This is a genomic window from Bradyrhizobium sp. HKCCYLRH2015 (genome assembly GCF_051168215.1).
In the GTDB taxonomy this organism is placed as follows: Bacteria; Pseudomonadota; Alphaproteobacteria; order Rhizobiales; family Xanthobacteraceae; genus Bradyrhizobium.
Genome location: NZ_JBNPUO010000006.1, coordinates 54669 through 111326 on the forward strand (window position 1 = coordinate 54669; position 56658 = coordinate 111326).

The window sequence follows — 56658 nt, forward strand, 5'->3', positions numbered from 1 at the left end:
CGACCGGCGGGCAGCGCCATTGACCCGGCGCGGGCCGCGATGCTGCGCGCTGCCAACATCAATCCGCGCACCGGGCTCGCCACCGACTATCTGAATCATTTCAACGAAGCCGTGATGCTGCTCGAAATGATTCCCGATATTCCGGAATGCGCCGAGGATTTTCTGGCGTGGTCGCCGCTGACCTATCCAGAACATTTCACGCACACCAATTTCAAGGCCCGCGATCTCGTCATCGAGGCCTATGAGCAGGCCGACCCGGCGATTCGCGACAAGTTCGATCATCTCACGAAGACCATGACCGACATCCTGCTCGCGGTCGGCAGCGCGATGCGCGATGCCAAGCAGGACGCGACCAAGGCCAAACTCGCCGAGCAGGCCGCCAACTGGGTCAAGCCGCTGGTGGCCCAGGCCGGCGGCATCATCAATGGCGACATCGAATTCGATTCGGAGCCCGTGGCCGAAGTCGATGAGGTTGACGCCGTCGACGCCATCATGGCGAGCTTCTGAGTTGCACGGGCTGCCGGCGCGGTCGTCTTCGCGCTACGGTGCAGACCCCGCCTGGAGCCATTGGCATGACCGACCCAACGCCGCCCCGCCGTCCCCAGCTCGCCGTCAGCGCCGCGATCTTCCGCGACGGCAGGCTCCTGCTGGTACGCCGGGCGCGTTCGCCGGCCAAGGGCGTCTATACGCTGCCCGGCGGCCGGGTGGAGTTCGGCGAGACCCTGCACGAGGCCCTCGCGCGCGAGGTCATGGAGGAAACGGCGCTCTCGATCACAATCGTCGGGCTGGCCGGCTGGCGCGAGGTGCTGCCGGCCCAGGGCGGCGGCGGCCACTACGTGATCCTTCCCTTTGCGGCGCGCTGGCGGGCCGGAGAGCCCCGGCTCGACCCGGAACTGGACGATTTTCAGTGGCGCCGCCCCGATGCGCTGGAGGGCCTGACGCTGACCGACGGGCTGCCGGAGATCATCGCCGCCGCACGGACCCTGGTGTAGGCGCCTTGCGTCCGCGACGGGGCAAAGGCATATGACGTCGGTGTTCCCCATGATCCCCAAGCGCCTCCTGGCCATCCTCATGCTCGTTGCCGCCTGCGCCGTCGTGCCGGCGCGCGCGCAGGATGCGGCCGCGCCGTTCGATGGCGATCTGCAACGGCTGGCCGAGATCCTCGGAACCCTGCATTACCTCCGCGGCATCTGCGGCAGCAATGAAGGCGCCAAATGGCGCAACCAGATGCAGGCCCTGATCGATGCCGAGACCCCGTCGGGCGAGCGCCGCGCCCGCATGATCGCCGGCTTCAACCGCGGCTATAACGGCTTCCAGCAGACCTACCGGACCTGCACGCCGGCCGCGATGGTGGCAATCCGCCGCTACATCGACGAGGGGTCCAAGATCTCGCGCGACCTCACGGCGCGCTACGCCAACTGACGGCCGGGGATATCCCCGATTGCGTTAACCTTGTTAACCTTTCCTAAAGAACTGGCCTAGGCGTCCGCCGCCTGCGTGGTAAACCACACGGGTCCGGCGCGCCCGCGTTCGGAATCAACATGCCTCGCGGCCCCGCCAGACTGAATTCAATGAGCTTTCCCGTCACCTTCAGCGCCCTCCCCGCCGTCCTGCCCGACCACGAGCAGAAGCAGGCCGCGCTCAGCTACCTCAACGAAGCCTGGGCGGAAGCGCGCCACGACGGCGTCGACGGCGACTGCCTGGCGCAGGCCAGCCTGTTCGCGGCGCTCGCCGAGCTCGTGACGACCTATGGCGAGGACGCGGTCGCGACCTTCGTCGAGGGCCTGCCGGAGCGCGTCCGCAACGGCGAGTTCTCGCTGTCGCGCGCGACGCAGTAGGTCTCCCGCTCCTCGGACGGGCCGAGATCCGTCTTCACATCTCAAACAGCTCGAGACACGTCTCATCGTCCTCGCGGCGCGATGCGTCCGAGCGATGACCGACGTTCGGCCCTCGCGACAATCGAGGGCGCAGGGAAGGCTGGGCGTCGGCTGACGCCCATGGCCCCCGTGCGAACAAAAGTGCACGGGGCAGGAACCACAGGTGCAGCCGGATGAGCCCAGCCTTCCCTGCGCGATGGTTTTAACGCTTGCTTCGTGCTCTCCCTGGGGACCGGCTTGTTTGCCCCCATCGCCCGCGCCGACACTCTCGCATCGATCGCCGGCTTGACCTCGGCACCGGGAGGCCAGGACCACACGACTTCACGTCCGCATCGCAGGTTGTTCGTCCGCGCAGCCAAAGCCACGCTGCAACCCGACGCGTCCACCGCCTCCCCGCCTCGCGTCTCGTGACGACCGCGCGTACGCCCCTCTCGTTGAGGCGGGATGGGAGGAGGAGTGACACATATTCCGGAAAAACGAAAGCCAAATTCTTCACGCGGAAGAGGTTGCAAGCGCGATCATGTTGACACAATGCGCAAAATTGCCGCTTCGGCACAGGCGTTTCGTGTAGTTGCGGCGAGCCCGAACGACGGCGTTACAAACAAGATCGCGCGACTGATTCGCCCGACGGGCTGCTTTGCTTTGCGTTTCTAGCGGCGCTTCAGTCCCAATCCATTCCGCCAATGACGCCAAGAAACCAGCCGCCGATGAAAGCGGCAGTCAGCGCCATGAGATGGATCGTCACGGAGAGACCAAGTTCCTAAGTCCAATGAACCCAAGTTCAAAAATTGCCGCGCAGAATACAGGCCAAAGCGCCCGCCGCCGCGCTGCCAGCCGCTGGGCCAGCGAGCGTTCCGTGATAGAGCCATGGATCGACGAAGCGACACCACTGCTTTCGGTTGAACATCAGAAGCAGACCTTCACGCGAGCCGGCGACCAGATCCGTTATGGGCCATAAACCGACGTTTCGCGTGCACTCGCTACGCTCGGTCCAGAGGCGAGCAATCTAGTTCCGCTTTTATTGTAACTAACCGCAGCGCGATGTTGCCAAGCTCGAACACGGACGAATGCTTTGCCACGCTGGAGTGCGGCGGCGATTTCGTCTGGTCGAGTTCCGGCTTCCGCCATCGACTTGAGGCTCTGCTGCTCCTCTGGGACGCCGCGCCGTCCGGGTTTGTGAGGTCTCAAATGAGGCCGAAGGTGATCGCGATTAAGAAGAACACGATCAGCCCGATGCCGACCAGCTTGAAGATGTAGGCGGCCTCAACATCGCGCCCAAACCACTCGAAGTCCGGCCCCCATAGGACGGTTGCGACAAACCCGAGAACGAGGCTCGCGATCAGCAGGATGACGTAGACGGTATCCATAGATTGAACGTTCACTCGCGGACGCCGAAGTCAGCATTTCGTTGATGTCCCGGAGGAGGTCTATATCAACATCCCACGTAAGCACGTCACAGAGAAAGTTGAGTCCGCGCCCCGACGCACCTCAACTTGGACGAAATTCAATTGAGCCGTAATCAGAATGCCACTGTTTGCGTGGACACGAGCTCAGCTCACGCAAGCGCTGGGGAATGTGGGGGGTACTGGTGTCCGCGATACGTCAGCTAAGGATCAAAAGCAGCCCTCCGCTCCCGCGAGTAGCCCCAGCAGCCGATGTCAGCCAGGGCCGATCGGAAGGTCCAAGATGGGCCAGTAGCGGACGTGGTCCGGCAACGGCGCGCCAGGTTTAGCTCCTAGAACCGGACCTGCTCGATTCGATCGTCGGGCTTCGCGGGCCAGCTGGTAACAAAGTCCAGCACTTCCGCGAGCGGTTCGTCAGGATGCAATGTGGTCATAAGCTTTCCGATCCGACCAGGATCCGAGCCATCCCCGACGACAATCTCGTCGATTAAATCGTGCACCAAGCTCGCATCCGGCCCCACAGCCGCAACCAACACGACGCCATCGGCGAGGCAGGCCTCGACAAAGGAGTCGAGTTTCGCAGGATCAACGAGAGGTGTGTGCAGAATGATCTTTCGAGCGTAGGGCATGCGTGAACGTAGGACAGAAGTCGGATCGCGACAATCAATTGGGGAACTTGATGCGGCATCTGTCCGTTTCAGGTCAAAAGCGGCCTTTCGGTGTCCTGGCCGTTTCAATTCCGGTTGTCCCAAGAGCGGAAGTTCCCTGCGCAGGTCGAAAGGTCTGCAATGGGGCAATACGAGAAATGGCAGATTTTGACGGCGCGCATTTTCGGGAGCCAACTAACTTGCGCAACAGTTTGGCGTCTAAAGCTGCCGTTCAGGAGCCAGTCCCCAGGTTTGATCGGCCGAAGTGTTGGAGGGATACATTGAGTAAAGAGTTCCAGTTCAGGGCCCCCACGCTTTTCGAGCCATCGGCTAAGGTCACTGAAAAAGAGGCGCTGCACGATGCGCCCGCCGCGGCCCAAGCTGGTGCGAAGACCAAAAAGTTCGCTTTTTGGCTGAAGTCTGAAATGTCCAACAAAGGGTTGGCGGTGAGTGACCCGGACCTCGATGAAGGCGGGTGGTGTTTCTCCGTTCCGCAGGGTGGCGGCCCCTTCGTACTTTGCATCCTCGGAGCTAGTCCTGGCGACGAGTCGCTATTAGTATTGCTCGTGACGGGTATTGGCGGCGCGACGGAAGACAGTGTTACCGACGCCATCGACCATATTCTCCGCAACGCGAGCGAGATCACGGAGTTGAAGGTCGATTGACACGACATGATAGCGCAAACGCTACAAGAACTTGGACCGGCAATCGCTACGTCCCCTGAAGAGCAACGTCGGGTCCAGGCGCGAAAGTCATCTTCGAGCGGGCGTCGCCGAGCAACGCCAGATTAGCCGTTTTCCTGACGCCGTGTTTTCCGCTCTCACACCGTTGACAGAAACGGTGCGACTTCCGGTATGGGTCCAAAAGCCGCCTTTCGGTCCGGTCGTGGGTTACTTCCGGTTGAGCCCTGGAGCAGACGTCGCCAGCGCGGACCGGAGAGGTCCGCGTTGGGCCATAGGCGGAGAGCGACGGCACCACGTTCGTCCGTCAGCCGCCGGGGCCGTCCTTCATGATGTAGCCCATCAGGTCGTCCACGTCGTGCTCCAGATCCCGGATGATGTTCTTGACGACGTCGCCGATCGAGATCACGCCTACGACCTTGCCCGCGTCCAGCACCGGCAGATGGCGAAAGCCGCGCTGCGACATCATCGCCATGCAACTATCCAGCTTGTGATCCGGCCTGATCGTCACCGGGTTGGCCGTCATCACATGGCTCACCGGGGTCTGCTTCGCATCGAGCCCGGGCAGCAGCACCTTGATGGCGCAGTCGCCTTGCGTGATGATGCCGACCAGTACGCCGTCGTCGATGACCAGCACCGAGCGCACCCGATTGTCGCGCATCTGCCGCAAGGCTTCGACGACCATGTCGCCGGAATGAACATGGATCACGGCGGCACTCTTCTGGGCCAGCGCGCTTCTGACTGTGCTCATCGACGTCCCCTCCTGGACCCTGTTCTGCCCCGCCTTGATGGTCCGCTGGGCAGGATAGTCGAAATATCCGGCTTCGTCAGCGGCGCGCCGGGGCCGTGCGCCTGACTGTGGACCGCCATTGCGGTCGGGTAGAGAGCCCGGGGGTCAAGCGGCGGCGGACCGGGAACTGCCGCACGGCAGCCGCGGCAGCGAGGTCCCGTCAGAAACCCTTCACCATTTGAGCGCCTTTGACGGGAATGAACATGCGCCCTTAACGAAAGCGGGCAAAAATAGGCAGCTATTCTTCACTTGGCTGACTACGGTACCTCTTCGAGCCGCGTTGCGAGCGGGCAACGGCCGAACCGAATCCGAAATGCCTTCACAGAAGAGCAGGCCGGGGGTGCAACTGCCGCGTGAAGAGTTGGTAAGGAAACGTTAAAGAGAAGTCGGGGATTTCTGATGATCGCGCCGGAAGAAGAGAGATTGCTGAAGACGTACCTGGTCGAGATGTTCGGCCAGATCAGCAGCATGCGGCGCGAACTCGCCGCTCTTCAAGGCGACGGCAAGGGCAGTTTTGCGTCGATGACCGACACGCTCGACGCGATCGTGGAAAATACGGAAGTAGCCGGGAACGCGATCCTCGAAAGCATGGAAGCGATCAGCGCCAGCGTCGGGAAGCTGCAAGGCGTCAAGGACCCGAAGACCGTAGCGGTCTGCGACGAGATCGTCGACAGCACGAACAAGGTGTTCGAGGCTTGCGCGTTCCAGGACCTCACCGGGCAGCGGATCACGCGGGTGGTCAAGTCGCTGAAGTTCATGGAGGACCACATCAACAAGCTCGTCCGCATCTGGGGAAAAGAGGAGCTGGCGCGGGTGGCCGCCGAGCTTGCTGCCCCCTCGAGCGTCCCGGACTTGCTGGAGGGCCCGAAACGGCCGGGCGTGGCGATTTCCCAGGACGACATCGACAAGCTGTTCACGTGAGTTGCGGCGGGACCGTCGTACTATCAGCTCCGCGTCCTTGCGAGCGCAGCGAAGCAATCCAGAGTCCTTGCCGGGCCCTGGATTGCTTCGCTGCGCTCGCAATGACGGAGTCAGATCACACGCAGCTACGTTACGGCCGCAGCGTCTCCATGAAGCGCACAGGCTCGCCCGTGGCCGGCGTCAGCAGCTCGCCCTGCCACATCACGCGTTGGCCGCGGACGAACGTGCCGACCGGCCAGCCGGTGACGCGCAGGCCATCATAGGGCGTCCAGCCGGCTTTCGAGGCGATCCATTCGTTGGTGATGGTCTCGCTGCGCTTGAGATCGACCACCGTGAGATCGGCGTCGTAGCCGGCGGCGATGCGGCCCTTGCGGGCGATGTTGTAGATGCGGGCGGGGCCGGCGCTGGTGAGGTCGACGAAACGTTGCAGCGACAGCCGGCCGGCATTGACGTGGTCGAGCATGATGGGCACCAGGGTCTGCACGCCGGTCATGCCGGAGGGCGAGGCCGGATAGGTCTTGGACTTCTCCTCGGCGGTGTGCGGCGCGTGATCGGAGCCGAGGATGTCGACGATGCCCTGATGGACGCCCCACCAGATCACGTCGCGATGATCGGCCGAGCGCACCGGCGGATTCATCTGCGCATAGGTGCCGAGCCGCTCGTAGCACTCGGGCGCGGCCAGGGTGAGATGGTGCGGCGTCGCCTCGACGGTGGCGACGTCCTTGTGGTCGCGCAGGTACACGATCTCCTCCTTGGTGGAGATGTGCAGCACGTGAATGCGCTTGCCGGTCTCGTGCGCGAGATTGACGAGACGCTGCGTGGCGCGCAGCGCCGCCTCCTCGTCGCGCCAGACGGGGTGCGAGCGCGGATCGTTCTCGACGCGCAGGTCCTTGCGCTCGTTGAGGCGGTACTCGTCCTCGGCGTGGAACGCGGCACGGCGGCGGATCACCTGGAAGATGCGGCGCAGGCTGTCGTCGTCCTCGACCAGCAGCGAGCCGGTGGAGGAGCCGACGAACACCTTGACGCCGGCGCAGCCCTCGGCGCGCTCCAGCACGGGGAGCTGCTCGACATTCTCGCGGGTGCCGCCGATGAAGAAGGCGAAGTCGCAATGCATGCGATGGCGGCCGGCTTCGACCTTGGCGGTGAACGCCTCCTCGGTCACCGTCAGCGGATTGGTGTTGGGCATCTCGAACACGGCGGTGACGCCGCCCATCACGGCGCTGCGCGAGCCGGTTTCGAGGTCCTCCTTGTGAGTGAGGCCAGGCTCGCGGAAATGCACTTGGGTGTCGATCACGCCGGGCAGCACGTGCAGGCCGGTGCAGTCGATGATCTCGGCGGCCGAGGCGGCGCCGAGATTGCCGATCTCGACGATGCGCCCGGCGGAGATGCCGACGTCGCGGACACCCTCGCCGTCCTGATTGACCACGGTGCCGGATTTCAGAATGACGTCGAACCGCGCGCTCATGAAGCCCTCATAGGATTTCATTCTCCTGACAACCCCAAGACAGCTCGATCATGCTGCGCGCCTGCCCATTTGCTGGCCTCCGGCGGCACGCGAGTCCCGATCTTTAGAATGAAGCCACCGCGCGGCGGCGTTTCAGCCTTGTGGTTTATGCCAGGGCGGCTTACGTTTCAGTGCGGCCTGTCGCAAGAGGTTTTTCGAATGAAGGCGACGTTTCTCGACGACCGGGGCGTGGTCCAGGTCAGCGGCGAGGATGCACGCAAGTTCCTCAACGGTCTCTTCACCACCGATGTCACCAAGCTCCAGCCGGGTGAGGCCCGGTTTGGCGCGCTGCTGACGCCGCAGGGCAAGATCATCGTTGATTTCCTGGTGGCGCAGGTGCCGGCGGCCGACGCCGGCGAGCGCTTCCTGCTCGACTGTCCGCGCGCGCTCGCCCAGGCGCTCACCGACAAGCTGAATCTCTACAAGCTCAGGGCCAAGGTTGCGGTCAGCAATCTGTCCGACCAGGTCGGCGTGATCGCGGTCTGGGATGGCGCCATCGGCGCCACGCCGGAGCCGAGCTTCGCCGATCCGCGTCATGAGAGCCTCGGCGCACGCGTCATTGCGCCGCAGGAGGCGCTGGCGGAGATCGCCGCACGGCTCGACGCCGAGCTCGTCGATTCCGCCGCCTATGAAGCGCATCGCATCGACTGCAGCGTGCCGCGCGGCGGGCTCGACTTCATGTATGGCGACGCCTTCCCGCACGAGACCAACATGGACCGGCTGCACGGCGTCGACGTCGGCAAGGGCTGCTATGTCGGCCAGGAGGTCGTGAGCCGCATGCATCATCGCGGCACCACGCGCACACGCGCGGCGAAGGTGCTGCTCGACGGGCCGGGTCCGGAGCCCGGCACACCGATTCTGGCCGGCGACAAGACCGTCGGCACGATGGGCTCGGCCGCCGCGCAGAAGGGCATGGCGTTGCTGCGCATCGACCGCGCCGCCGAGGCATTGGAGGCGGGAACGCCGCTCACCGCGGGCGGCCTCGTTCTGCGCATCGCCGATCCCGACGCGCTGCAGGGCGCGCCCAAGCAGACGGTCGCCTGAGCCGGTCTCATGGGTCGCGCTGCTGTCGTCCATCCCGATGGCCTGACACGCTGCCCGTGGCCGGGCAGCGATCCGCTCTATGTCGCCTATCACGACACCGAATGGGGCGTGCCGGAATATGACGACCGCGCGCTGTATGAGAAGCTGATCCTCGACGGCTTCCAGGCCGGGCTGTCGTGGATCACGATCCTGCGCAAGCGCGACAATTTCCGCCGCGCCTTCGATGATTTCCAGCCGGAGAAGATCGCGCGCTACTCCGACAAGAAGATCCACGCGCTGATGAACGATGCCGGCATCGTCCGCAACCGCGCCAAGATCGAAGGCACGATTCTCAGCGCGAAATCCTGGCTCGACATCCAGGACAAGGGTCCCGGCTTCTCCAAGCTGCTGTGGGGCTTCGTGGACGGCGCGCCCAAGGTCAACACGTTCAAGACCACCGCCAGCGTGCCGGCCTCGACGCCGCTGTCGATCAAGATCTCCAAGGAGCTGTCGTCGCGCGGCTTCAAGTTCGTCGGGCCGACGATCGTCTACGCCTTCATGCAGGCGACCGGCATGGTCAACGACCATCTCGTCACCTGCTTCTGCCACGAGACCTGCAGCGGCAAGCGCCGCGCCCCGCGCCTCAAGCCTCCCAAATGACGACTGACAAGGCCCCGAGCGGGCACGACCGCGTCTGGCAGCGCATGCTGTCCGGCCGGCGGCTCAACCTGATCGATCCCTCGCCGCTCGATGTCGAGATCGCCGACATCGCCCATGGGCTCGCGCGCGTCGCGCGCTGGAACGGCCAGACCACCGGCGCGCACATCTTCTCGGTCGCGCAGCACACGCTGCTGGTCGAGACGGTGATGCGCGCGCGCAAGCCCAACATCGATGCGAAGCTGCGGCTCGCCGCGCTGCTGCACGACGCGCCGGAATACGTCATCGGCGACATGATCTCGCCGTTCAAGGCGGTGCTCGGCGGCAGCTACAAATCAGTCGAGAAGCGGCTGCTCGGGGCGATCCACATCCGCTTCGGCCTGCCGGCCGAGATTGCCCCCGAGATCGAGCGCCAGATCAAGGCGGCCGACCGCGGCGCCGCTTTTCTGGAGGCGACGCGCCTCGCCGGTTTCTCGGACAGCGAGGCGAAGAAGCTGTTCGGCCGCGATCCCGGCCTGCCGGACGCCACCGTGACCGACTATCTGACGCCCTGGAGCGCGGCCAAGGCCGAGAAGCAGTTCCTGACCCGCTTCAATACGGTGCTGGGGGCGTGCTGAGATGCCGCTGACGCCCGAAGAGCGCCAGAACGAGCGCCTGAAGCTGCTGGCCAATTGGGCCAACACGCTGGCGACCGCGATCGTTTCGGTCGGCGTTTTCGTGCCGATTGGACAGGAAATCTATGGCTTCCTGCCGCAAAATACCGACCCGACGCTGATCTATGTGTCGGCCCCGGTTTGCTTCATGGCCGGTTTGATCCTACATTTGGTGGGGCAATGGGTCCTTGGAGGGCTCCGATGACGATGGGCCAGATCTATGCGTTGAGCATGCCGCTCGCGGTGGCCGCGATGGTGGCGCTGTACGCCCTCGTCCTGCGGCGTCCGTGGGCAGAGACGGGCGCTCGACAGCCGGTCCATTCATCACAGGCACGGCGTGAGGGTCTGCGCGACGGTCTCGTGGACCACATCGAGCGGCTCAACGCGGAGATCGAGGGCAAGGCCCATCTGGTTCGCCAGGAGCTGCGGCAGCTCAAGAACACGCGCTGAGGGCTGTCGGCGCACACATGCGCCAGCCCGACGGCAGACATCCAAAACGCGCTTTTGCAAAACGCGCTTTTGCCCTTGTGCCCCCATTCGTATAATCGGGCGTTCAAAGGCTCGCCATGATCCACGTCTGCTCACTCGCCGCCCTGCCCGAGACCGTGCGCCTGACCGGCGCCAGCCACGTGCTGACCATCATGGCCAATGTCGAGCAGGTGCGGCGGCCGGAGACCATCCGCCCCGAGAACCATCTGCGGGTCTCGGTCGACGACATCACCGAGCAGCTGCCGGGCTTCATGGCGCCGAGCGAGGATCACGTCGCCCAGGTGCTGGAGTTCGTGCGCGGCTGGGATCGTGCGGCGCCGCTGGTGATCCACTGCTATGCCGGCATCAGCCGCTCCACCGCGAGCGCCTTCGCCGCGGCCTGCGCGCTCAACCCCCATCGCGACGAGCTCGATATCGCCTGGGCAATCCGGCAGGCCTCGCCGATCGCCTCGCCGAACCGGCTGATCGTCAGCCTGGCCGACAGGGCGCTGGGCCGCAACGGCCGCATGGTGCGCGCGCTGGACGCGATCGGGCCCGGCGCCATGATGGTCGACAGCGCGCCGTTCCGGATCGATCTGGACTGAGTTGCGGCGCTGCGTAGCCGCATACCGGCGCGCTTTGAACTTATGTTCCGCGGTTTGACACAGAGGGAACGACGGCCATCGTGCGGCCCGCCGGAGCGGTTGGCCGATTCGCCGGGGTCCGCAAGGGCTCGCAGCTTCCCTCCACCCGTGACGCCTCCCGGCGGCATCGATTTCAGGATTTCCGCGTGATGTTCGATTGGCCCCTGGATTGGATCGCCCTGCTGGTGGCGTTCGCGGCGCTCGCCTTCGCGCGACGGACGTCCGACCGATTGGCCGAGGTGCAGGCACGGCTGGCCAAGCTCGAGGCCGCCCCGCCGATCGCGGCCGCGCCGGTGGTCGCGCCGCCGCTCAGCCCGCTTCAGGAGCCCGCTGAAGCCCCGCCAATGCCGCCTCCTTTGCCGGAGCTGACCGAGCCTGCTCTCCAGCCCGCGGCGCTGGCGAGCGACGCAGCGGCCGATCAGCCGCCGCTCGTGTCCCCACCACCCGTGCCGCAGCCCGCGGCCGGCTTCGAGGAGCGCATCGGCACCCGCTGGGTGGTGTGGATCGGCGGGCTGACCCTGGCGCTCGGCGGCTTCTTCATGGTGCGCTATTCGATCGAGGCCGGCCTCGTCGGCCCCGAGGTGCGCGTCGCGCTCGGCGCGCTGTTTGCGGCCGCGCTGCTCGCGGCCGGCGAATGGACGCGGCGCAGGGAGAGCATCTCGCAGATCGCGGCGCTGCCGATCGCCAACATCCCGGCGATCCTCACCGCGGCCGGCACGGCGGTCGCCTTCGCCACCATCTACGCGGCCTACGCACTCTACGACTTCCTGCCGCCCGCGATCGCCTTCGTGCTGCTCGGCGTGGTCGCGCTGGGCACGCTGGCGGCGGCGCTGCTGCACGGCCCGGCGCTGGCCGGGCTCGGCCTCGTCGCGGCATTCACGACGCCGGTGCTGGTGTCGACCGGCGAGCCGGACTACTGGGCGCTCTACATCTACCTCGCCATCGTCACCGCAGCCGCGTTCGCGCTGGCGCGCGTGCGGCTGTGGCGCTGGCTCGCGATGACCACGATCGGGCTGTCGTTCCTGTGGACCCTGCCCGGACTCGACGCGGGCATCGAGACGGTGGCGCCGCACGTCTTCCATGTCGTCACCGGCTTTGCACTGGCCGCGCTGATCGTGGTCTGCGGCTTCATGTTCGGGCCCGCAGCCGACAATGACGAGGTCGAGCCGATCTCGTCGGTGGGGCTCGCCGTCTATCTGCTCGGCGCCATGCTGGTTGTGCTCGCGAGCTTCCATGACGGCCTGGCGCTGATCGGCTTCACGCTGCTGGTCGCGGCCACGCTGGCGGTCGCCTGGCGCGCGCCGAGCGCAGCCGGCGCGGTGGCCGCCGCCGCTGCGACCGTGTTCCTCGTGTTCGCCGAATGGGCGCTGCGCGACAATCCGGACCTGCTGGTGCTGCCCGGCGGCGCGCTGCCGGGAATGGGACCGAACCCGCTCGGCGCATCGGTCACCTCGCATCTGGTCACGGCGGCGATCTTCGCGCTCGGCTTCGGCGGCTCAGGCTTCCTGGCGCAGGGGCGCTCGCACAACGCCGCCGTGCCGGTGGTGTGGTCGGCGGCCGGCGTGTTCACGCCGCTGGCGCTGCTGGTCGCGCTCTACGCGCGCATCGCCCATCTCGACCGCTCGATCCCGTTCGCGATCGTCGCCGTCGTGCTCGCCGCCGCGTTTGCCGTCGCAACCGAGGCGCTGACGCGGCGCGAGGAGCGTCCCGGCCTCAGTGTCTCGATCGCGCTGTTCGCGACCGGCACGCTGGCCGCGCTGGCGCTGGCGCTGACCTTCGCGCTGGAAAAAGGCTGGCTGACGATCGCGCTGGCGCTGATGTCGCTCGGCACCGCCTGGATCTATGAGAGCCGGCCGATCCCGTTCCTGCGCACGCTCGCGGCCGTCTTTGCCGGGCTCGTGGTGCTGCGCATCGGCCATGATCCACGCATCGTCGGCGCCGATGTCGGCACCACGCCGATCTTCAACTGGCTGCTGTGGGGCTATGGCGTGCCGGCGGCGTCGTTCTGGGGCGCGAGCTATCTGATGCGCCGCCATGGCGACGACGCGCCGCTGCGCGCGGTGGAGGCCGCCGCGATCCTGTTCACGACCCTGCTCGCCTTCCTGGAGATCCGCCACGCCGTCAATGACGGCGACATGTTGGCGGTGCCGTCGCTCGCCGAAGTCGGACTCGACGTCTGCGTGGCCCTGGCGCTGGCGATCGGGCTGGAGCGGCTGCGGGAGCGCAGCGGCAGCATCGTGCACAACATCGGCGCCGTGATCCTCACCGGATTCGCCGGCGGCGCCACCGTGCTCGGTCTGCTGATGTTCGAGAACCCGATGATCTCGGATGTCGCGATCAAGGGCGGCCTGCTCAACATCCTGATCCTGGCCTATGCGTTCCCGGCGGTGCTGATGCTGCTGCTGTCCTACGCGGTCGCAGGCCGCCGTCCGCCGGGCTACGGCAATACGCTGGCCGCGGGCGCGCTGATCATGGCGCTGTCCTATGTGAGCCTCGAGATCCGTCGGATCTATCACGGCCCCGATCTGACGGCAGGGCCGACCAGCGCGGCCGAGCAGTACACCTATTCGATCGCCTGGCTCGCCTTCGGCGTGGTGCTGCTCGGGATCGGAATCGTCGTGCAGTCGCAGCGCGCGCGTCTGGCGTCCGCCATCGTGATCGCGCTGACGATCCTGAAGGCCTTCCTGGTCGACATGTCGGCTCTGACGGGCGTGTGGCGCGCACTGTCGTTCATCGGACTCGGCCTAGTGCTGGTCGCGATCGGCTGGCTGTACCAGAAAGTGCTGTTCCGGCGGCAGCAGCAGGTGCCGCCGGCTCAGCCGGCGCAGTGACGATCAGGCGGCCCTGACCGACTGCAGGAACGAGGCGACCTCGCGCTTCAAGCGGTCGCTGTCGGTCGCGAGCGACTTGGCGGCGCTCAGCACGTGCGAGGACGCCGAACCGGTCTCGGTGGCGCCGCGCTGCACGTCGACGACGTTGGACGACACCTGCTGCGTGCCATGCGCGGCCTGCTGGACGTTGCGCGAGATCTCCTGCGTCGCCGCGCCCTGCTCTTCGACGGCCGCCGCGATCGCCGAGGAGATTTCCGACAGCTTCTCGATGGTGCCGGAGATGTCGCGGATGGCGCCGACCGATTCCTGCGTTGCCGCCTGGATGCTGCCGATCTGCTGGCCGATCTCGCCGGTCGCCTTGGCGGTCTGCTCGGCCAAAGCCTTCACCTCCGAGGCGACCACCGCGAAGCCGCGGCCGGCGTCGCCGGCGCGGGCCGCCTCGATGGTGGCGTTCAAGGCGAGCAGGTTGGTCTGGCCGGCGATTGAGTTGATCAGCTCGACGACGTCGCCGATGCGTGCCGCTGCCTTCGACAGCTCGCCTACGCGATCATTGGTCTGGCGGGCCTGCGAGACGGCCTCCTGCGCCATCCGCGCCGATTCCTGCACCTGGCGGCTGATCTCGGTGATCGACGACGACAGCTCCTCGGTGGCCGAGGCCACCGACTGCACGTTGGTCGAGGCTTCTTCCGAGGCCGCCGCGACCTGGGTCGAGATTTCCTGCGAGCGCGTCGCCGTCGAGGACAGCGCGCCGGCGGAATGCTCGAGCTCAGTCGAGGCCGACGACACCGTCTGCACGATCTCGCCGATCGTCGTCTCGAACTGGCGGGTGATGTTGTCGACGCGGCGGCCGCGCTCGATCTTGGCCTCGGCGTCGGCGGCGGCGCGCTCGTCGGCCTCCTTCTTGGCGATCAGGGCCTCCTTGAACACCTGCAAGGTGTCGGCCATCGCACCCATTTCGGTCGGCTCGCCGCGGTGTGGCACCTCGGCCGAAAGATCGCCCTGCCCGAGCGCCTGCATCGGCCTGATGATCGAGGCGATGCCGGCCGAGACGTCCTGCACGAGGTAGAAGCCGACGCCGATGCCCGCAGCGATCGTCGCGATCAGGATGGTTGCCATGATCCAGAAGGCGCTGTTGTAGCCATCGACAGCCTCCTGAGTTGCCGTTGCTGCGCCCTTGTCGTTCAACTCGATCGCCTTGATCAGAAGATTCTCGGACTCGGCCGACGCAACGCCGGTGCCCCTGAACAGCCCCTCGATGTCATCAGGCAGGCGGCCGACGCTGTTGCGGGAGACATCGAGGACCTTGTCGGCCTCAACCGTGTATTTTTCCCAAGCCTTCTTCCAGGCCTCGTACAGCCTGTGCTCCTCGGGGTCCGAGATCAGCGGCTCATAGGTCCGGATGTCCTTCCTGACGTTGTCGAGCATGGCCGCCATTCGCTTGTCGACGTTCGCCTTGGCCTCCGCCGACAGCGCCATCACGTGGGCGCGAAGTGTGAGCCGGTAGACGTTGATGTCGGCACGCAGCGCCCCGAGCACCCGCACGCTGGGAAGCCAGTTTGTGGCGATGTCGACGGTGCGGACGTTGATCGACTGCATGCTGCGCACCGCGAGCAGGCCAAGCCCTGACATCGCCACCAGCATGAAGGCGATGACCGCGATGATCTTCAGACGAATGGAAAGCCTGGACACGTCCTGATCCTCCGAGAGAAAGCATCTCGCTGTCGGCCGCCTGGAGGGAGGCCGGCTTCTGCGGTGACCGACCGCGCCGCGGTGGAGACGAAAAAGCGGCACCTGCTGGGGAGCAGGGTGCCGCCGATTACCGCAAAGTTCCGTTAATGCTGAATGTCGTATGACTACGGGACGCGATCTAATCCCGCTCGTCGGACAGATCAGGCCGCGCGCACCGACTCCAGGAACGTCGCCACCTCACGCTTCAGCCGGTCGCTGTCCGAGGCCAGCGATTGCGCCGCGGCCAGCACGTGCGTGGAAGCCGTACCAGTCTCGGTGGCGCCGCGCTGCACGTCGACGACATTCACGGAAACCTGCTGCGTGCCCTCCGATGCCTGCTGGACGTTGCGCGAGATCTCCTGCGTGGCGGCACCCTGCTCTTCCACGGCCGCCGCGATCGCCGACGAGATTTCCGACAGTTTCTCGATGGTCGTGGAGATCGCCCGGATGGCGCCGACCGATTCCTGCGTCGCGGCCTGGATACCGGACACCTGTTGGCCGATCTCGTCGGTCGCCTTGGCGGTCTGCTCGGCCAGCGCCTTCACCTCGGAGGCGACGACCGCGAAGCCGCGGCCAGCTTCGCCGGCGCGCGCCGCCTCGATGGTCGCATTCAGCGCCAGCAGGTTGGTCTGGCCTGCAATCGTGTTGATCAGCTCGACCACGTCGCCGATGCGCGCGGCCGCCTTGCTCAGCTCGCCGACACGATCATTGGTCGTACGCGCCTGCTCGACCGCCTCGTTGGCCATGCGGGCCGATTCCTGCACCTGGCGGCTGATCTCGGTGATCGAGGACGACAGCTCCTCGGTCGCAGAGGCAACCGACTGCACGTTGGTGGAGGCCTCCTCGGAGGCCGCCGCGACCATCGTGGAGATCTCCTGCGAGCGCGTCGCCGTGGATGACAGCGCGCCCGCGGAATGCTCGAGCTCGGTCGAGGCCGACGATACCGTCTGCACGATCTCGCCGATCGTCGCCTCGAACTGGCGGGTGATGTTGTCGACGCGCCGGCCGCGTTCGATCTTGGCCTCGGCATCGTGGGCCGCGAGCTCGTCGGCCTCCTTCTTGGCGATCAGCGCCTCCTTGAACACCTGCAGCGTATCGGCCATGGCGCCGATCTCGGTCGGCTCGCCGCGATGCGTCACCTCCGCGCCGAGATCGCCCTTGGCGAGCTCCTGCATCGGCTTGATGATCGAGGCGATGCCGGACGAGACGTTCTGCACGAGATAGAATCCGACGGCGATGCCGGCAATGACGGCCGCGGCAATGATCGATGCCACGAGCCAGATCGCCCGCGAGTAGCTCTCGGCAGCCTGCCGCGTGGCGTTGTCGGCGCCCTTGTTGTTGAACTCGATGTCCTGGATGAAGTATTTGTCGGCGTCGCGCGCGATCGCGGCGGCCGATTTTTCCAGCATTTCGGTGGCTTCGTGCGGGATCTTGCCGACGCTCTTGTTGGATTCGTCCATCACCTGCTTGACCGCGACGACGTACTTCTCCCAGGACTGCACCCAGTTGTTGTAGATCGCACGTTCCTCGGCCGAGGTGATCATCGGCTCATAGGTCTTGCGGTCCTTGTTGATCGTCTCGAGGATTCCGTTGACGCGCTTCTCCGCGGACTGCTTGGTCTCGGCCGTCTCCGACATCACATGCGCGCGCAAGGCGATGCGCAGCAGGTTGATGTTGGCGCGCAGCTCGCCGATTGCGCGCACGCTCGGCAGCCAGTTTTGGGCGATGTCGACCGTGTTGGCATTGATCGACTGCATGCTGGTGACGGCGAGCACGCCGAGCCCGCACATGGTGACGAGCATGAAGGCGATGACCGATATGATCTTCGTACGGATGGACATTGTTGACACGGAGGACCCCAGCTGACTGCGTGGTTCGGCCGCGTTCTGCCAGCGCCAACGGACGGCCCGAACATTCAGGTCTGCGCTGCGCTGCGCGGTCGAAGGTCAGAAGATCGGCGGACTCCGAAAATTTCGGACCCGCACGTCGTCGCTGACGGGCTCATTGGGCGCGAAATAGGCTTATCGCAGGTTAATGCTGGAACCGTAAGAGTACGGATAATGCGAATAAAATGACGGCCAGCATAGATAGGGCGGTGCTCTAGAACCGGCGCTCATTGAGGTCGGCTCCTGAATACCGTTGGTGAATAGCGACGAAGCAGGAGCCAGGAGTAACGTCAGAGCGGCTGTGAGCATGCGAATGCGACGGAGACCGGTGCCGCGTCATGATGCAGCGCCTCAGCCGAGGTTTGCCGATTTCGATCCACGCGCCCGGAGGTGGACACGTCTGTCATCGAACTACGCATTCAGAGAATTTGCGCCACGGCGTAACGGATGAGAATCCGATGGCCAGCGGCGCAATCACCCCGGACAGCCCCACCTCAGCCCACTGCTTCGGACACCAGGCGAATCCGGAACACCGGTTGCTTGGCTTCGTCGAGCAGTTCCATCTGCCACTCGGCCCCCTGCTGCAACGACTTCGAGATCCCACCGATCAGGTCGGAGCAGACAGCCGTCAGCTCGTTCCAGGCGGTTTCCCGGTTGGCGAATTCATAAGGCTGGTCAGCAGCGCCAGAATAGCGGCCCTGGCTGATCCGGAAGAAATAAAGCGACATAACGACCCTTTCTCATGGGCCACCCCCCTGGTCGCAAACTGCACACGAGTCGCTACCGAGGCATGAATTTAAGATTCCGTACGACTACGGCGCAATGACCACTAACGTGCGGTCAGCTTAAAATATTGCTCTATGTTAATAGGGAGCTGGTTTTTCAATGATCGGTGAACTAACAACTAATCGGTCGAGCGACGCAGCTCCGGCGCCGCATCCGACTTCGCGTTATCGGATTTGGTCATCTCAGCCTTCGCGTTTTCGGCCTTGATGTTCTCAGTCTTGGAACTGTCCGCCTTGGCGGCCTTCGCACCATCTGCCTTCAAGGGTTCAACCTTGCTGCGTTCCACCCGCGGGGTCTCGACCCGCGCCGCGACTTCGGTGTGCGAGCCGTCAGCCGCGGGCGCAGCAGCGCGTGCGCGCGGCCGCGCCACGGCGCGCGCCATCAGCATGGTGGCTCCGCCCTGGTGCTGGAAATCGCAATAGGCGAAGGCGCCCAGCCCGGAGACCGAGCCGCGGAAGCTGCGGTCGTCCTTCTTGTCGAGGTTGAAGCACGGCTCGAACGGCATGCCCTTGATGGCAGCGCAGACATTCTGGCCGCGAATCTGCAGGGTATTGCCGGGCAGACGGATGTGACGCACCGGGCCAGAGCCGGAGAACTGCACCGCGCCGGCGGCGCCCATGTCGTCGAGGATGCGGCCCGCGCCACGGGTGCCGTCGACACAGGTGAAGGCGAACACCTTCCCGGCGACGAATTTGCGGGCCTCGTCGGCGGTCATCGAACCCGCGATCGCGGGAGCAATCACGGCACCGGCAGTCACGGTCCCCAGCAATATACGCGCGAGCATGCATCAAACTCCCACTTAACCCCACGCAGCGGGTAAGGCGGTATCTTTACCCCATGCTTACCATACCAACCATGGCAACAATGGAGCAGCATGGTTTGAAAAGTCTGAACGTCCTCAGGATATTCTTACCACCGTACGGCCGCGGACCTGGCCCGCGAGGATCTGCGGACCCAGCGACGCGACCTGGTCCAGGGCAATTTCGTGAGTGATTTCAGCTAGTTTTGCGCGATCCAGATCGGTCGAGAGGCGCTGCCAGGCCGCCTTGCGCGCCGGCAGCGGGCACATCACCGAATCGATGCCGAGGAGGCACACGCCGCGCAAAATGAACGGCGCCACCGACGATGGCAAATCCATGCCGGCAGCGAGGCCGCAGGCGGCGATGGCGCCGCCATATTGAGTCATCGCCAGCAGGTTGGCGAGCGTATTGGAGCCGACGCTGTCGATGCCACCCGCCCAGCGCTCCTTCGCCAGCGGCTTGGCCGGCCCGGACAGCTCATTGCGGTCGATGATCTCGGCGGCGCCGAGCGACTTGAGATAGTCGGCCTCGGCCAGGCGGCCGGTCGAGGCGATCACGTGGTAGCCGAGCCTGGCGAGCACCGCCGTCGCCACCGAGCCGACGCCGCCGGCCGCGCCGGTCACCACCACCGGCCCGCTCGCCGGCGTCAGCCCGTGCTTCTCCAGCGCCAGCACCGCGAGCATCGCGGTGAAGCCGGCGGTGCCGATCGCCATCGCGTCGCGGGCCGACAGCCCCTGCGGCAGGCCGACCAGCCAGTCGCCCTTGACCCGCGCCTTCTCGGCATAGGCGCCGAGATGGGTCTCGCCCATGCCCCAGCCGGTGCAGATCACGGCATCGCCCGGCTTCCAGGCCGGATGGCTGGACTGCTCGACCGTGCCGGCGAAATCGATCCCCGCGATCATCGGGAAGCGGCGCACCACCGGCGCCTTGCCGGTCAGCGCCAGCCCATCCTTGTAGTTCAGCGCCGACCACTCGACCTTCACGGTGACGTCACCGTCCATCAATTCAGCTTCATCGAACTGCGTCAGCGCCGCGGTCGTTCCCTTGTCCGCCTTGTCGATCCGGATCGCCTTGAACGTTCCCACAGCCGCACTCCCTGCGCTTTCTTCGTCTCACGCCATGTTTAGCCGATCGGGTCGGCAGCGCAACTCAGGTCGCGGGAACGGCACGCGCGACCGGCTTCTCGACGATCGGCAGGTTGATCAGCGCCGACAGCACGCCGAACAGGATCGAGAGCCACCAGATCGGCGTATACGAGCCGTAGCGCTCGAACACGATGCCGCCGAGCCAGACGCCGAGGAAGCCGCCGACCTGGTGGCTGACGAAGGCGAAGCCATAGAGCGTGGCGAGCCAGCGGGTGCCGAACATGATCGCGACCAGCGACGAGGTCGGCGGCACCGTGGACAGCCAGGCGAGCCCCGACACCGCGCCGAACGCGATCGCCGTCGCCGGCGTCACAGGGAACGAGATGAAGGCGAGCGTCGCCAGCGCGCGGGTGAAATAGATGAAGGACAGGATGTAGCGCTTCGGCAGCCGGCTCTGCAGCCAGCCGACGCTGAGCGAGCCAATGATGTTGAACAGCCCGATCGCCGCGATCACCCAGCCGCCGGTCTGCGCCGACAGGCCGCGATCGACCAGGAATGCCGGCAGGTGCACGGTGATGAAGGCGAGCTGGAAGCCGCAGGTGAAGAAGCCGAGCACCAGAAGCACGTAGGAGCGGTGGCCGAACGCCTCCATCAGCGCGGTCGTGAACGACTGCTGCTCGGCCTCCGACGGCTTGGCCTCGGCGGCCGGCGGCGTCGCCACGGCTGATGACAGCGGCACGATGAACAGCATCAGGGTTGCGAACACCATCAGCGCGCTCTGCCAGCCGAACTGGTCGATCAGCGCGACGCCGAAGGGCGCGAACAGGAACTGGCCGAGCGAGCCGGCCGCGGTGCCGGCGCCGAGCGCGATGCCGCGCCGCTCCGGCGGCAGCAGCTTGCTGAAGGCCGACAGGATGAGGTTGAACGAGCAGCCCGACAGGCCGAAGCCGACCAGCACGCCGGCGCCGATGTTCAGCGACAGCGGCGAGCTGGAATAGCGCATCATCAGCAGGCCGCCGGCATAGAGCAGCGCGCCGACACAGATCACGCGCATCACGCCGAAACGATCGGCGATCGCGCCGGCGAGCGGCTGACCGAGCCCCCACAACAAATTCTGCACCGCCACTGCAAGGGCGAACACGTCGCGGCCCCAGGCGAACTCACGGCTCATCGGCTGCACGAAGAAGCCGAGGCTGGAGCGCGGACCGAAGCTCAGCAGCGCAATCGCGCAGCCGCACACGATGATGACCACCGGCGTACGCCAGCCCTGGCTGCGGGACACGGTGCCGAGATCGCCTGCCTGTACCGACATCCGTGTCCTCCCCTGCCGCGGTCGCTGTCCGCCGCGCCTCTCCGGTTAATGCATTTGCATTGAACTCCCAAGCTCAAAAGCGGAACCCAGCCATGAAAAATTTCGATGCGGCGGCCAGCCATGAACAGGTGTCATCCGAAGCGAGTTCCAGCGGCGGAACCCGCTCATGCGTCTTTGTCCCGGGGGCGAAACGTCCTGATGCGCGAGTCGCAAACGATGATTCATCCTGCGCGGGAGCGACCTTCAGAACGGCCGCTATTTGTCGCCAAACACCAATAAACAGCGAAGGAAGTCTCTGAAGAAGAACTAACAGGTACCGCGGTACACATAGGCACGGAATGTGGAATTTGGACAGCACATGGACCACGATCAGATCGAGACATCCGGCCACGTCGTGATCGTCGGCGCCGGAGTTGCCGGACTGTTCTGCGCGCTGAAGCTCGCCCCGCAGCCGGTCACGCTGATCTCCGCCACCTCATTGGGCGAGGCCTCGTTCGGCACGACGATGCAGGCCGACATCGCGGCAGCGGTGTCATCCGGCGACAGCCCCGATACCCATGCCGCCGACATGATCGCTGCGGGTGGCGGCCTGGTCGACGCGACGGCTGCGCTGGCGCTCGCGCGCGATGCTTCGGCTGCCATCGAGGACCTGGTCCGGCTCGGCGTGGCATTCGATCGCGATCACGGCGGCAGGCTGGCGACGTCTCGTGCGGCCGCGCACGCCGCGCGCCGGATTCTCAGCGTTCGCGGCGATTTCACCGGACAGGCGATCATCACCGCGCTGTCGCAAGCCGTGCGCGCGACGCCCTCGATCCGCATCATCGAGGGTCATGTCGCGGACGCGCTGCTGACGGAAGACGGCGCGGTGCGTGGCCTGCAACTGCGGCCGACCGATGACGACGCGGCCGCGCCGATGCTGATCGCGGCGCCGGCAATCGTGCTCGCCACCGGCGGCATCGGCCGGCTGTTCGCGGCGACCACGAATCCGCCGCACGCCACCGGCATCGGTCTCGCCATCGCTGCGCGCGCCGGCGCGGTGATTGCCGATCCGGAGTTCGTGCAGTTTCATCCGACCGCGATGATGACCGGTCGCGATCCGGCGCCGGTTGTGAGCGAGAGTCTGCGCGGCGCCGGCGCGATCCTGGTCAACCGGCGCGGCCAGCGCTTCATGCTGCCGCGCCATCCGCTGGTCGATCTTGCCCCGCGCGACACGGTGGCCCGCGGCGTCATGGCCGAGATCATCGCCGGACGCGGCGCCTTTCTCGATGCGCGCGACGTGCTCGATGACGACGTCGCCGAGCGCTATCCGATGCTGCATCGGGCCTGCGCCGCCGCGGGGCTCGATCCGACCCGCCAGCCGATTCCAGTGGCGCCGGCGGCGCATTTCCACATGGGCGGGATCGCGGTCGACGCGCGGGGCCGCAGCACGATCGAGGGGCTCTGGGCGGCAGGTGAAGTCGCCGCGACGGCAACGGATGGCGCCAATCACATCGCCGGCAACGCGCTGCTCGGCGCGCTGGTGTTCGCCCGGCGGATTGCCGACGACATCTCCGGCCGGACGTTCACCGCCTCCTCCACCCTGCAGCACGTTGCGTTCGCCGATCCGGCCGGATCCTGTGCGGGCGCTGCGGAGGTGTCGCTGCGCGAGATGATGACGAGCCAGCTCGGCGTCATCCGCGACGAGGAGCGGCTGGCCGAGGCCATCGCCGCGATTGCCAGGATGGAGCGCGACGCCGGCAGCCCGAGGCTGCGCAACATGGCGAGCGCCGCGCTGCTGATCGCCACCGCGGCCTGGAGCCGGCGCGAGAGCCGCGGCGCGCATTGCCGCGCCGATTGCCCGGCCGAGAATCCGGGCTTTGCGCAGCGGACGATGACGACGCTCACGGCGGCGCGCGAAATCGCCGACGAGCTCAGCGCGCGGCCGACGGTGCGCCTGCCACGCTCGCTCAGCGCCTAGCGCCGCGTCCAGTTCGGATTGATCTCGGCCTCGCTCTTGGCGGCCTCGGTCAGCTCGGCCGAAATGGCCGCCGTCTGCTGTGGCGTGCCCCAGCTCGGCGCGTCGCTGCCGTCGCCCCACTTCTTCGGCCGGTAGAAGGTGTGGACGCCGAACTTGTACATCCGCTTCATCTCGGCGACCCAGGATGGCCGCACCCAATAGGCATGATAGTGGGTCGACTTGCCAACCTCCGGCAGCCAGATCTGGCCGTCGAGCATGGCCTTCGCGATCTTCCTGGCGCGGTCCCACATCTCGGGCTCGCGAATGACCTCCGGATTGTTGTCGCAGGCGAAGGTGAACTGGCAGGCGAAGTGGCGGTATTTGTTCTGGTAGACGACGCCGCACACCGTGGTGGGATAGTAGCCGGAGAACGCCCGGTTCAGCACGACCTGCGCCACGGCCATCTGGCCGCGCACCGCCTCGCCGCGGGATTCGAAATAGACCGCTTCAGCGAGGCACTTCTCGGACTTGAAGCGCGCCTTCTCGTCGGTGAGCCCCAGGCGTTCAGCCGGAGTCCTGTCGCGCTGATTGTCGGCGTTGACCTCGCCTTTCGGCGCGATGCTCTCGCCGCCATCACCGGCCTTGGCAGCATCGTCGGCCGGCTGTGACAGCACCGCCATCGGCTTGAGGTCCGGATCCGGCATCACGATCAGCGGCGCCTCGCCCGGCAGCCATGTCTCCATGGTGCCGGCAGCACCGCCCAGCGACGACGTGCCGAAATAGAGATTGGACGTCTTGACGTTGAGGCCGTCATAGCTGACGGCGCCGTCCACCAGGATCTGATCGGTTGCAGGCTTCAGCTCGCCCGAGGGCTGGATCTCGGACTTCGTCGCGTCGTATTGCGCGAGCGGCGGCGCGCTCAGCGCCTCCTGCAATTCGGGATCGAGTGCAGCGCGCTGCGGGAGCGGCGCCTGCGCCGGCGCTTCCGTCGTCTTGGCGCCGAACACGGAGGAATTCGAATCGGGTTGAGTCGATGGCGTGGGTGCGGGCTCGGAGGGTGCGGGCTCGACGGGCGCGGCCGATTCGGTCGGCTGCGCCGGCGGCGTCGGCGGCCGGACGACGAGACGATCGCCCTTCAGCGTGCGATCGACCTTGGGAAAATCGGAGGCCTGGTAGCGCGGCGGAACCTGCAGCGCCGGATTGCGCGGCGTCGACCCGGTGATGTCGAGGTCGCGCCCATCGAGGCTCGCAAGGCGGATGCTCCCCGCCTGCGGCGCTGAGGTTCCGATCGGACGGCCGAAACTGTAGGTGGCGAGCTGAATGGAGGCCGCAGCCGAGAACACGCGCTTCTGCCAACGCTCGGCGACGCCCGGCTGGCGGGCGAGCAGGGAAGCGATGTCTTGATACCCGGTCTCTGTCGGCATCAGAGCGAAGACGCAGAGACCGAGTCCGAAGGACGCATATCGCGCGCCCTTCGGACCGGGACGCAGAACTAACATCGGTACGCTCAACGCAACGCTTACTGGATCGACCGAACAACAGTGCTTCCGTGCAATTCGATCTTCTCTCTTCGTATCGGGTTTAGGTTGCCGAGGAGTTAATCCGCGTTGCAATCGTGAGACAGGCAAGCGGGGAAGTTGCAGAGCGTTTTGCGATCGCGATGCTTGGTAAACAGCGGCGTGACAAAAACGGTGAACATTCGGTCAACCAACGCGGTGAATGAAAATCATCTGCGCATGATTGACTGAGGCGGAGTTCCATCGGACCTGCGCCGTTGCTCTCTCCACTCCTCATTCCGGAGCGCCCCCGGAATGACGGCAGAGTCGGAGAAGGAGTGCAGCTTGCGTCACGTGTGCGCCCCATGGTGACGAACCCTCAGCAATGAAAAAGGCCGGCAACATGTGCCGGCCTTCATCAGATCAGTTCGATCGCAGCAAGATCAGGCCTGGCTCGCGATCTCCTTGCCGAGCGCGGATTGCGCGGCGGCGAGGCGCGCGATCGGCACGCGATAGGGCGAGCACGAGACGTAGTTCATGCCGACCTTGTGGCAGAACGCCACCGAGGCCGGATCGCCGCCATGCTCGCCGCAGATGCCGACCTTGAGCGTGGGCCGCGTGGCGCGGCCGCGCTCGACGCCGATCTTGACCAGCTCGCCGACACCCTCGCGGTCGATCGAGATGAACGGATCGATCTCGAGGATGCCCTTGGCGACGTAGGCGCCGAGGAAGCTGCCGGCGTCGTCGCGGCTGATGCCGTAGGTGGTCTGCGTCAGATCGTTGGTGCCGAACGAGAAGAACTCGGCGGCTTCCGCGATCTGGCCGGCCATCAGGGCTGCGCGCGGCAGCTCGATCATGGTGCCGACCTGGTACTCCAGCTTGGCGCCGGTCTCGCGGATCACCGCCTGCGCCATCGCGTCGATGCGCGCCTTGACCAGATCGAACTCGGCCTTGGTCGCGATCAGCGGCACCATCACCTCGAGGCCGACGGCCTCGCCGGTGCGCTTCTCGGCCTCGACCGCCGCCTCGAAGATCGCGCGCGCCTGCATCTCGGCGATCTCCGGATAGGCGATCGCCAATCGGCAGCCGCGGAAGCCGAGCATCGGGTTGAACTCGCTGAGCTCACGGGCGCGGTCGGCCAGCCGGCGCGGATCGGTGTTCATCGCGCGGGCGACTTCCTCGACCTCGGCCTGGGTGTGCGGCAGGAACTCGTGCAGCGGCGGATCGAGCAGACGGATCGTGACGGGAAGCCCCTTCATGATCTCGAACAGCTCGACGAAGTCGGCGCGCTGCATCGGCAGCAGCTTGGCGAGCGCGGCGCGGCGCTCCTGCTCTTCCTCGGAGAGGATCATCTCGCGCACCGTGCGGATGCGGGTCTCCTCGAAGAACATGTGCTCGGTGCGGCACAGGCCGATGCCCTCGGCGCCGAACTTGATGGCGGTGCGCGCATCCTCCGGGGTGTCGGCATTGACGCGCACGCCGGTCTCGCGCACGGCGTCCGCCCAGCCCATCAGGGTGCCGAACTCGCCGGACAGCTCCGGCTCGATCATCGGCATGCGGCCGGCCAGCACCTGGCCGACGGAGCCGTCAATGGTGATGACGTCGCCGGTCTTGAAGGTGCGCGAGCCGATGCTCATCGTGCCCCGGCCGTAGTCGACGCGGATGGTGCCGCAGCCGGAGACGCAGGGCTTGCCCATGCCGCGCGCGACGACGGCGGCGTGCGAGGTCATGCCGCCGCGCGTGGTCAGGATGCCCTCGGCGGCATGCATGCCGTGGATATCCTCCGGCGAAGTCTCGATGCGGACCAGGATCACCTTGCGACCGTCGGCCTGCAGCTTGGTGGCCTCGTCCGAGGAGAACACGATCTCGCCCGAGGCCGCGCCCGGCGAGGCCGGCAGGCCGGTCGCGACCACATCGCGCTTGGCGGCGGGATCGATGGTCGGGTGCAGGAGCTGATCGAGCGAGGCCGGGTCGACGCGGAGCACGGCATCGTTCTCCGAGATCAGGCCCTCATTGGCGAGCTCGACGGCGATGCGCAGCGCCGCCTTGGCGGTGCGCTTGCCGCTGCGGGTCTGCAGCATCCACAGCTTGCCGCGCTCGACCGTGAACTCCATGTCCTGCATGTCACGGTAGTGCTGCTCGAGCAGCGTGTAGATCCGGGTCAGCTCCTTGAACGCGTCGGGCATCGCGACTTCCATCGACGCCTTGTCGGAGCCGGACTCGACGCGGGCATCCTCGGTGATGTCCTGCGGGGTGCGGATGCCGGCGACGACGTCCTCGCCCTGCGCATTGATCAGGAACTCGCCGTAGAGCTTGCTCTCGCCGGTCGAGGGATTGCGGGTGAAGGCGACGCCGGTGGCCGAGGTGTCGCCCATGTTGCCGAACACCATGGCCTGGACGTTGACGGCGGTGCCCCAGGATTCCGGAATGTCGTGCAGCTTGCGATAGGTCACCGCGCGCGCGTTCATCCAGGATGAGAACACCGCGCCGATGGCGCCCCACAACTGGTCGTGCGGGTCCTGCGGGAAATCCTTGCCGGTCTCGTGGGCGACGGCGTCCTTGTACTTGCCAACCAACATCTCCCAGTCCTCGGAGGAGAGATCGGTATCGAGCTGATAGCCCTGGGCGTCCTTGAAGCTGTCGAGGATGTCCTCGAAATGATGGTGCTCGAAGCCGAGCACGACATCCGAATACATCGTGATGAAACGGCGATAGCTGTCGAAGGCGAAGCGGCGGTCGCCGGACAGCTGTGCCAGCGCTTCCACCGTCTGGTCGTTGAGACCGAGATTGAGCACGGTATCCATCATGCCCGGCATCGAGGCGCGGGCGCCGGAGCGCACCGAGACCAGCAGCGGGTTCTCAGGATCGCCGAATTTCTTGCCGGTCAATTTGCCGATGTAGTCGAGCGCCTTGTCGACCTGCGACTGCAGCTCCTTCGGGTAGGTCTTGTCGTTGGCGTAGAAGTAGGTGCAGACCGAGGTCGGGATGGTGAAGCCCGGGGGCACCGGCAGGCCGAGATTGGCCATCTCGGCCAGATTGGCGCCCTTGCCGCCGAGCAGGTCGCGCAGGCCGGCCTTACCTTCGGCCTTGCCGTCACCGAAGGTGTAGACCCACTTGTTCGGCTTGATCGCGGTGGCCACGCTCTTGGCCGGGGCCTTCGCCGCGGACACCTTCGCGGCCTTGGCGACCGGCCTGGCAGCCGTTTTGGCCGGCTTCTTCGGAGCGGTTTTCACCGGCGCTTTCGGTGCAGACCTGGGCGCGACCTTGGCCGGGGCCTTGGCAACGGGCTTCGACGCCGTCTTGAGCGCCTTGCGCGGCGGAGCGAGTGCTGCGGTCTTGGCCTTACCCGGCTTGGAAGGCTTTGATTTCGCTGTAACTTTCTTAGACTTCGCTACCGCTTTGGCCATGAGGTGCTTCGATCCGCAAATGGGAGGAGAAATCGCGCGCCTTACACCACTTTGGGCGCTGCGGCGCAAGCTCGGGGGTTCCCGACCTTGGGACTAGAAGTGCAGCCACTTCAGCAGGCCCATGCCGATCAGGCCGTTCAGGATGAGGAAGATCGCAACGATCAGGTTCAGCAGGCGCGGCATGATCAGGATCAGGACGCCGGCGATCACGGACATGATCGGCGAGATATGGGCAACGGTCAGGGTCATCGACGAGCTCTGAATGATTGAAGGACGAGGCTGGGGCGATTCGATCGGGCCGGACTTTATCCTGGCCCATCGTGGCGGAATAGGAGACGCACGGCGCGAGTTCCGGTTCCCCTACCGCTGGATCTGCCGCAAAAACGCCGCCGGTTCCACCGTCCGCCGCGCGGAACGATGATCTGTTGCGGGCATTGGGAAGCCGGTGCCGGCACGCGCCGGTCTCAGCGATCAACAGCTCAGGAGTCCCGTCCATGCGAACCCATCTCACCCTTGCTGCCCTCGTGGCCGCACTCGTGATTCCGGCGACCGCACAGGCGCAATCCTACACGACGGGCGTCGGCCGCAGCGTCGTGGTCGAGGAGGACGCTCCAGTGATCACGGTCGAGCGCCGGCCGGAGTTTCGCGAATATGTCGTTCGCGAGCGTGTTCCCAACTATGTGATCCCTGATCGCGTAGTTGTTGGCGCCGTGCTGCCGGAGTCCGGTGTTACATATTACGACGTCCCGCAGCGCTTCGGTGCGACACCGTACCGTTACACCGTGGTCAACGGCGAAACTGTTCTGGTCGAACCGCGATCCCGGCGGATCATTCAGGTGGTTGAGTAGTTATAGAGCTGCATTTGGTCGCCAACGCCCCCGCAAGCGGCCAGATGTAAAAGGCCCTGCCCGGTTCCCCCCGCCGGGCGGGGCTTACTTTTGTGGGATACCGCTTCTGGTCGTCATCGCGAGCGCAGCGACGCGATCCAGGGGCCACACAGACAGTCTGCCGTCGGAGCCCCTGGATTGCTTCGGCGCAAGAGCGCCTCGCAATAACGAGCCAGAGGATGCAGCGCGGCGCGCCTGCACTCAACCGGCCTTCTTCACCACCATGCGGTGAATGATCTTGCCTGAGGACTTACTGACGACCTGCTCGTCGAGCAGCGTCGTATCTCCTGCAAAGACCGCGCGGATGGTTGCGAGGTCGACCACCGCATAGAGCCGGCCGTGCCCATCGCGCTGATCGGCCTGCTCCGTCACCCGCCAGCTCAAATACAGGACGCCACCGGGCTTCGTGATCGCGCGCATCCGCCGCACCGACGGCACCACGTCGCTGCGATCGAGATGCATCAGCACGGTCTCGCACAGCACGTTGTCGAAGCTTGCATCCGCGATGTTGGCGAGGGCGGGCATTTCGGCATGCGTGAACGACGCGTTCGGATAGCGCGTGCGCGCTTCAGCCAACAGTCCCTCCGACGCGTCGAAACCTTCCGCAGGATATCCGCTGGCATTCAGCCAGCCGACCTCGCGGCCGCTGCCGCAGCCGATGTCCGCGGTGCGGCCACCGGACACGAGGAAGCGCCTGACGATGGCATGGAGATCGGCCGACGCCGGCTGCGCATGCCAGTCGGCCGCGAACGCCGCCGCCTCACGGTCATAGGCGGCGAGCGTCGGTCGGTCCATCCTCAGCCCTCGATCTTGGAGAAGTCCGCAACCGCGCGCGTGGCGCTGCGGATTTCGTTCAGCAGCCTGAGTCGATTCTCGCGGATCGCTGCGTCGTCGTCGTTGACCTTCACCTTGTCGAAGAAGGCATCCACCGCCGGGCGCAGCTTCGCCATCGCGCGCATCGCGGCGGCAAAGTCCTCCTTGGCGACGGCAGCCCCCGCTTCCGCCGCGACCTCGCCGATCGCCTTGGCCAGCGCCTTCTCCTCGTCGAGCTTATAGAGCGCAACATCCGGCGCCCCCTCGAACTTGCGCTTGTCCTTCTTCTCCTCGATGGCGAGGATGTTTGACGCGCGCTTGGTGCCGGCAAGCAGGTTCTTGCCGTCGTCGCTGTCGAGGAATTTGCCCAGCGCCTCGACGCGGCGGACGACCATCAGCAGGTCATCCTGGCCGCCGAGCGCGAACACCGCGTCGACGAGATCGTGACGTGCGCCCTGCTCGCGCAGTTGGACCTTGAGGCGGTCGGCGAAGAAGGAGAGCAGATCGGCGGTAAGCTTGTCCGGCTCATGCGCGCTCTTCACGTGCAAACCGGCCAGCGCCGACGCCGCCACCTTCAGCAGTGACGCGCGCAAGGCGTTCTCGGTGATCAGTCTGATCACGCCCAGCGCCGCGCGACGCAGCGCATAGGGGTCCTTCGAGCCCGTTGGCTTCTCATCGATGGCCCAGAAGCCGACCAGCGTATCGAGCTTGTCGGCAAGCGCCACGGCCACCGCGACCTTATCCGTCGGCACGCGATCGCCGGGTCCTTGCGGTTTGTAGTGCTCCTCGCACGCCGCCGCGACGGAGGCGTCCTCGCCCTGCGCCAGCGCGTAGTACTTGCCCATCAGGCCCTGCACTTCCGGAAACTCACCGACCACTTCGGTCAGCAGGTCCGCCTTGGCAAGCTTCGCCGCACGCGCGGTCTTTGCGGCATCGGCCCCCACCAGCGGCGCGATTTCTGCGGCGAGCTTCTCGATCCGCGCGATGCGCGCGGCCTGGGTGCCGAGCTTCTCGTGGAACACGATCTGCTCGAACTTCGGCAGCCGGTCCTCGAGCTTCGTCTTGAGGTCGGTCTCATAGAAGAACTTCGCATCCGACAGGCGGGCGCGGATGACGCGCTCGTTGCCGGCGATGATGGTCTTGCCGCCGTCGGTCGCCTCGATGTTGGCGGTCAGGATGAATTTTGGCGCGAGACCTCCGGTCTTGGGATCGCGGACCACGAAGCATTTCTGGTTGTTGCGAATGGTGGCGCGGATCACCTCGCCAGGGACCTTCAGATACTCCGGATCGAAGGAGCCCATCAGCACCACCGGCCATTCGACCAGGCCCGCGACCTCATCGAGCAGCACGGGGTCCTCGACCAGCTCATAGCCTTGCGCAAACGCGAGCTGCTTGGCGTCGGTGACGATGGTGTCTTTCCGCCGGTCGGGATCGAGCACGACCTTGGCGTCGAGCAGCTTCGCCTCGTAATCCTCGAAGCGGCGCACCGAGATCGGCGCGGGCGCCATGAAGCGGTGGCCGAACGTGGTCTGTCCCGCCTCGATGCCGTCGACGGCGAAGCTGATCACGTCGGGCTCCTCGGTCTCCAGGCCGAAGGTCGCGGTGATCGCGTGCAGCGGACGCACCCAGTTCAGCGCACCAGGCTTTTCCGAGCGCTTGCCCCAGCGCATCGATTTCGGCCACGGGAATGTGCGCACGATCACCGGCAGCATCTCGGCGAGCACGTCGAGCGTGGCGCGGCCGGGCTTCTCGATCAGCGCGACGTAGAAATCGCCCTTCTTCAGATCGCGCTGGATCGTGGCTTCCTCGATCGAGGACAGGCCGGTTGCTTTCAGAAATCCCTGGATCGCCGCGTCAGCGCCGCCGACGCGCGGACCCTTGCGCTCCTCTTTCAAGTCAGCCTGCCGCGCGGGAATGCCGTGCACGGTCAGTGCCAGCCGCCGCGGCGTCGCGAACGCCTTGGCGCCTTCATAGACAAGCCCTTCGGCGACCAGCTTGTCGGTGACCATGCGGCGCAGATCGTCGGCCGCCTTGGCCTGCATGCGCGCGGGGATTTCTTCGGAGAACAGTTCGAGGAGAAGGTCGGGCATGTCTCAAGTCTCTCTGCACGAAGAACCACCTTCCCCTGGAGGGACAGGCCATCGCGAATTGCTAAACTCGTGGAAAGCAGCTTGCCTCCCACCGTCCTTCGAGACGCCCGGCGAAGGCGGGCTCCTCAGGACGAGGTCTGATTTTGCGGCGAGATCCGAAAGACCCTCATGGTGAGGAGCGCCGCCGGCGGCGCGTCTCGAACCATGAGGCCCCGGATGCAGCCGCGTTCGTTCTAACCAGCGCCCGCCCCGCCCGCTTCCGTATGCAGCCAGGCCTCGCCGCAGGCCTTGGCGAGCTCGCGGACGCGCAGGATGTAGCTCTGGCGTTCGGTGACGGAGATGACGCCGCGGGCGTCGAGCAGGTTGAAGACGTGGCTGGCCTTGATGCACTGGTCGTAGGCCGGCAGCGCCATCTGGTGCTCCCGGCGATTGCCGTCACGCCAACCGGCGTCGAGATATTTGCGGCAGGCGCCCTCGGCCATCTTGAACTGCTCGAACAGCATGTCGGTGTCGGCATGCTCGAAATTGTGCCGCGAATATTCGCGCTCGGCCTGCAGGAAGACGTCGCCATAGGTGACCTTGGCGTCGCCGTCGCGGCCGTTGAAGTTGAGGTCATAGACGCGGTCGACGCCCTGGACGTACATCGCCAGGCGCTCGAGGCCGTAGGTGAGCTCGCCCGCGACCGGCGCGCATTCGAAGCCCGCGACCTGCTGGAAATAGGTGAACTGCGACACTTCCATGCCGTCGCACCAGCACTCCCAGCCAAAACCCCAGGCGCCGAGCGTCGGGCTCTCCCAATCGTCCTCGACGAAGCGGATGTCGTGCACGGCGGCGTCGATGCCGATGGCGCCGAGCGACTTCAGGTACAATTCCTGAAGGTTCGGTGGCGACGGCTTCATGATCACCTGAAACTGGTAGTAGTGCTGCATCCGGTTCGGATTCTCGCCGTAGCGGCCGTCCTTCGGCCGCCGCGACGGCTGCACGTAGGCGGCATTCCACGGCTTCGGCCCGAGCGCGCGCAAGGTCGTCGCCGGGTGGAAGGTGCCGGCGCCCATCTCCATGTCGTAGGGCTGCAGGATCACGCAGCCCTGCTCGGCCCAGAACCGTTGCAGGGCCAGGATGAAGCCCTGGAACGAACGTTCGGGGCGCATGTGCAGAGGCAGCGAGTCCATCGTCGGTATCGGTCTTTCGCAGGCGTCGGAAAAGCGCGCGGACCGTATCGGCGGGGCCATCAGGAATCAAGGCAATAGGGCCCTCGAAACGACGGCGACGTCCCGTCGTTCGAAGGTCGGCGGAGCGTGTCAGCCCGGCCGGTAGGCGCCGGTGACGGGATCGCGGCGCAGAGTCTTGATCTCGGCGGCCCGCGCGGCCTCGGCGACGCGTGACAGCCGCGCCTCTTCGAGCTCGCGGTTGATCTTCTGCGCGGCCTTGTAGGCCCAGCGAACCACGGCTAGCCCGCCCAGCATACCCGCGAAAGCAACGAACGGCGGCATTGGTCGATCCTCGTTCATGAACAGAGCCACCCCGATTCCCATTGTCGCCGATCCCGGTTCCCCCCGCAATCGGATTGCGAGGAGCGAAATGGCGCGCCCCCCGGGTTCTAGAACCCGAAACGAGCCCAGATCGCCCGGGTTTCGACCGCGGAGATCAGCTCCTCCGCTAGCCCGGTCCAACCGATCCCCAGGCTCCCGGCGCCTGCCGCCCGCCGTCCGAGCAGCCCGGACAGCAGGCCGCCGGCGGGCGCCACCACGGGCATAGCGACCTTGTCGCCGAAGCGGGCGCGCAGCACCGCGCGGAGGTCGCCGATGGCGTCCGCCAGCCCCAGCGTGACGGCGCTGTCGCCGGCCCAGTACTCGCCGGTGAACAGCACATCGTCGGCGCCCTTCAGCCGGGTGGTGCGGCTCTCCTTGACCAGCGAGATGAACAGCGCGTGGATCTCGCGCTGGATCTTCTTCAGCCGCGCCACGTCGTCGGGATTCTCCGGCAGGAACGGATCGAGCATCGCCTTGTGCTCGCCGGCGGTATAGAGCCTGCGCTCGATGCCGATCTTCTTGATCAGGTCCTGCAGCCCGAACGAGCCGCCGACCACGCCGATCGAGCCGAGGATCGAGGACGGATCGCAGAAGATCTCGTCGCCGGCGCACGCAATCATGTAGCCGCCGGACGCCGCGACGTCCTCGACGAACACCAGCACCGGCAGCTTCTTCTCCGCCGCGAGCTGGCGGATGCGCAAGTAGATCTGGCGCGACTGCACCGGCGAGCCGCCCGGCGAATTGATCACCAGCGCCACGGCCTTGGCGTTGCGCATCGAGAACGCCCGCTCCAGCACCTTGGCGACGCCCGCGAGCGTCAGCCCCGGCCGCAACGGCGTCACCGCGCCGATCACGCCGGACAGACGGACGACCGGCACCACCGGGACGCCGCGCAGCCGCGCCGGAAGCAGCGCCTTCAGCCGATCGAAGAGCCCGGCTGCATCGCTGGGTTGTGTCAAATTGTCCACCATTCAGTTACCTCGGATTTACCATTTTTTATCGCGCCGCTGCCATCCAAAGGGCTGGAACGAGCCTTGCAATGCCCTGGGCAATTGCACGGCGAGCACAAGGTGCAGAGTGCGGCGGAGGAATACATGAAGGTCTACCTGTTGATGCTGCTGATCGGTACTCTATTGACTGCGATCCGTTTCACGACGGTAACCGAACGCCAGTCGGAAGCTCAGACGCAATAACGCCCGACCACGATCAACCGTTCAGGGGGTGCTCAAGGCCAGCGCCCCCTGCCCCGACAGCACGCGCACGGCCTCGTCATTCGGCACACCTGCCACCTCATTCAGCACCACTCCGGCGAGAATCTGGGTCGGCGCCCGCCCTCCCTTAACGGCCCGGACCAGGATACGGATCGCCGGCTTGCCCGCCTGGCCATGAACCGGTTGAACGGCAAGACTGCCGAAGCCGCGCGCCAGCGCCGCGACCACCTCGCTCAAACCATCGGCCCGCCAGATCAAGGTCAGCACGCCGCCGGATTTCAGCATCCGCCGCGCGGCATGCGTCCAGATCTCCAACGTCGTCGCCGTTGCCATGTGCGCGGTCGCGCGCGCGGCGTCGGGCGAGGCACGGTGACGGGCAACATCGTGGAACGGCGGATTCATCAGCACGACGTCGACACTATCGGGCCCGAGCCCTGCGGCAGCGAAAGCAGCCGCGTCCGCGGCGACGTCCAGCGCCACGACCTCCGCCGGCAACGCATTGGCGCGTGCGTTGTCGCGCGCGAGCCGCGCCAGATCCGGCTCGCGCTCGACCAGCGTCAAGCTGAGACCGCCCACGCGCCGGGCCAAGGCCAGCCCGGCCGTCCCCACGCCGGCACCGAGATCGACCACGCGATCGCCCGAACGTGCGGCCGTCGCCGCCGCCAGCAGGATTGCGTCGTGGCCGGCGCGATGGCCCGTCGTGGGCTGCCGCAGCCGCAATTGGCCGCCGAGCACGGCGTCCTCCGAAATGTCGACAGCGTCACTCATCAGGGCGCAGTTCATGCGCCAGACCGGCGTCGGTGAGAAGACGCCGGGCCTGGAGATTGTCGTCCTCATGCACGAGGATCCGCCGCGGCAGGATGCCAAGCGAGCCCTCGATGATGCTCATGTTCTGATCGAGCACGAGGTGATGGATGTCGGCGCCGTCGAGCAGCGCCCCTATCGCCGAAACCAGCACGATATCATTGGTCCGAACCAATTCCTTCAATCGTTATGTCTCCATGCGGGCCTGGGTCAAGAAGGGCTTGGGTCAAGAAGAAGGCTTGGGTCAACAAGGCCTGGGTCAAGGTTCCGTGTCTGCCCTTGCCGCCTGCGGCCGCAGTTTCTATTGTCGTTTCGAGCATAGCAAAATCGGAGACCAGAGTGGCGGTTATCGTACCTTTCGAGAGTCCATCGGGAGCCTCCATCGATGGGCTGGTCGCGCTGGTCGCAGCCGACATGGAACGGGTCAACGCTACGATTTTGTCGCGCACCGGGTCGGACGTCACGATGATCCCGGAGGTCGCAAACCACCTGATCTCCTCCGGCGGCAAGCGGCTGCGGCCGATGCTGACGCTGGCGATGGCTCATCTCACCGACTACACCGGCGACGGTCACGTCAAGCTCGCCGCGGCCGTCGAGTTCATGCACACGGCGACGCTGCTGCATGACGACGTGGTTGACGAGAGCGAAATGCGCCGCGGCAAATTGTCCGCGCGCATGCTGTGGGGCAACGAGGCCAGCGTGCTGGTCGGCGACTTCCTGCTCGGCCAGGCGTTCCGCATGATGGTCGAGGTCGGCTCGCTGCGCGCGCTCGACATTCTCTCCGCCGCTGCCGCCACCATCGCCGAGGGCGAGGTGATGCAGCTCGCCGCCGCCAAGAACACCGCCACCACCGAGGACGAATATCTCGCCGTGATCCGCGGCAAGACCGCCGAGCTGTTCGCCGCCGCCTGCGAGGTCGGGCCGGTGCTCGCCGATCGGCCCAAGGCCGAGCAGACCGCCTCGCGGTCCTTCGGCATGAATCTCGGCATCGCCTTCCAGCTCGTCGACGACGTGCTCGACTATGGCGGCAAGGCCGCCAAGCTCGGAAAGAATGTCGGCGACGATTTCCGCGAGGGCAAGATCACGCTGCCGGTGGTGCTCGCGTTCCGCCGCGGTAGCGACAGCGAGCGTGCCTTCTGGATCAAGGCGCTGGAGCGCGGCGAGATCAGCGATCACGATCTCGACCATGCGATCGGGCTGATGAACAAGCACCGCGCCCTGGAGGACACGATCAGCCGCGCGCATCACTATGGCGCGATGGCCGTCGATGCGCTGGCGCTGTTCCCGGCCTCACCGATGAAGACCGCGCTGGAGCAGGTGGTGGCGTTCTGTCTGGCCAGGTCGCATTAGTTGCTTCTAGCGACTGCCGCTGCGACTGCGGTGCTCGTGAATGCGCCCTCGCCCCCAAGGCGAAGCGAAGCTTCGCCTTGGGGGCGAGGGCGCTGTATTGGGCAGTCGTTTCGCAGATGCTGATGAGTTAGCTCAGCGTCCCCGCATGCACCCACCATTCGGGATGCGCGGCGGCGATCGCGGCGCCGGCGGCCTTCGCGTCGGCCTTGCTGCCATAGATCGCAAAGCACGTCGCGCCGGAGCCCGACATCCGCGCCAGCAGCACGCCCGCGCTCGTGCGCAGCGCCTCGAGCACGGTGCCGATGATCGGCTGCACCTTCAGCGCCGGCGGCTCGAGGTCGTTGCACACCTGATCGAGTGCATCGACCCAGCCGCCGACCGAGGCTCCGGCCTTCGGCCAGGACGGCGCGGTGAGAACATCCGTCACCCCGATCAGCAGATCGCCCGGCTTGAGACCAAGCACCTGGAACACGTCCTTGGTCGCCACCGGCACGCGCGGATTGATCATCACGCAGGGCAGGACGGGAAGCGCGAGCGGCTGCAGGTTCTCGCCGACGCCCGTCATGGTGCAGGCGCGCGAGGGCACGCAAACCGGCACGTCGGCGCCGGTCTTCAAGGCCACCGCCGCGAGGCGCGGGTCGTCCAGGGACAGGCCATTCAGTTTCGCCAGCAACCGCAGCGCCGCCGCCGCATCGGCGGAGCCGCCCCCAATGCCCGCCGCGACCGGCAGCACCTTCTCAAGGGTGAAGGCGCCGAGCTTCAGGCCGGGAACGGCCTCCGCCAGCAGCCGCGCCGCCTTCAGCACCAGATTGTCCGTGGTCTCGCCGCAGGCGTCCGCCAGAGGACCGGTCGTCGTCAGCGTCAGCTCCGGGCCCGGCACCAGCGTCAGCTGGTCCGCGCAGTCGGCAAAAGCAACGACGCTTTCGAGATCATGATAGCCGTCGACCCTGCGGCCGACGACCCGCAGGGTCAGATTGACCTTGGCGCGCCCCTGCTCCTGCAGCGCGCCGGTGACCGTGGACGCCAACATCAGCGCAATGCCCCCAGCATGTTCGGTGGTGGAGGTCGGTTGCCAACGCGCTGCGGCCCAGGCCGAAACGGACGTGGCCGACAACCGCCACCCCTTCATCAAAATCATCCGGGCTCCCCGGCAAGCCGAGGAGCCCGTGATGGCTCTCATATCGCGATCAGGACGAACTAGCCGCCCTTGCCATCGTCCTTCTTGGCGTCGGACGGCGTGTCCTTGGTGTCGTTGCTGGCCGCAGCGGGCGCCGGATCATCGGGCAGGCCATTCTGGATCTTGGCCTCGATCTTCGGCAGCTCCTCGGCCTCCGGCTTCAGGTCGCGGGCATGGGCCCACTGGAACTTGGCTTCCAGCTTGCGGCCGACACGCCAATAGGCGTCGCCGAGATGGTCGTTGATGGTCGGATCCTCGGGCTTGAGGTCGATCGCGCGCTCGAGGTTCTTGACCGCCTCCTCGTAATTGCCGATGCGGTAATAGGCCCAGCCGAGCGAGTCGACGATGTAGCCGTCGTCGGGCCGCTGCTCGACGGCGCGCTTGATCATCTTCATACCTTCGTCGAGATTGATGCCCTGGTCGATCCAGGAATAGCCGAGATAGTTCAGCACGTGCGGCTGGTCGGGCTGCAGCTCGAGCGCCTTGCGCATGTCGGCCTCGGCCTTCGGCCACTGCTTGGAGCGCTCCAGGCAGATGCCGCGATAGTAGTAATAGACGCTGTTGGCCTTGTCGTTGTTGGCGGGCAGCGAATCGACGCCGAGCGAATAGGTCTTGGCGCAATCGGCGAACTTCTTGCGGCCGCGCTCGATGTTGCCGAGCGCCATGATCGCCTCGAGATCCTTCGGATCCTGGGCAATCACGTCCTTGAGGATCTTGATCGCCTCGTCGCTGCGGTCGGCGCTGTCGAGATCGGTGGCGAGCTGGATCTGGGCGTTGCGCTTCAGTGGCGAGCTCGCCGGCACGCGCTCATAGACCTTGATCGCCATCTGCGGCTTCTTCACCGTCTCGTAGAGATCGGCGAGCGACAGCAGCGCCAGCGGATGATTCGGCTGCAGGTGCAGCGCGAGCTGCAGATAGACCAGCGCCAGATCCTCGCCGCCGCGGCGGCTCAAGGTGGCGCCGATGCCGTACAGCGCCTCGGCGGCGCCGGCCTGCGGCGAGTCGACCAGCGGCGGCAGCTTCTTGCCGGCCTTGGTCTCGCGCAGGCCCTCCTGCACCAGCGGATGGCGCGCGAGCTTCTTGTCGAAGGCTTCATAGATCGCGGTCGCCGCCGCCGCATCCTTGTTGCGCGACAGCCAATGCGCATAGGCCTCGGTGATGCGCAGCATCGAATCGTCGAGCTTGTAGGCGCGCTCGAACCGGGTGCCGGCGTCCTTCTCCTTGCCGGCCAGCTCCAGGATCATGCCGGCATGAAGGTCCTTGAACAGCGGATACCATTCGGGACCGGTCAGCTTGTCGATATTGGCGACGGCGGTCTTCGAATCGCCCGCGCCCGCCGCGGCCCACGCCGACAGCAAGGTGGCGACGAGATCGGTGATCGGCCCGCGCACCGACTGGTTGATGTTGGTCTGGGCAGCCGCGTATTTCTTCTGCTTGATGTCCTGCACGCCGACCACGAGCCGCGCGATGCGGTTCGACTTGTCGATCGTGAGCACGCGCTCGGCGAGCTTCACGGCCTCGTCGATGTCGCCATCGGCGACCGAGGAGATGAAGGCGCGGTCGAGCAGCTCGTTGTTCTTCGGGTCGCTGCGTAGCGCCGAGCGGTAGAACGCCGCCGCCGAGGCTGCGTCGCGCTCGACGCTGGCGTGGCGGGCCGCCAGATAGCTGCCCGATGTGGTGAGCGACTTCAGATCGACGCTGGTTGGAAATTTTGCGGCGTTATCCGCAGGATGATCCGGCGTCTGGGCCAGGACGGCACCGGGGAGCAGCAAGGCAGAAACGGCAATTGCGGTCCAGCGATTGCGAATTGACAACATCACGGTGCGCTCTGGTTGTTGGAAATGACGGATCGGTACGGACACGAACCCGATCGGCAGCTCTTCAAGGCGCCGACAATGCCGCGTTTGGCGGCCAACCGCAAGGATTTGCAGGATATTCGGGTCAGCCGGGAGCCCCTTTGGCGAAGGTGACCTGCGTCAAACCGCGCCAGTATGGCCGTATCGTGGCCGGCTGCCCTCCCCGGGGCAGCCGACTCACGCAATCGTGCGTATGCGAGGCTACATCGCCTCGTAGTTCGGCCCGCCGCCGCCTTCCGGAGGAACCCAGGTGATGTTGCCGTTGGGATCCTTGACGTCGCAGGTTTTGCAGTGGACGCAGTTCTGCGCGTTGATCACGAACCGCGGGCTCGTGCCCTCCTCGACCCATTCGTACACGCCCGCCGGGCAATAGCGGTTGGACGGCCCGGCATAGACGTCGTGCTCGGAGCTCTTCTGCAGCGCCATGTCGGCGACCTTCAGATGCACCGGCTGGTCTTCCTCGTGATTGGTGTTCGACAGGAACACCGAGGACAGCCGGTCGAAGGTCAGCTTGCCGTCCGGCTTCATCGCAGGCTTCGGCTGATGCGCCTTGGCGGGATCGAGCGTGGCGCGATCGGGCTTGGCGTGCGACTGCGTGCCGAACAGCGAGAAGCCGAGCGTGTTGCACCACATGTCGAAGCCGCCAAGGACGACGCCGAGCACGGTCCCGAACTTCGACCACAGCGGCTTGACGTTGCGGACCTTGAACAGGTCCTCGCCCACCGGCGAGCCGCGCCAGGCGTTCTCGTAACTCACCAGCTCGTCATTGGCGCGGCCGGATGCGAGCGCGGCATTGACGTGCTCGGCCGCGAGCATCGCGCTGCCCATCGCATTGTGCACGCCCTTGATGCGCGGCACGTTGACGAAGCCCGCCGCGCAGCCGATCAGCGCGCCGCCGGCGAACGACAGCCGCGGCACCGACTGATAGCCGCCCTCGGTGATCGCGCGCGCCCCGTAGGCAAGCCGCTTGCCGCCCTCGAACACGCCGCGGATCGAGGGATGGGTCTTGAAGCGCTGGAATTCCTCGAACGGCGACAGATAGGGATCGTCGTAGTTCAGGTGGACGACGAAGCCGACCGCGACGAGGTTGTCGTCATAGTGATACAGGAACGAGCCGCCGCCGGTCTTCATGTCGAGCGGCCAGCCGAACGAATGCTGGATCAGGCCCTTCTGATGCTTGGCCGGATCGATCTGCCAGACTTCCTTGAGACCGATGCCGAATTTCGCCGGCTCGCTCTTGGCGTCCAGCGCGAACTTGGCGATCAGCTGCTTGGACAGGCTGCCGCGCGCGCCCTCGGCGAAAAGCGTGTACTTGCCGAGCAGCTCCATCCCGCGGGTGAACGAGGCTTTCGGCTTGCCGTCCTTGCCGATGCCCATGTCGCCGGTGGCGATGCCGCGCACCGCGCCCTGCTCGTCATACAGCACCTCGGTGGCCGCGAAGCCCGGATAGATCTCGACGCCGAGCGCCTCGGCCTTGCGCGACAGCCAGCGGCAGACATTGCCGAGCGAGCCGACGTAGCAATGATGGTTGTCCATCAAGGGCGGCATCGCGAAGCCCGGCAGCGGGATCGCGCTGCTTTCGGTCATCCAGAAGAACTTGTCGACCTTGACCTGGGTCTTCAGCGGGCAATCATCGTCCGAGCGCCAATCGGGAATGAGCTTGTCGAGCGCAGCCGGATCGATCACCGCACCGGACAGGATGTGCGCGCCGACCTCGGAGCCCTTCTCGACCACGACGATGTTGAGGTCGGCATTGAGCTGCTTCAGCCGGATCGCGGCAGTCAGGCCCGACGGGCCGGCGCCGACGATGACGACGTCGAACTCCATGGATTCGCGCGGAGGTAACTCTTCGGTGCTCATGTCTCTCAATCTCAGGCCCGGCCGGTGCAGTGGATCTGGCCTTTGCATCCCCCTGGCGCGTGCAAAGGTCAAACCCGGAGCTGCAACAGCAACAATGACTTAACTAGGGTTCCTGGAGGCGCCGGCGGTTCGCTGATGGGCAGGTCCCGAGGGGAGCGAAGGCTGGCGCCGGAACACTAGGGCGTTCCGTCCCTTTTTTGGGTTATTCCAAGCTCTTGTTTCCGATTTTTTGGGGCAGGACAACCACCGAAATGCATTCCGCCATGCGCCGAGGCGGCGTACACTGTGGCGACGATCGATCATGATGACCCCCGAGCCCCTCCCCGACGTCCGCCAATTGCTCGCCTACTATCTGGAGGCGGGAGTCGATTGCGCGCTCGCCGACGAGCCGATCAACAGGCTGGTGGAGCCTGAGGCCGCGGCTGCTGCCGCTCCTGCCGCCCGTCAGGCGGCGGCGCCGCAGGCCGGCCGGCTGGCGGCGCCGGCGATCATTCCGCCGCGCGGCGAACCGCCGCCTCCGCCGGAAGCGGCCGTCGCCTCGGCCCGCGAGGCGGCGCGGACAGCGCCGACCCTGGAGGCGCTGCGCGCGCTGCTGGAGAGTTTCGACGGCTGCGCGCTGAAGCAGACGGCGTCGCGGCTGGTGTTCGCCGACGGCAATCCGCAGGCGCGCATCATGCTGGTCGGCGAGGCGCCCGGCCGCGACGAGGACATCGAGGGCCTGCCGTTCGTCGGCCGCTCCGGCAAGCTGCTCGACCGCATGATCGCCGCCATCGGGCTCGACCGCAGCAAGGTCTACATCGCCAACGTCATTCCATGGCGCCCGCCCGGCAACCGCACGCCGACGCCGCAGGAGACGCAGATCTGCCTGCCGTTCATCCGCCGCCAGATCGAGCTGGTCGATCCGGACGTGCTGGTGACGCTCGGCAACCCGTCGACCCAGGCGCTGCTCGGCACCACCGAGGGCATCATGCGCACGCGCGGCAAATGGCGCGACTACGACACCGGCAAGCGCACCATCCGCGCGATCGCGACCTTCCATCCGGCCTATCTGTTGCGCTCGCCGTCCTACAAGCGGCTGTCCTGGCAGGACCTGCGCGCGATCGCGACGGTGCTGGCGGTCTGAGCGCCAGTCTCCCCCGTCATTGCGAGCGAAGCGCCTTGTCCGCCGAAGCCTTCTTGGGCGTAGGCAGACGCAATCCAGAGTCCCGCCCACGACTCTGGATTGCTTCGTCGCTGCGCTCCTCGCAATGACGGAGAGCGCGGCGAAGCGCTACGGCCCTTTCGGTCGCACGATCGCCCAGCCGATGCGCAGCACCGGCTGGCGGCCGTTGATCAGCCAGTCGAAGCTGCGCGGCACCTCCGGCACCAGCCCGGGAAAGCGCTGGGCGATCTCCGGCGGGGGGGTGCCGACCGTGTCGGAGGCGCGCCACACCACGACGCCGCCGCTCTCGGCGAATTTGGCCGGCGTGACCCAGGGTGTCCGCTGCGGGGTGGCATCGAGGAACAGATGCGCGCGGCGGCGGCCGAGCGCGACCAGGCTGGCGAGTTGCGGATCGCCGGCGACCGCCTGCAGCCGCTGGTTGGTACGGCGCTCGAAACTCTCGACGAAGAAACGGGAGATGTCGCGGGCCGGCATCGCCGTCGCGACCTCGCGGTCGCCGAGCAACGGCAGCACCACAGCGCTGCCCGCCGCGAGGATGGCGGGCGCGGCGACCGCAACCGCCCAGACCAGGCGCAGCAGCCGCTGCCGCCGCAGATAGATCAGATCGCCCGACGCGACCACCAGGGCAAGGCCGACCATGGTCAGGGTCACGGCAGTGCCGCCGTACACGGTCGGGAGGCCGAACAGAGCGGAGATCAGACTGCCCGCCAGCGCTGGTGCAATCGCGAAGCAATAGACGAAGTCGCGCGCGAGTGGCGGCACCGAGCGGCGATAGATGATCGGCGCATCGGTCTCGCCGCGATCGATCCAGCCGGCGTCGAGCAGCACCAGCAACAGCACGGCCGAGATCGCCAGCAGCAGTCCCCCCGCCAGCGCGAGCCAATGCCAGGCGCGCACCGAAAGCTCGGCGAGAACGGGCAGCGCCGGTAGGCCGACGCTGTCGGAACGCAGCACGAAAATGAGATAAGGCAGTGCCAGCGCCACCACCACAAGCAGCGCGAACAGCGGATCGAACGAGCGCAGCACGCGGCGGCCCTGCGCGGTCGAGACCACGAAGCCCGCGATCAGCAGCAGCAGGCCGGCGGCGGCCGGCGTGGTCAGCAGCAGCAGGCCGGCCTCGATCGACCAGGCAAACCAGGCGTTGCGCCGGCCCTCGCCGAGAATCCGCCAGCTATGGAGCAGCAGCAGCGCCCAGAGCGGACGCGCCAGCACCTCCGGACCGAATTCCAGCGTGGGCGCACCGAACGCGGTGATGGTCATGGTCAGCAGCACGGCGAGCACCGCCTGCTGGCCGCCGACGATCGCCGCCGCGAGGAGATACATCACCCACAGACTGAGCGCCGAGCACAGCACGGCCAGCACGTAGACGCCGAGCAGATGATCGCCGGCGAGGCGATAGGCGATGTCCGACAGCCAGAACGACAGTGGCGGGCCGAGATCGGTGCCGACCTGGTACTCGCGTCCGAACGCGATGGTGGTGGCAAGCTGGCCGGGCGGGCTGCGATAGAACAGCACGGCCACGCCGAGCCACATCAGGGCCTGGCACAGCACCACGATGACGACGACCAGCCGCGGCCTTGCGCGGATCAGTTCGACAACCAGGGACGTGAAACGCATGAACGGCTGGATCGCTTAGCTGGATCGCTGAGGACGTCGAAGAGGCCGGCAGAACCGTCCCTCATCCGCAGCAGCCTCGCTGTCCGACGCCCGCAATCGATACCGCATGATCGAGGCGCACAAGACCGCCCCCGCTGCGAGGAGTGACAATTCGTGCCGGTTCGCTATCTCAAGCTTTAAGACCGCGGCGCGATCGAGGCAACCAGCATCAGGCCCCGAGCGAGATTTCGGTGGACGTGACCACGGTCACCTCTGCGAAAAGGTCGGGCTCCGGCACCTCGGTCCAGGGCTGATGCTTGCGCCGGGCGGCGACGACCGGCGCAAACAGGCTGCGATGATGTACCGAGGGGCCGAGCCGGTCCAATGCGGCGAGGTGTTCGGGCACAGCATAGCCCTTGTGCTGCTCGAATCCGTAACCAGGGCAGTCCTGCGCCAGTGCGCACATCAGCCGGTCGCGCGTGACCTTGGCGACGATCGAGGCGGCCGCGATCGACATCACCAGACCATCGCCGCCGATCACCGCCTCGCACGCGCAATCGACGTCGATGCGGTCGCGACCGTCGACGAACACGTGCTTCGGCGCCTCGGGCAGCGCCCTCACGGCGCGAGACAGCGCCCACAGCGAGGCACGCAGGATGTTGTCGCGGTCGATTCGGGCCGGCGAGGCGACGGCCACCGCAAACGCAGACGTCTTGCAGATCTTGTCGAACAGCGCCTCGCGCTGCTCCGCGCTCAGCCGCTTGGAATCATCGAGCCCCTTCGGAATGCGCGCGGGATCGAGAATCACGGCAGCAGCGACCACCGGACCAGCCAGCGGCCCCCGTCCCGCCTCGTCGCAGCCCGCGACCGGCCAGATCCCCTGCTTCAGCAGCGCACGCTCCCGCCGGAAGCTCGGCGGCGCCACCGCGATGACGCCCTTGCCGAGCTTGGCGGCGGTCTTGCCCTTGGCGCTCTGCGGCGCAGGCTTGGTCCCGGCCTTTGCAGCGGCGCTCTTCGCCACGGCACCGCTGGCGGCCTTCGCCCTGCCCGGTTTCTTTGACTGATCGCGAATCATGGCCGGCATGGTGCGGAACGGCCCGCGGCGGTGCAACCCGAACGGACCTCAATTCCCCGCTATTCGCACCCTCTCCAGCAACCGGCTACGCCGGCAGATGCACCCGATCATCGTCGCCGACATCGATTCCCGGCGCCACCACCACTTCCCAGACATGACCGTCCGGATCGGCAAAATAGCCGCTGTAACCGCCATAGTCGGTCCGTTGCGCGAGCTTCAGCAGCAGCGCGCCCTTCTCCACTGCCGACGCGAGCGCCGCATCGACCTCAGCCTCCGAACGGCAGTTCCATGCCAGTGTCACGCCGCGGAATGCCTGCGGCCGCGGCGTGTCCGGCACACCCGCGTCGTGGGCGAGCGCGCTCCACGGGTACAGCGCCAGCACCGTCCCGCCAGTGTCGAAGAATGCCACTTCCTCGCCGGTCGCGCGGAATTTTCTGACGAAGCCGAGCGATGCATAGAAGGCGATGCTCCGCCGCATCTCGGATACACCGAGTGTGATGACGGTGAACCGCGGGATAACCGCACCTGCACTCATCGCGCCACCTCCACACAGTCAGAACAGGCTGAGCTGCTGCCCGCCGCCCTTCGGCCGGACGAAATGATCGGTCGTCAGCTTGGTCCGGCGCTTGTTCAGCCCAAGCTTTTCGCAGGCGATCTCGAAGCGGCGGCCGATCATCCAGGCCATCGGACCCGTGCCCTTCATCCGCGTGCCCCATTGCGAGTCGTAATCGCGGCCGCCGCGCATGTCGCGGATCAGGGTGAAGACGTGGCGGTAGCGGTCGGGATAATGCTCGAGCAGCCATTCGCGGAACAGGTCGCGCACCTCCAGCGGCAGCCGCAGCAACACATAGGAGGCTTCCTTGACCCCGGCATGGGCGGCGGCATCGAGGATGCGCTCGATCTCGCTGTCATTGAGCGCGGGGATCACCGGCGCCACCATCACCGTCGTCGGGATGCCGGCCTTGGACAGCGCCTGCAACGCCTCCAGCCGCTTCGATGGCGTCGAGGCCCGCGGCTCCATAGTGCGCGCCAGCTTCGGATCCAGCGTGGTCACTGATATCGCGACCTTCGCCAGGTTCTTCTTGGCCATCCGCGCCAGGATGTCGGCATCACGCATCACCAGCGCCGACTTCGTGACGATCCCGACGGGATGGCCAACCTTTTCCAGCACCTCGAGGATGCCGCGCATGATCTTCCGCTCGCGCTCGATCGGCTGGTAGGGATCGGTGTTGGTCCCGATCGCGATCATCCGCGGCTCGTAGCCGCTGGCCGCGAGCTCCTTCTCCAGGAGCGCGGGCGCATCCGGCTTCACGAACAGCTTGGATTCGAAGTCGAGGCCAGGCGACAGCCCGAGAAACGCATGGGTCGGCCGCGCGAAGCAGTAGACACAGCCGTGCTCGCAGCCGCGATACGGATTGATCGAGCGATCGAAACCGATGTCTGGCGAGTCGTTGCGGGTGATGACCTTGCGCGAGGTATCGGTCGCGACCGTGGTCTTGAACGGCGGCAGATCTTCGAGGCTCTGCCAGCCGTCGTCGAAGACAACGCGCGCCTCCGCCTCGTAGCGGCCGCTCGCATTGGATTGTGCACCCCGGCCGCGGCGCCGGCCCCGTTCGATGGCGACCGCGAGTTCCGGGAAGTCCTTGTCAGGACCGAAAGAAGGCGCGCCCGCCGGCTCGGAGGGCACCGGGACCGGCGGGCGCTTGAGGGCATGTGAAGATGCTCGGCTCATGGCCAAGACATAGCACACAAAAAGAACATTACAAGAACAAAAGAGAACATCTGCGTGGTGGTTCTGAGCCGGCGCAAGGCCAACCATCACATTCCCGTTCTATCCTCGCAGCGCACTGGAACGGGACGGTGCGGCGTTACTCTAATGCACTCTCCCGCGGGCGCGAAGCGGACGGCAAGCGAGGTTACATGAACATCACGTCTTCCCACCAGACGATCCCGGCCGATGATCTCGACCTGCTCGACCGCTACTGGCGTGCGGCCAATTATCTCTCGGTCGGGCAGATCTATCTGCTCGACAACCCGCTGCTGCGCGAGCCGCTGAAAGCGGAGCACGTCAAGCCGCGCCTGCTCGGCCACTGGGGGACGACGCCCGGACTGAATTTCATCTACGCCCATCTCAATCGCGCCATCCAGGCCCAGGATCTCAGCGTCATCTATATCTGCGGTCCCGGCCATGGCGGTCCGGGCATGGTCGCAAACACCTATCTCGAAGGCACATACAGCGAGATCTATCCGGATATCACGGGCGATGCCGATGGCCTGCGCAAGCTGTTCCGGCAGTTCTCCTTCCCTGGCGGCATTCCGAGCCATGCGGCGCCGGAAACGCCGGGCTCGATCCATGAAGGCGGCGAGCTCGGCTACGCGCTGGTGCACGCCTATGGCGCGGCGTTCGATAATCCCGATCTGATCGTGGCCTGCGTGGTCGGCGACGGCGAGGCCGAGACCGGCCCGCTCGCCGCGTCCTGGCATTCGAACAAGTTCCTGAACCCGGCCCATGACGGCGCGGTGCTGCCGATCCTGCATCTCAACGGCTACAAGATCGCCAATCCCACCGTGCTCGGCCGCATGGGCGACGCCGAGCTCAAATGCCTGTTCGAAGGTTACGGTTATGAGCCGCTGTTCGTCGAAGGCGCCGAGCCCAAGGCGATGCATCGGCAGATGGCGGACGCGCTCGATGTCGCGCTCGCAAGCATCCGCTCGATCCAGCAGAATGCGCGTCAGCCGGATGCAACGATCCAACGGCCGCGCTGGCCGATGATCGTGCTGCGCAGCCCGAAGGGCTGGACGGGCCCGAAGGAGGTCGACGGCCTCAAGGTCGAAGGTTTCTGGCGTGCCCACCAGGTGCCGATCGCCAATCCGCGCGGCAAGCCGGAGCATCTCGCGCTGCTCGAAGCCTGGCTGAAGAGCTACGAGCCGGACACATTGTTCGACGCGCAGGGCCGGCTGATGCCGGAGCTGCAGGCGCTGGCGCCGAAGGGCGCGCGGCGCATGGGCGCCAACCCGCACGCCAATGGCGGCTTGCTCAAGCGTGAGCTCAAGCTCCCAAACTACCAGCATTTTGCGGTCGACGTGTCCTCTCCGGGCCAGACCATCGCTGAAGCCACGCGCGAACTCGGCAAGTTCCTGCGCGACGTGATCACGCTGAATGCAGAGACACGCAACTTCCGCATCATGGGCCCGGACGAAACCGCCTCGAACCGGCTCGATGCCGTGTTCGAGGTCACCGAGCGGGTGTGGATGGAGGGCATCGAGCCCTACGACGTCCACCTCGCCCATGACGGCCGCGTCATGGAGGTGCTGAGCGAGCACCTCTGCCAGGGCTGGCTGGAAGGCTATCTGCTCACCGGCCGCCACGGCCTGTTCTCCTGCTACGAGGCGTTCATCCACATCGTCGATTCGATGTTCAACCAGCACGCCAAATGGCTGAAAGTGTCACGCGAGCTGCCGTGGCGGCGCCCGGTCGCGTCGCTGAACTATCTCCTGACCTCGCATGTCTGGCGGCAGGACCATAACGGCTTCAGCCACCAGGATCCAGGCTTCGTCGACCTCGTCGCCAACAAGAAGGCGGACATCGTCCGCATCTACTTCCCGCCGGACGCCAACACGCTGCTGTGGATCGCCGACCACTGCCTGCGCACCTATGACCGCATCAACGTCATCGTCGCCGGCAAGCAGCCTGCGCCGCAATGGCTGTCGATGCAGGATGCGGCCATCCATTGCGACGCCGGCATCGGCATCTGGTCGTGGGCCGGCACCGAGCCCGCCGACGAGGAGCCCGACGTGGTGATGGCCTGCGCCGGAGACGTCCCGACTTTGGAAACGCTCGCTGCCGTCGATCTGCTGCGCAAGGAATTGCCCGACCTCAAGATCCGCGTCGTCAACGTCGTTGACCTCATGACCCTGCAGCCGAAGCAGGACCATCCGCACGGCCTCAGCGACCGCGACTTCGACAGCCTGTTCACGACCGACAAGCCGGTGATCTTCGCCTATCACGGCTATCCGTATCTCATCCATCGTCTCACCTACAGCCGCACCAACCATGCCGGCATGCACGTGCGCGGCTTCATCGAGGAAGGCACCACGACGACTCCGTTCGACATGGTCGTGCTCAACGAGCTCGACCGTTTCCACCTCGCCATCGAGGCGATCGAGCGCGTGCCCGGCCTCAGTGTGTCGGCGGCCCATGTGAAGCAGAAATTCCGCGACGCACTGATCGAGCATGCCCGCTACATCCGGGCGCATGGCGAGGACATGCCCGAGATCCGCGACTGGGTCTGGCCGAACAGCACCGGCGGCACCACGCCGACACAGGCAGGCGACTGACGTCGCCCGCACACCTTGTGTGACGGTTCGATGAATGATCCAACGCAAGGACTTGCGTGCGGTGCTGAGGCACGGTGACGGCATCGGAAACCTGATCGACGCCGTCATGAAATCCCAGATCATCAAGGAGCTCGGCGAAGCCGACATCCTGCTGCCGTCACTGATTGCCGACGGTCTCGCTGCCAACGACCGTGTCAAGGTGCGCATGAGCGCGCTGCAGGCCGCCGCCCAGCACGCTCAGGCGCCGGAACAGCGGCCGACCGATCTCTCGACCGAGTGCCGCGCCGCGCGCATCGCACCGGCTGATCTCGCGAGCCTGATCGGCGGCGCGCATCGCACCGCGACCGGACGCCTTGCCGCTCCCGGTCTCGCCGCGCTGATCGGTGATATCGAAAACGATACGCGCGCGATGATCCGCGCGGTCAACGCCGGACGAAGCTCCGAGGGCCAGTCTGCCGAACGCCGGCTCGGCACGATGCAACGCGCGGGCCTGCTGACGATAGGCGACGAAATCGATTTCACGCGCGTCGCGCGTCTGACTGGCGCCCAGGAAGAAGCGGACAGCCTGCACCGGCTGGTGATGGATCTCCACAAGGCGCTCAACCGCATCGCCGCCGACTGCGCCGAGGACACGCTCGACGGAGCTCATGTGTACGGGCTCGCCGCTGACGACAAGCCCGCTGTCGTCGCCTTCATGCGTGGGCTCAACGCGACGCGCGCACTCAAGTTCGACCATCCCGGCCTGGACACGATGGCGACCCGCGCCGGCGAACGCCTCCTAATCCAGAACGACATCGGCACCACCGATGCGCATGTCATGGTGATCGCGGTCCAAGGTCTGACGGTCACGGTCACCTACACCGACGTTCACCTCGCCCGCGCGAAGTTCTTCGTTCGCCTGTTCGATGGTTTCGCGGCGACCTGGAGCGGTCTCGACCGTCACACCGGGACGAACCTCGCGGACGAGAACGCGTTCTACCTGGTGACCGGCCAATTCCAGGGCAACACCGCGCAAGCGCGCGACGATTTCCTCACGGCACTCGGCGCCGCGCTGGTGTTCCTGATCGACTGGAACAAGGCCCGGAAACTGCTGCGGACCTGGCTGTCCAAGGATGATGCGATCAGACTTCTCGACTGGGCGGCGCGCAACCGGATCGGCCACCGCGCCTTCCTCGAGCTCGGCGGCAACGAACTGTTGGGTGCGGCCGTCCGGAACGCGGCGCCCCATCGTATCGGCTTCGGCGAACGTCTGGATCGCGCCCTGGGCCGCACCGCTGCAGTCGAATTTCTCAAGGCCGCGTTGCGTGCTGCGACCGAGGGCCTGCAGGCCGGCCGCTCGGTGCGGCTGGTCCGCGACCAGATCGAAGCCGATCTGGTGCGGCATCTCGATCGTGCCGACGGTGCGCTGCTCGCGATCGTGATGCGCCAGCTCGGCCTGGCCCACGACCTCGCCGCCGCGCTGAACCGCGATCTCAGTGCGCTGCAGTCCGATGTTTCCGGCGACCGCAAGCTGCTGGCCGCACGCGCCAGCAGGATCGAACAGAAGGCCGACCGGATCGCGATCGAGGCCCGCGAGGAGATCACGCGGCTCAAGGCCGAGCCGCTGATCGCGCAACTGGTCGACCGGGTCGAAGAGGCCGTCGACGAACTCGAACAGGCGGCGTTCATCGCCTCGCTCGCGCCGGCTGCGATGCCGCCAACGCTGTCGGCGGCCTTGGCCGAGCTCTGCAAGGTCGCCATTGGCGGGATCGAGGCGGCCGCGAGCGGCCTCGCCGCCGCTGCCGAGGTGCCCGAAGGACGGCGGGCGGATTCCGATGATGCGCTCGCCGCCGTGCTGCGCCTCATGGACAGCGAACACGCGGCCGATGCGCAGGAACGCGCGATCACCGCCCTCGTGTTCACAGCGGGCTTCGACGTCGCGACATCGCTGTCCGGGCTGGAGCTGGCGCGCGCCATCGAGCGTGCGACCGACCGCCTGGCGAGCTTCGGACATCTGCTGCGCCAGTACATCATGATCGATCTCGCGGGTTAGGAACTGCCATGTCCATCATTTGCATTTTCGGCACGAACACCGAGCCATGCTCGGCCGAGACCGTCGGCGCCAAGGCCGCCAATCTGGCGCGCATGGCGACGCTCGGACTGCCCGTGCCGCCGGCCTTCGTGCTTCCCGTCGAGCTCTGCGCCGACATCATTGCGAACCAGGCCGATGCCGAACGGCGCCTGCGCGACGGCCTGCGGGCGGGCATCCGGTTTCTCGAACAGACGACCGGCCGGGTCTTCGGCGATCATCGCCGGCCCTTGCTTGTATCCGTCCGCTCCGGCGCTGCGCGATCCATGCCGGGCATGCTCGACACCGTGCTCAATGTCGGCTGCACCTCGGCTGCCATGCGCGGCCTGATCCGCAGCACCGGACGGCCGCGCCTCGCCTTCGACTGTCGCCGGCGCTTCATCGAGAGCTTCTCCGAGACCGTGCTCGGCTTCGATGCCGGGACGCTCGCGGCGCGGCGCGACGAGCTGGTTGCGCACGAAGGTGTTGCCAACGACCGGGATCTGGACAGCGAAGCCGTTGCGCGGCTCGCGGCCGACGAACAGGCGCTGGTCGAGACCGGCAGCGATGGCTGGCTGGAGGATGCCGAAGCGCAGCTCATGGCCGCGGCGCGTGCCGTCTATGGTTCGTGGAGCAGCGAGCGTGCGCAGACCTATCGCAAGCTGCAGAACCTGGAGGACCTGCGCGGCACAGCCGTCACCGTGCAGACGATGGTGTTCGGCAATGGCGGTCTCGGTTCGGGCGCGGGTGTCGCGTTCTCGCGCGATCCCTCCACCGGGGCGCGGCAGCCCATGATCGACCTCGTGCTCGATGCGCAGGGCGAGGACGTCGTCTCCGGTCGCCGCATGCCGGACAGCGAGGATGCGATCACGCGCGCACTTCCCGCTCTGCGGGATGAGCTCGGTGCGGTGCTGCGGCAGCTCGAACAGGCATTCGGCGACGTGCAGGACGTCGAGTTCACCGTTGAAGATGGCCATTTGTGGATTCTCCAGACCCGGGCCGCCAAGCGCACGCCGCGCGCCGCGTTGAGGTTTGCGGTGGATTTGGTTCGCGAGCAGGTCATCGCGCCTCATGAGGCCCTGGAGCGGCTGGCCGACATCGATCTGGAGCGGCTGGTCGAGACGTCGCTGGTCGCGGCCGGCGCCCCGGTCGCAACAGGCATCGGTGCCTCCGGCGGCATCGCCACAGGGCGCGCCGCCTTCGACGCGGACGGCGCCAAGCGGCTGGCCGCCAGCGGCGAGCCGGTCATCCTAATGCGCCCGGATACCTCGACCGCTGATGTCGGGGGCTTCGCTGTCGCGGCCGGCATCGTGACGTCGGTCGGCGCACGCACCGCCCACGCCGCTCTGGTCGCGCGCCAACTCGGGCGGCCCTGCATCGTCGGCTGTCGTGCGCTCGAGGTGCGTGTCGAAGCCGGCTGCGCGACACTCGCCGGAACGCCGGTCGGAAGCGGCGACTGGGTGACCATCGACGGCGATCGAGGCTGCCTCTATCTCGGACGGCTGGAGATCGTGGCGACTCGACCCGACGCCGAGCTGGCCGAGGTCGCGGCCTGGCGCAGCGGTGCGACCCAGCCCGACAAACGGCTGTCCGCCTGACCCTCCCTTTTCCTCCCCGTGCCGCCAAACCGGCATGCTGCAAAATTCCGCAGCGCAGCGGGCTGATTTGGCTATGACAAGATGATAACAATCATGCCGGAGGCGCGACAGATAACGATGCCAGGTTCATGCTGAGCGTGATCATCCCGACCGAAGGTGTCGAGCAGACCGCCGTGGCCACCCTGTCGGCGCTGGTGCCCGGCGCTGCGGCCGGTGTCGTCACCGAGGTGCTGCTGGTCGATCGCTCGCCCGATTCCAGCGTGATCGAACGTGTCGCCGACGTTGCCGGCTGCCACTTCATGAAGTTCGAGGGCTCCCAGGCCGCTGCCCTTGCGGCAGGGGCGGCGAAAGCGCGTGCGCCCTGGCTGATGTTTCTGCCCGCCGGCGCGATGCTCGATCCCGGCTGGATCGACGAAACCATGCAGTTCGTCCAGAGCGTCGCCGCCGCTGGCCGGCCGCGCGCCGGCGTCTTCCGCTATGCCCGGTCTCCCTATGCCGCCATCAGCCTGCGCGACCGGCTGCGCGCGGTTGCGCGGGTCCTGGTCGGACCGCTCGGCGATCAGGGCCTGCTGATCGCCAGGGATCACTACCGGCAGCTCGGCGGATACAAGCCCGACCACAAGCGCGCCGAGACGCGGCTGCTGCGTCAGCTCGGCCGGTCCTCGCGGACGATGCTGCGCAGCCGGATCGTGATGGTGTAAGCGGCACGACCATACTTGCCAAAGTCAACCAATTGGTTGACAATGGCAAATATTGGAGGCGCCCCCATGAATTCCACCCCAGCCGACGGCCAAGTCGCCGCCATCCGCGCGTTCAACCGCTTCTACACCAGGAAGCTCGGCGCACTGGACCAGCATCTGCTCGACAGTCCGTTTTCGCTGGCCGAGGCGCGTGTGCTCTATGAGCTCGCACAGTACGAGGCCATCTCGGCCAAGGAGATCGGTCTCTCGCTCGGCCTCGATGCCGGCTATCTCAGCCGCATCGTCCAGAGCTTCGACGAGCAGGGGCTGATCACCCGCACGCCTTTGCCAACCGACCGCAGGCAGCAGCAGCTCGGCCTGACCGCGAAGGGACGGCAGGCCTATGCCAAGCTTGACCGCAGCTCGCAGAAGGAGATCGCGGCCATGCTGGCGCCGCTGGCGCCCTCCGTGCGCGACCGGCTGGTCGGTGCAATGACGACGATCGCGACCGCCCTGGAGCCGCAGCAGCCGGGCCGCTCCCCGGTGCTGCTGCGCAGCCATCGCCCGGGCGACATCGGCTGGGTGGTTTCACGGCATGGCGCCGTCTACGCCGAGGAATATGGCTGGGACGTCTCGTTCGAGGCGCTGGTCGCCGAGATCGGCGCACAGTTCATCAGGAGCTACGACCCGGCCCGCGAGCAGTGCTGGATCGCCGAGCTCGCCGGTGAGCCGGTCGGCTCGATCTTCCTGGTCAAGGGCAGCGACGAGGTCGCCAAGCTGCGGCTGCTGCTGGTCGAGAAGAAGGCACGCGGGCTCGGCGTCGGCCGGGCTCTGACCGAACAATGCATCCGCTTCGCGCGCGAGAAGAACTACAGGACGATCGAGCTGTGGACGCAGAGCATTCTCACCGCCGCGCGCGACATCTATGCCCGCGCCGGGTTTCGCAAGATCGCCGAGGAGCCGCACGCCATGTTCGGCGTCCCGCTGACCGGCGAGACATGGCGGCTGGAGCTGTAGCCGCGCGGCTAGCACAACAACCGCCGGTGGGCCGAGGATCACCTCCACAACAGGCTGCGCATGCCGATTGCGAAGTTCCGGCGCGCCGGTAGTATCGCGCCAAACTGGGGCGGGTATCGGCAGTGATGCAATCGATGATGCGTTCGAAGCTTGCGGCGCTTGTCGCGCTGGCAGGCGCGTTTGGGGTCGAGACTGGGACGGCGGCGCACGCCGCGCCCAAAGGGCGCGCAACGGTCGCGATTACGCGCACGACGGACTTCCTCTATCTGGCGGCGCCGGCGGCGATCGAGATCAATGGCGTTAAGGTGGCGAGCCTTGGCCGCGGCGAGAGCTATAGCGGCCCGATTGCGCCCGGCGCCACCACGATCACCGTGTCGACATGGTCCTCGCCGGGCTCGTCGAACATTCGTTTCACCGCCGTGCCCGGCAAGACCTACCGGATGGTCGTGGGGCCGCGCGGCCAGAATTTCGCGGCCAGCATGATGGGCGGCCTCATCGGAGCGGCGATCGAAGGCGGCGGCGCCTTCGAGATCGTACCAACGAAGTGAGACGCGCGATCAACGCGCGACGCGGCATCGCGCCGTGGCCCTACGCCGTCGCGCCCTGCGCCTTCGGCCGGCGCAGATGCTCGTCGAGCCGCGGCATGATCTCGACGAAGTTGCAGGGTCGCGTGCGATAGTCGAGCTGGGCGGCGAGGATGCCGTCCCAGCCGTCACGGCAGGCGCCCGGTGATCCCGGCAGGCAGAAGATGTAGGTCGCTCCGGCGACGCCGGCCGTGGCCCGGCTCTGGATCGTCGACGTCCCGATCTTGGCGTGGCTCAGCATGTGGAAGGCGATCGAGAAGCCGTCCATGCGCTTCTCGAACAGCGGCTCGATCGCTTCCGGCGTGACGTCGCGGCCGGTGAAGCCGGTGCCGCCGGTGGTGATGACGACGTCGACGCCGGGGTCGGCGATCCACGACTTCACCACCGCGCGAATCTTCTCGACATCGTCGGTGACGATCTCGCGCGCCGCGAGCTTGTGGCCGGCGG

51 protein-coding genes (2 of these 51 running past the window's edge) are annotated in these 56658 nt (G+C 66.3%); 23 read left to right on the plus strand and 28 right to left on the minus strand.

Going from position 1 to position 56658, the window contains the following annotated elements:
* The 4 genes from ACQR1H_RS16805 to ACQR1H_RS16820 form a co-directional block, all read left to right on the plus strand.
* Positions 1-507, plus strand: the 3' portion of a protein-coding gene (locus ACQR1H_RS16805; RefSeq protein ID WP_409997911.1) for a hypothetical protein. Its footprint begins 48 nt before the window's first position; the window shows 507 of its 555 coding nt (coding positions 49-555); its start codon lies off the left edge, out of view; it ends in the stop codon at positions 505-507.
* A gap of 65 nt (positions 508-572) precedes the next feature.
* Complete coding sequence (locus ACQR1H_RS16810; RefSeq protein ID WP_315802180.1) at positions 573-992, plus strand: NUDIX hydrolase; 420 nt, start codon at positions 573-575, stop codon at positions 990-992.
* A gap of 31 nt (positions 993-1023) precedes the next feature.
* On the plus strand, positions 1024-1422 hold the full coding sequence (locus ACQR1H_RS16815; protein ID WP_315802179.1) for a TIGR02301 family protein: 399 nt from the start codon (positions 1024-1026) through the stop codon (positions 1420-1422).
* A gap of 149 nt (positions 1423-1571) precedes the next feature.
* A complete protein-coding gene (locus ACQR1H_RS16820) occupies positions 1572-1838 on the plus strand; it encodes a hypothetical protein (RefSeq protein WP_315717207.1) in 267 nt (88 codons plus the stop codon).
* Between the two features lie 1223 nt (positions 1839-3061).
* On the opposite strand, the gene ACQR1H_RS16825 is transcribed toward ACQR1H_RS16820, so the two are convergent.
* Complete coding sequence (locus ACQR1H_RS16825) at positions 3062-3244, minus strand: hypothetical protein (RefSeq protein ID WP_434907881.1); 183 nt, start codon at positions 3242-3244, stop codon at positions 3062-3064.
* 368 nt (positions 3245-3612) lie between these two features.
* Complete coding sequence (locus tag ACQR1H_RS16830; protein WP_434907882.1) at positions 3613-3909, minus strand: DUF7684 family protein; 297 nt, start codon at positions 3907-3909, stop codon at positions 3613-3615.
* 299 nt (positions 3910-4208) lie between these two features.
* Between ACQR1H_RS16830 and ACQR1H_RS16835 the strand changes: the two genes are divergently transcribed.
* Positions 4209-4592 carry a hypothetical protein gene (locus ACQR1H_RS16835; RefSeq protein ID WP_434907883.1) on the plus strand — a complete coding sequence of 128 codons (384 nt, stop codon included), beginning with the start codon at positions 4209-4211 and terminating at the stop codon, positions 4590-4592.
* 322 nt (positions 4593-4914) lie between these two features.
* On the opposite strand, the gene ACQR1H_RS16840 is transcribed toward ACQR1H_RS16835, so the two are convergent.
* A complete protein-coding gene (locus ACQR1H_RS16840; protein ID WP_434907884.1) occupies positions 4915-5358 on the minus strand; it encodes a CBS domain-containing protein in 444 nt (147 codons plus the stop codon).
* A 438-nt stretch (positions 5359-5796) separates the two neighbouring features.
* Here ACQR1H_RS16840 and ACQR1H_RS16845 point away from each other — a divergent pair, with 438 nt between their 5' ends.
* Positions 5797-6318 carry a protein phosphatase CheZ gene (locus tag ACQR1H_RS16845; RefSeq protein WP_434907885.1) on the plus strand — a complete coding sequence of 174 codons (522 nt, stop codon included), beginning with the start codon at positions 5797-5799 and terminating at the stop codon, positions 6316-6318.
* A gap of 130 nt (positions 6319-6448) precedes the next feature.
* On the opposite strand, the gene ACQR1H_RS16850 is transcribed toward ACQR1H_RS16845, so the two are convergent.
* Positions 6449-7783, minus strand: a complete 1335-nt coding sequence (locus tag ACQR1H_RS16850; RefSeq protein WP_434907993.1) for a dihydroorotase — start codon at positions 7781-7783, stop codon at positions 6449-6451.
* Between the two features lie 198 nt (positions 7784-7981).
* On the opposite strand from ACQR1H_RS16850, the gene ACQR1H_RS16855 reads away from it, so the two are divergent.
* The 7 genes from ACQR1H_RS16855 (at position 7982) to ACQR1H_RS16885 (ending at position 14098) form a co-directional block, all read left to right on the plus strand.
* Positions 7982-8866 (plus strand): YgfZ/GcvT domain-containing protein, encoded by an 885-nt coding sequence (locus ACQR1H_RS16855; protein WP_434907886.1) that lies wholly within the window; start codon positions 7982-7984, stop codon positions 8864-8866.
* Between the two features lie 9 nt (positions 8867-8875).
* Positions 8876-9505 carry a DNA-3-methyladenine glycosylase I gene (locus ACQR1H_RS16860; RefSeq protein WP_315802852.1) on the plus strand — a complete coding sequence of 210 codons (630 nt, stop codon included), beginning with the start codon at positions 8876-8878 and terminating at the stop codon, positions 9503-9505.
* On the plus strand, positions 9502-10119 hold the full coding sequence (locus ACQR1H_RS16865; protein WP_316178222.1) for an HD family hydrolase: 618 nt from the start codon (positions 9502-9504) through the stop codon (positions 10117-10119). The genes ACQR1H_RS16860 and ACQR1H_RS16865 overlap by 4 nt, the downstream gene beginning before the upstream one ends.
* 1 nt (position 10120) lies before the next feature.
* Complete coding sequence (locus ACQR1H_RS16870; RefSeq protein WP_315802850.1) at positions 10121-10360, plus strand: hypothetical protein; 240 nt, start codon at positions 10121-10123, stop codon at positions 10358-10360.
* Positions 10357-10605, plus strand: coding sequence for a hypothetical protein (locus ACQR1H_RS16875; RefSeq protein WP_434907887.1), 249 nt, complete (start codon positions 10357-10359; stop codon positions 10603-10605). Before ACQR1H_RS16870 ends, ACQR1H_RS16875 begins: the two co-directional genes overlap by 4 nt.
* A gap of 116 nt (positions 10606-10721) precedes the next feature.
* Positions 10722-11228 carry a tyrosine phosphatase family protein gene (locus ACQR1H_RS16880; protein ID WP_315802848.1) on the plus strand — a complete coding sequence of 169 codons (507 nt, stop codon included), beginning with the start codon at positions 10722-10724 and terminating at the stop codon, positions 11226-11228.
* Positions 11229-11416: 188 nt separating this feature from the next.
* Positions 11417-14098, plus strand: a complete 2682-nt coding sequence (locus tag ACQR1H_RS16885; protein WP_434907888.1) for a DUF2339 domain-containing protein — start codon at positions 11417-11419, stop codon at positions 14096-14098.
* 3 nt (positions 14099-14101) lie between these two features.
* Here ACQR1H_RS16885 and ACQR1H_RS16890 read toward each other — a convergent pair whose 3' ends face one another.
* From ACQR1H_RS16890 to ACQR1H_RS16915, 6 genes are all read right to left on the minus strand, one after another.
* Positions 14102-15787 (minus strand): methyl-accepting chemotaxis protein, encoded by a 1686-nt coding sequence (locus ACQR1H_RS16890; RefSeq protein ID WP_315802846.1) that lies wholly within the window; start codon positions 15785-15787, stop codon positions 14102-14104.
* Between the two features lie 200 nt (positions 15788-15987).
* Positions 15988-17676 carry a methyl-accepting chemotaxis protein gene (locus ACQR1H_RS16895; protein ID WP_434864097.1) on the minus strand — a complete coding sequence of 563 codons (1689 nt, stop codon included), beginning with the start codon at positions 17674-17676 and terminating at the stop codon, positions 15988-15990.
* Positions 17677-18206: 530 nt separating this feature from the next.
* Positions 18207-18440 carry a DUF6894 family protein gene (locus tag ACQR1H_RS16900; RefSeq protein ID WP_015668557.1) on the minus strand — a complete coding sequence of 78 codons (234 nt, stop codon included), beginning with the start codon at positions 18438-18440 and terminating at the stop codon, positions 18207-18209.
* A gap of 176 nt (positions 18441-18616) precedes the next feature.
* Entirely contained in the window at positions 18617-19282 is a 666-nt protein-coding gene (locus tag ACQR1H_RS16905; protein WP_434864098.1) for a hypothetical protein, read from the minus strand.
* 114 nt (positions 19283-19396) lie between these two features.
* A complete protein-coding gene (gene acuI, locus ACQR1H_RS16910; RefSeq protein WP_434864099.1) occupies positions 19397-20383 on the minus strand; it encodes an acrylyl-CoA reductase (NADPH) in 987 nt (328 codons plus the stop codon).
* A 64-nt stretch (positions 20384-20447) separates the two neighbouring features.
* Entirely contained in the window at positions 20448-21695 is a 1248-nt protein-coding gene (locus tag ACQR1H_RS16915; RefSeq protein ID WP_434864100.1) for an MFS transporter, read from the minus strand.
* Between the two features lie 358 nt (positions 21696-22053).
* On the opposite strand from ACQR1H_RS16915, the gene ACQR1H_RS16920 reads away from it, so the two are divergent.
* On the plus strand, positions 22054-23652 hold the full coding sequence (locus ACQR1H_RS16920) for an L-aspartate oxidase (RefSeq protein ID WP_434893032.1): 1599 nt from the start codon (positions 22054-22056) through the stop codon (positions 23650-23652).
* Here ACQR1H_RS16920 and ACQR1H_RS16925 read toward each other — a convergent pair.
* The 3 genes from ACQR1H_RS16925 to ACQR1H_RS16935 all read right to left on the minus strand — a co-directional run bounded on the left by ACQR1H_RS16925 (position 23649) and on the right by ACQR1H_RS16935 (position 28783).
* Complete coding sequence (locus tag ACQR1H_RS16925) at positions 23649-25130, minus strand: cell wall hydrolase (RefSeq protein ID WP_316238246.1); 1482 nt, start codon at positions 25128-25130, stop codon at positions 23649-23651. The genes ACQR1H_RS16920 and ACQR1H_RS16925 overlap by 4 nt on opposite strands.
* Positions 25131-25570: 440 nt before the next feature.
* Positions 25571-28534: a pyruvate, phosphate dikinase gene (gene ppdK, locus ACQR1H_RS16930; RefSeq protein WP_434907889.1), complete on the minus strand. Its 2964-nt coding sequence runs from the start codon at positions 28532-28534 to the stop codon at positions 25571-25573.
* Between the two features lie 93 nt (positions 28535-28627).
* The gene (locus tag ACQR1H_RS16935; RefSeq protein WP_012042558.1) at positions 28628-28783 is read right to left on the minus strand and encodes a DUF3096 domain-containing protein; all 156 of its coding nucleotides are present in this window, start codon (positions 28781-28783) and stop codon (positions 28628-28630) included.
* Between the two features lie 245 nt (positions 28784-29028).
* Between ACQR1H_RS16935 and ACQR1H_RS16940 the strand changes: the two genes are divergently transcribed.
* The gene (locus tag ACQR1H_RS16940; protein ID WP_316217289.1) at positions 29029-29382 is read left to right on the plus strand and encodes a DUF1236 domain-containing protein; all 354 of its coding nucleotides are present in this window, start codon (positions 29029-29031) and stop codon (positions 29380-29382) included.
* A gap of 240 nt (positions 29383-29622) precedes the next feature.
* On the opposite strand, the gene ACQR1H_RS16945 is transcribed toward ACQR1H_RS16940, so the two are convergent.
* The 7 genes from ACQR1H_RS16945 to ACQR1H_RS16975 all read right to left on the minus strand — a co-directional run bounded on the left by ACQR1H_RS16945 (position 29623) and on the right by ACQR1H_RS16975 (position 36055).
* On the minus strand, positions 29623-30216 hold the full coding sequence (locus ACQR1H_RS16945) for a class I SAM-dependent methyltransferase (protein WP_434907890.1): 594 nt from the start codon (positions 30214-30216) through the stop codon (positions 29623-29625).
* 2 nt (positions 30217-30218) lie between these two features.
* Complete coding sequence (gene glyS, locus ACQR1H_RS16950) at positions 30219-32324, minus strand: glycine--tRNA ligase subunit beta (RefSeq protein WP_316238242.1); 2106 nt, start codon at positions 32322-32324, stop codon at positions 30219-30221.
* Between the two features lie 233 nt (positions 32325-32557).
* Positions 32558-33496 (minus strand): glycine--tRNA ligase subunit alpha, encoded by a 939-nt coding sequence (locus ACQR1H_RS16955; RefSeq protein WP_434907891.1) that lies wholly within the window; start codon positions 33494-33496, stop codon positions 32558-32560.
* A 129-nt stretch (positions 33497-33625) separates the two neighbouring features.
* A complete protein-coding gene (locus ACQR1H_RS16960; protein ID WP_315802833.1) occupies positions 33626-33817 on the minus strand; it encodes a hypothetical protein in 192 nt (63 codons plus the stop codon).
* Positions 33818-33924: 107 nt separating this feature from the next.
* Positions 33925-34827: a S49 family peptidase gene (locus ACQR1H_RS16965; RefSeq protein ID WP_315802832.1), complete on the minus strand. Its 903-nt coding sequence runs from the start codon at positions 34825-34827 to the stop codon at positions 33925-33927.
* Positions 34828-35070: 243 nt separating this feature from the next.
* On the minus strand, positions 35071-35835 hold the full coding sequence (locus ACQR1H_RS16970; protein ID WP_315802831.1) for a tRNA1(Val) (adenine(37)-N6)-methyltransferase: 765 nt from the start codon (positions 35833-35835) through the stop codon (positions 35071-35073).
* Positions 35828-36055 carry a DUF2007 domain-containing protein gene (locus tag ACQR1H_RS16975; RefSeq protein WP_006613556.1) on the minus strand — a complete coding sequence of 76 codons (228 nt, stop codon included), beginning with the start codon at positions 36053-36055 and terminating at the stop codon, positions 35828-35830. Before ACQR1H_RS16975 ends, ACQR1H_RS16970 begins: the two co-directional genes overlap by 8 nt.
* A 155-nt stretch (positions 36056-36210) precedes the next feature.
* On the opposite strand from ACQR1H_RS16975, the gene ACQR1H_RS16980 reads away from it, so the two are divergent.
* Entirely contained in the window at positions 36211-37221 is a 1011-nt protein-coding gene (locus ACQR1H_RS16980; protein WP_315717243.1) for a polyprenyl synthetase family protein, read from the plus strand.
* Positions 37222-37348: 127 nt separating this feature from the next.
* On the opposite strand, the gene ACQR1H_RS16985 is transcribed toward ACQR1H_RS16980, so the two are convergent.
* From ACQR1H_RS16985 to ACQR1H_RS16995, 3 genes are all read right to left on the minus strand, one after another.
* Positions 37349-38251: a 4-(cytidine 5'-diphospho)-2-C-methyl-D-erythritol kinase gene (locus tag ACQR1H_RS16985; protein ID WP_434907892.1), complete on the minus strand. Its 903-nt coding sequence runs from the start codon at positions 38249-38251 to the stop codon at positions 37349-37351.
* Positions 38252-38418: 167 nt separating this feature from the next.
* Positions 38419-40215: a tetratricopeptide repeat protein gene (locus ACQR1H_RS16990; RefSeq protein ID WP_315802828.1), complete on the minus strand. Its 1797-nt coding sequence runs from the start codon at positions 40213-40215 to the stop codon at positions 38419-38421.
* A 240-nt stretch (positions 40216-40455) separates the two neighbouring features.
* Positions 40456-42114, minus strand: a complete 1659-nt coding sequence (locus ACQR1H_RS16995) for an electron transfer flavoprotein-ubiquinone oxidoreductase (protein ID WP_315802827.1) — start codon at positions 42112-42114, stop codon at positions 40456-40458.
* 304 nt (positions 42115-42418) lie between these two features.
* On the opposite strand from ACQR1H_RS16995, the gene ACQR1H_RS17000 reads away from it, so the two are divergent.
* The gene (locus ACQR1H_RS17000) at positions 42419-43237 is read left to right on the plus strand and encodes a uracil-DNA glycosylase (protein ID WP_434907893.1); all 819 of its coding nucleotides are present in this window, start codon (positions 42419-42421) and stop codon (positions 43235-43237) included.
* Between the two features lie 147 nt (positions 43238-43384).
* Here the strand turns inward: ACQR1H_RS17000 and ACQR1H_RS17005 are convergent, their stop codons facing one another.
* The 4 genes from ACQR1H_RS17005 to ACQR1H_RS17020 all read right to left on the minus strand — a co-directional run bounded on the left by ACQR1H_RS17005 (position 43385) and on the right by ACQR1H_RS17020 (position 47679).
* A complete protein-coding gene (locus ACQR1H_RS17005; protein WP_434873996.1) occupies positions 43385-44893 on the minus strand; it encodes a glycosyltransferase family 39 protein in 1509 nt (502 codons plus the stop codon).
* Positions 44894-45101: 208 nt separating this feature from the next.
* Positions 45102-45956: a ribonuclease HII gene (locus ACQR1H_RS17010; RefSeq protein ID WP_315802825.1), complete on the minus strand. Its 855-nt coding sequence runs from the start codon at positions 45954-45956 to the stop codon at positions 45102-45104.
* Between the two features lie 76 nt (positions 45957-46032).
* Positions 46033-46482 (minus strand): VOC family protein, encoded by a 450-nt coding sequence (locus tag ACQR1H_RS17015; protein WP_316178193.1) that lies wholly within the window; start codon positions 46480-46482, stop codon positions 46033-46035.
* Between the two features lie 18 nt (positions 46483-46500).
* Positions 46501-47679: a PA0069 family radical SAM protein gene (locus ACQR1H_RS17020; RefSeq protein ID WP_315802880.1), complete on the minus strand. Its 1179-nt coding sequence runs from the start codon at positions 47677-47679 to the stop codon at positions 46501-46503.
* 188 nt (positions 47680-47867) lie between these two features.
* Here ACQR1H_RS17020 and ACQR1H_RS17025 point away from each other — a divergent pair, with 188 nt between their 5' ends.
* The 6 genes from ACQR1H_RS17025 (at position 47868) to ACQR1H_RS17050 (ending at position 56175) form a co-directional block, all read left to right on the plus strand.
* A complete protein-coding gene (locus ACQR1H_RS17025; protein ID WP_316178191.1) occupies positions 47868-50285 on the plus strand; it encodes a phosphoketolase family protein in 2418 nt (805 codons plus the stop codon).
* A gap of 106 nt (positions 50286-50391) precedes the next feature.
* On the plus strand, positions 50392-52317 hold the full coding sequence (locus ACQR1H_RS17030) for a hypothetical protein (protein ID WP_434907994.1): 1926 nt from the start codon (positions 50392-50394) through the stop codon (positions 52315-52317).
* 8 nt (positions 52318-52325) lie between these two features.
* Positions 52326-53930, plus strand: a complete 1605-nt coding sequence (locus ACQR1H_RS17035; protein ID WP_434907894.1) for a PEP/pyruvate-binding domain-containing protein — start codon at positions 52326-52328, stop codon at positions 53928-53930.
* A 128-nt stretch (positions 53931-54058) separates the two neighbouring features.
* Positions 54059-54631, plus strand: a complete 573-nt coding sequence (locus tag ACQR1H_RS17040) for a glycosyl transferase (protein ID WP_315802821.1) — start codon at positions 54059-54061, stop codon at positions 54629-54631.
* Positions 54632-54697: 66 nt separating this feature from the next.
* Positions 54698-55627, plus strand: a complete 930-nt coding sequence (locus tag ACQR1H_RS17045) for a bifunctional helix-turn-helix transcriptional regulator/GNAT family N-acetyltransferase (RefSeq protein ID WP_315802820.1) — start codon at positions 54698-54700, stop codon at positions 55625-55627.
* A 134-nt stretch (positions 55628-55761) separates the two neighbouring features.
* On the plus strand, positions 55762-56175 hold the full coding sequence (locus ACQR1H_RS17050) for a hypothetical protein (protein ID WP_315802819.1): 414 nt from the start codon (positions 55762-55764) through the stop codon (positions 56173-56175).
* Positions 56176-56215: 40 nt separating this feature from the next.
* Here the strand turns inward: ACQR1H_RS17050 and moaB are convergent, their stop codons facing one another.
* Positions 56216-56658 carry the 3' portion of a molybdenum cofactor biosynthesis protein B gene (gene moaB, locus ACQR1H_RS17055; protein WP_315802818.1) on the minus strand. It continues 118 nt past the right edge of the window, so only the last 443 of its 561 coding nucleotides appear in the window; the start codon falls outside the window, past its right edge — the gene reads right to left on this strand; it ends in the stop codon at positions 56216-56218.

Bases quoted from the DNA above. Each gene is read 5' to 3' on its own strand.
- ACQR1H_RS16810 (WP_315802180.1), top strand. From the start codon at position 573: ATGACCGACCCAACGCCGCCCCGCCGTCCCCAGCTCGCCGTCAGCGCC.
- ACQR1H_RS16815 (WP_315802179.1), top strand. From the start codon at position 1,024: ATGACGTCGGTGTTCCCCATGATCCCCAAGCGCCTCCTGGCCATCCTC.
- ACQR1H_RS16820 (WP_315717207.1), top strand. From the start codon at position 1,572: ATGAGCTTTCCCGTCACCTTCAGCGCCCTCCCCGCCGTCCTGCCCGAC.
- ACQR1H_RS16825 (WP_434907881.1), bottom strand. From the start codon at position 3,244: ATGGATACCGTCTACGTCATCCTGCTGATCGCGAGCCTCGTTCTCGGG.
- ACQR1H_RS16830 (WP_434907882.1), bottom strand. From the start codon at position 3,909: ATGCCCTACGCTCGAAAGATCATTCTGCACACACCTCTCGTTGATCCT.
- ACQR1H_RS16840 (WP_434907884.1), bottom strand. From the start codon at position 5,358: ATGAGCACAGTCAGAAGCGCGCTGGCCCAGAAGAGTGCCGCCGTGATC.
- ACQR1H_RS16845 (WP_434907885.1), top strand. From the start codon at position 5,797: ATGATCGCGCCGGAAGAAGAGAGATTGCTGAAGACGTACCTGGTCGAG.
- ACQR1H_RS16850 (WP_434907993.1), bottom strand. From the start codon at position 7,783: ATGAGCGCGCGGTTCGACGTCATTCTGAAATCCGGCACCGTGGTCAAT.
- ACQR1H_RS16855 (WP_434907886.1), top strand. From the start codon at position 7,982: ATGAAGGCGACGTTTCTCGACGACCGGGGCGTGGTCCAGGTCAGCGGC.
- ACQR1H_RS16860 (WP_315802852.1), top strand. From the start codon at position 8,876: ATGGGTCGCGCTGCTGTCGTCCATCCCGATGGCCTGACACGCTGCCCG.
- ACQR1H_RS16865 (WP_316178222.1), top strand. From the start codon at position 9,502: ATGACGACTGACAAGGCCCCGAGCGGGCACGACCGCGTCTGGCAGCGC.
- ACQR1H_RS16870 (WP_315802850.1), top strand. From the start codon at position 10,121: ATGCCGCTGACGCCCGAAGAGCGCCAGAACGAGCGCCTGAAGCTGCTG.
- ACQR1H_RS16875 (WP_434907887.1), top strand. From the start codon at position 10,357: ATGACGATGGGCCAGATCTATGCGTTGAGCATGCCGCTCGCGGTGGCC.
- ACQR1H_RS16880 (WP_315802848.1), top strand. From the start codon at position 10,722: ATGATCCACGTCTGCTCACTCGCCGCCCTGCCCGAGACCGTGCGCCTG.
- ACQR1H_RS16885 (WP_434907888.1), top strand. From the start codon at position 11,417: ATGTTCGATTGGCCCCTGGATTGGATCGCCCTGCTGGTGGCGTTCGCG.
- ACQR1H_RS16900 (WP_015668557.1), bottom strand. From the start codon at position 18,440: ATGTCGCTTTATTTCTTCCGGATCAGCCAGGGCCGCTATTCTGGCGCT.
- ACQR1H_RS16905 (WP_434864098.1), bottom strand. From the start codon at position 19,282: ATGCTCGCGCGTATATTGCTGGGGACCGTGACTGCCGGTGCCGTGATT.
- ACQR1H_RS16915 (WP_434864100.1), bottom strand. From the start codon at position 21,695: ATGTCGGTACAGGCAGGCGATCTCGGCACCGTGTCCCGCAGCCAGGGC.
- ACQR1H_RS16920 (WP_434893032.1), top strand. From the start codon at position 22,054: ATGGACCACGATCAGATCGAGACATCCGGCCACGTCGTGATCGTCGGC.
- ACQR1H_RS16925 (WP_316238246.1), bottom strand. From the start codon at position 25,130: ATGTTAGTTCTGCGTCCCGGTCCGAAGGGCGCGCGATATGCGTCCTTC.
- ppdK (WP_434907889.1), bottom strand. From the start codon at position 28,534: ATGGCCAAAGCGGTAGCGAAGTCTAAGAAAGTTACAGCGAAATCAAAG.
- ACQR1H_RS16935 (WP_012042558.1), bottom strand. From the start codon at position 28,783: ATGACCCTGACCGTTGCCCATATCTCGCCGATCATGTCCGTGATCGCC.
- ACQR1H_RS16940 (WP_316217289.1), top strand. From the start codon at position 29,029: ATGCGAACCCATCTCACCCTTGCTGCCCTCGTGGCCGCACTCGTGATT.
- ACQR1H_RS16945 (WP_434907890.1), bottom strand. From the start codon at position 30,216: ATGGACCGACCGACGCTCGCCGCCTATGACCGTGAGGCGGCGGCGTTC.
- glyS (WP_316238242.1), bottom strand. From the start codon at position 32,324: ATGCCCGACCTTCTCCTCGAACTGTTCTCCGAAGAAATCCCCGCGCGC.
- ACQR1H_RS16955 (WP_434907891.1), bottom strand. From the start codon at position 33,496: ATGGACTCGCTGCCTCTGCACATGCGCCCCGAACGTTCGTTCCAGGGC.
- ACQR1H_RS16960 (WP_315802833.1), bottom strand. From the start codon at position 33,817: ATGCCGCCGTTCGTTGCTTTCGCGGGTATGCTGGGCGGGCTAGCCGTG.
- ACQR1H_RS16965 (WP_315802832.1), bottom strand. From the start codon at position 34,827: ATGGTGGACAATTTGACACAACCCAGCGATGCAGCCGGGCTCTTCGAT.
- ACQR1H_RS16970 (WP_315802831.1), bottom strand. From the start codon at position 35,835: ATGAGTGACGCTGTCGACATTTCGGAGGACGCCGTGCTCGGCGGCCAA.
- ACQR1H_RS16985 (WP_434907892.1), bottom strand. From the start codon at position 38,251: ATGTTGGCGTCCACGGTCACCGGCGCGCTGCAGGAGCAGGGGCGCGCC.
- ACQR1H_RS16990 (WP_315802828.1), bottom strand. From the start codon at position 40,215: ATGTTGTCAATTCGCAATCGCTGGACCGCAATTGCCGTTTCTGCCTTG.
- ACQR1H_RS16995 (WP_315802827.1), bottom strand. From the start codon at position 42,114: ATGAGCACCGAAGAGTTACCTCCGCGCGAATCCATGGAGTTCGACGTC.
- ACQR1H_RS17000 (WP_434907893.1), top strand. From the start codon at position 42,419: ATGACCCCCGAGCCCCTCCCCGACGTCCGCCAATTGCTCGCCTACTAT.
- ACQR1H_RS17005 (WP_434873996.1), bottom strand. From the start codon at position 44,893: ATGCGTTTCACGTCCCTGGTTGTCGAACTGATCCGCGCAAGGCCGCGG.
- ACQR1H_RS17010 (WP_315802825.1), bottom strand. From the start codon at position 45,956: ATGCCGGCCATGATTCGCGATCAGTCAAAGAAACCGGGCAGGGCGAAG.
- ACQR1H_RS17015 (WP_316178193.1), bottom strand. From the start codon at position 46,482: ATGAGTGCAGGTGCGGTTATCCCGCGGTTCACCGTCATCACACTCGGT.
- ACQR1H_RS17020 (WP_315802880.1), bottom strand. From the start codon at position 47,679: ATGAGCCGAGCATCTTCACATGCCCTCAAGCGCCCGCCGGTCCCGGTG.
- ACQR1H_RS17025 (WP_316178191.1), top strand. From the start codon at position 47,868: ATGAACATCACGTCTTCCCACCAGACGATCCCGGCCGATGATCTCGAC.
- ACQR1H_RS17030 (WP_434907994.1), top strand. From the start codon at position 50,392: ATGAAATCCCAGATCATCAAGGAGCTCGGCGAAGCCGACATCCTGCTG.
- ACQR1H_RS17035 (WP_434907894.1), top strand. From the start codon at position 52,326: ATGTCCATCATTTGCATTTTCGGCACGAACACCGAGCCATGCTCGGCC.
- ACQR1H_RS17040 (WP_315802821.1), top strand. From the start codon at position 54,059: ATGCTGAGCGTGATCATCCCGACCGAAGGTGTCGAGCAGACCGCCGTG.
- ACQR1H_RS17045 (WP_315802820.1), top strand. From the start codon at position 54,698: ATGAATTCCACCCCAGCCGACGGCCAAGTCGCCGCCATCCGCGCGTTC.
- ACQR1H_RS17050 (WP_315802819.1), top strand. From the start codon at position 55,762: ATGATGCGTTCGAAGCTTGCGGCGCTTGTCGCGCTGGCAGGCGCGTTT.